The organism is Nocardia sp. PLKS1-43 (assembly GCF_059510335.1).
Map to the genome: position 1 here is coordinate 56788 of NZ_JCAJZQ010000020.1, position 46153 is coordinate 102940.

Genomic DNA, 46153 nt, shown 5'->3' on the forward strand with positions numbered 1-46153 from the left:
CGCGGTGACCTTGATCATCGCGAACCAGAATTCGAAGCGGGCGAACGAGCTCACCGCGGCCAGATTCACCGCGGTGAGGGCGCTCATGAAGATCAGCGCGTACAGCCACGTCGGTGGTCCCGGCAGGAGCTGCCCGGCGAGGGCGGCGCCGGCGATCGACTCGAAAGCCACTGTGACACACCAGTGATAGGCGTAGACCCAGCCGACCGACAGTCCCGCCCAGCTACCCAGCTCGCGAGATGCGTAGCTGGAGAACGATCCTGTTTCGGGGCTGGCGGTGGCCAGTTCGGCGAGCATCCGCATCACCAGGATCACCACGATGCCCGTCACCAGGTAGACCAGCACGATGCCCGGCCCCGCCGAGGAGATCGCCTTTCCGCTGCCGACGAACAGTCCGGCGCCGATGACGCCGCCGATGCCGATCATCGTCAGCTGCCGAGTGCCGATGGTGGGCTTCAGATTTCCCGATTCCGGGAGTGAGGTGGACACGATGGTCTTCTTCCGACGAGCCGCGAGGGTGTGACCCAGATAACCGATAGACAGCAATGGAACACCCCCGGCAGCCGACATGCAACTGGAGTTGCAATATTTATCTAATTGCAAATCAGATTGCAGTCTGGCACCATCGAACGGCGCGCGCTCCGGGCGCGCCGATGCGGCCGAAAATCGAATGCGAAGGGTTTCCACAGATGCCGACCGTGCTGGTGAGCAGATCCGAATCCGTTGTGACACTGACGCTCAATCGTCCCGAGCGGCTCAATGCCGTCAGCGAGGAGCTGTACGAGGAGCTGATAGCGGCGTTGATCGAGGCCGGGCGGGCATCGGCGATCCGCTGTGTCGTACTGACCGGCGCCGGCCGCGCGTTCTGTGCCGGCGCGGATCTGAAGGCGCATCGTTCCGGGCTCCGCAGCCCGGAGGAACTGACCCGTTACGCGCGGTTGGGCCAGCGGGTGTGCCAGGAGATCCAGATGATGCACACACCGGTGGTCGCGGCGGTCAACGGTTATGCCCTGGGCGCCGGTGCCGAGTTGGCGGTCAGCGCGGATTTCCTGGTGATGGCCCAGGACGCGCGGATGGGCTTTCCCGAGGTGAGCCTGGGGACGTATGTGGGTGGGGGAGTGACCCATCGGCTGCCGCGACTGGTCGGCTTACGGCGTGCCACGGACCTGCTGATCCTCGGCGAGCGCTTCACCGGGCAGCAGGCCCGGGAATGGGGTCTGGCGTACGCCGCGGTCCCCGGTGCGCAATTGCTCTCTGCGGCAAACGAACTCGCCGCCGCCCTCGCGGCCAAGGCGCCATTGTCGCTGTCCCGGATGAAGGCGGCGCTGCGCCGCGAGGACTCGCTCGAGGTCGCGCTGGCCGAGGAGCCGCGAGAATTGCTGGCGCTCATGGCTACCCGCGACTGGGCCGAGGGAGTCGCGGCATTCGGCGACCGTCGCCCGCCCGTCTTCCAGGGGCGATAGGCATGACCACCGATGTGCGCCCGGCCGACTCCGCAGCGGGAAACGCACTCGTCGGCGCTGAGTCCGCCGAGCGGCGAAACGCCTTGGCGCGGTTGCTCGATCCTCGCTCGATCGTCGTCGTCGGCGCGTCGGCCAATCCGGCCAAACGCGGATTCCAGGCGATCCGCGCGTTGCTGCGGTCCGGGTACGTCGATCCGATCTATCCGGTCAACCCTGCGGCGGACCGGATTCTGGGGCTGGATGTGTTCGGCTCGATCGAACAGGTGCCGTACGGCGCCGACGCGGCGCTGATCGCCCTGCCCGCCGACGCCGTTCCCGGCGCGCTGCGCGCCTGCGCGGCGGCCGGAATCGCGGGAGCGATCGTGCTGGCCAACGGTTTCGGTGAGATCGGGGCCGGCGGCGCGCGGCGCGCGGCCGAACTCGCGGACGTCATCGCGGAGACCGGGATCAGAGTGATCGGACCCAACACCTCCGGGGTGTCCAATGTGACGTCGGGCGCGAATCTCATAGGGCTGCAGGACATTCCCGCGGGACCGGTGAGCGTGATCACCCAGAGCGGGAATATGTTGCTGTCCCTGATCAACGACGACCGCGCCCGCCGCGGTCCCGGCTTCCACGTCTGTGTCGGGCTCGGCAACCAGGCCGACGTGCGCTACGACGAATGCCTGGAGGAACTGGCCGACCAGCCGGAAACGAGGGTCGTCGCGATGCACTCCGAGGGATTCGCCGACGGACGTGCGCTGTTGAGCGCCGCGGCGCGTGTCGTGCCGCGGACTCCGGTCGTGCTGCTGCGCGGCGGACGTTCGGAGGCCGGCCGCCGCACCGCGCTCTCGCACACCGGCTCGATCGCTGGCGTGGACGCCGTGGCCGATGCCGTGCTGCGGCAGGCCGGGATCGAAATCGTCGATCGCTCGGACGAACTCGGCGTCGTCGCGGGCGCTCTGGCCACCTGCGCACCGGTCGGCCCGGGGCGTCGGGTGGCCGTCCTCAGCGACGGCGGCGGCCACGCCGCCCTGGCCTGCGACGCCCTGGCCGCATCCGGCGTCGAACTCGCCGTATTGGCGGACCGCACCACTGGTGAACTGCGGGCACTGCTCGGCGAGGCGGCCGCGGTGGGTGATCCGGTCGACGTCGCGGGGGCCACCGATGCCGATCCGCTGGTCTTCGCCGAGGCGGCCCGGATCCTGATGCGCGATCCCGGCGTCGGCCTGCTGCTCGTCATCGGCCTCTACGGCGGCTATCAGCTCCGATTCGATTCCCGCCTGGCCGAAGCCGAGGATCGCGCGGCGGACCGGCTGCTGGCCCTGTCGGCCGAGTACGGGGTGCCGCTCGTGGTGCAGAGTAGTTATGCCGGTGTCGAATTGGCCAACCACGAGCGTTTGCGCGCCGGTGGAGTACCGGTGATCGCTTCGATCGACCTGGCCGTGCGCGCGGTGGCGGCGCTGGACCGGCGCGGGCGCCGCCTGGCCGATCCCGCTCGGCGCTCGGCGCTGCGCCTGCCGCCGCCCGGGCCGGTCATCTCGGGGGCGGGCCCGCTGGACGAGCCGACCGCGCGCCGGGTGCTGACCGAGGCCGGGATCCCGCTCGGCGCATGGACTTCGGGCAGCACCGAGGCCGAGGTCGTCGCCGCGGTGCGCGACTACGGTCGGCCCTGTGCGGTGAAAGTCGTTTCCCCGCAGGTTATTCACAAGTCCGATGTCGGCGGTGTGCGGCTCGGCGTCGTGGCCGGGACGGCGGCCGAGCAGGTCCGGGGAATGATCGCCGCTGTCACCGCTGCCGTTCCGGGCGCCCGGATCGATGGTTTCATCGTGACGCCGATGGCCGAGGCCGGAGTCGAACTGCTCGTCGGGGCGATGCGCGATCCCATCTTCGGGCCGGTGGTCGCTTTCGGTAGCGGTGGCCTCATGGTCGAGGCGCTGCGAGATGTCACCTTCCGGGCCGCGCCGTTCACCGAGCGCGAAGCCCGCGAGATGATCGAGGAGACCGTGGCCTCCCGGCTGCTCGACGGCTACAGAAACTTCCCGGTCATCGATCGGCGGCGGCTCGCGCGTCTGCTGGTCCGCGTCGGGGATCTCGTCGCCGCGCATCCGGAGATCGCCGAGCTCGATCTCAACCCGGTGATCGCGTCCGCGGCCGCGGTCGTGCCGGTCGATGTCCGCGTCGTCCTGTCGGATGATTCCGTCGCACGCAATGGGTCGGCTGCCGGGTCGGTCTCCCGAGCCGGCGATGAGTGAACCCGTTCTCGTGGCGCGCGGCGGGGAGGCGATGCTCAGGCGCTCGACGGCCCGCGGGCATGCGGGCCGTCGGCGAGGGCGTCCGGCCAGCGGGACACGGCGGTCGACAGCGGCGATTTCACGGCATTCTGTGTGACGTCGCAATACGGTGTCATCGAGACCCGCACATCGGGTAAGGAGCCCCCATGGAACGTTTCGCCGATCGCCGCGTGCTGATCACCGGCGCCGGGTCGGGAATCGGCCGGGCCACGGTGTACCGCATCCTGTCCGAGGGCGGCACCGTAGTCGGTGCCGACGTCAACGAGGCCGGGCTCGCCGAGACCGCGGCGCGGGCCGCCGAACAGGGCGCGGCCGACCGGTTCGGCACGGTGCGGATCGACATCTCCGACGAGATATCGGTCCAAGACGGAGTCGCTACCGCCCTGCGCACCCTCGGCGGGCTGGACGCGCTGATCAACGCGGCCGGAATTCTGCGCTCTGCGCACACCCACGAGCTCTCGCTGGCCGACTGGAATCGCATCATCGCCACCAATCTCACCGGCACCTTCCTGATGATCCGCGAATCGCTGGGCCCGTTGCTCGAGACCGGGCGCGGCGTCATCGTGAACTTCGCCTCGACCTCGACTTTCTTCGCGCACCCCTATATGGCCGCCTACGCCGCGTCCAAGGGCGGCATCATGTCGATGACGCATGCGCTGGCCGCGGAGTACGCCAAGCAGGGACTGCGGGTGGTCGCGGTGGCCCCCGGATCGATCTCCAGCGATATGACCGACGGGCGCGGTCCGGGCCTGCCCGAGGACGTGGATCTGCAGCTGTTCACGAAGCTGATGCCGATGCTGGGCAAGGGATTCGCCTCGCCCGATACGGTCGCGGGCGTGGTGGCCATGCTGGCCTCGGACGACGGCGCGTTCATCACCGGAACCGAGGTGCGGATCGACGGTGGCACCCATGCCTGACCTCGCTCCGCCGGGGTGTCCGCGGCAATCCGCGACGAGAAACTGAAACTCGTTCTACTCTGTTCGCGGATCGATACTTTGGAGGTTTCTGTGACGGATCTGGCCGCTGTCGAGGATATTCGCTCGCTCAAATATCGCTATCTGCGCGCACTGGACCTCAAGAACTGGGACGAGTTCGCCGAAACCCTGGCCGAGGATGCCACCGGGGCCTACGGCTCGCCGTCCGGCGGCGGGCCGCTGCAGTTCGACAGCAGGGACGCCATCGTCGGATACATGCGTTCCGCGCTGGACAACGACATCATCACCGTGCACGTGTGCAATCACCCGGTGATCGAGGTGGACGGCGAAACCGCCAGTGGCACATGGTGTCTGGAGGACACCGTGATCGTCCCGCAGTACGGTGTGATGATCCGCGGCGCGGCCTACTACCACGACCGCTACCGTCGCGTCGACGGGCGCTGGCAGATCGCCCACACCGGTTACGATCGCATCTACGAGGCATCGATGCCGTTGCAGGACTTGGGTTTCCAGCTCACCGCCAATCGCTGGGCGGACCGCTCTCGCGCGCAGGGGTGACCCGCGCGGCGTGCCGGGCGCTCACGGCCGGGCCAGGGCGTGATCTCGCCGGACCGCGGACGGCGTTGTGTCCCACCAGCGTTGACAGCACCGGGTGAAGGTGGATTGTTCGGACAGGCCGAGTAGTGAGGCGATCTGACTCATCGGCAGGTCGGTGGTGGTGAGGTAGCGCCTGGCCTCGATGCGGCGCACCTCGTCGAGGATGGTGGCGAAGCCGGTTCGTTCGGCGGCCAGGCGGCGTTGCAGGGTGCGCGGATGCAGGGTCAGCAACCGGGCCACGGCGGCGATGTCGGGGGTGCTGGTGGGCAGCAGTTGTTCGACCGCGGCACGAACCCGCGGGACGATCGATCCGCCCGCATCGGCCGCCTGTTCCGCGAGGAAGGCGATGGCCAGGCGGTTCAGGTGTTCGTCCCCGCCGGGTACCGCCCGCGCGGCCAGACTGCCCGGCACCCGCAGCAGCGCGGCCGGACGGTCGAATCGCACCGGCGCGCCGAAGAATTCCTCGTATGCCGCGCGCGGGGCGGGCGGGTGGTAGGGCAGTTCGACCGAGCGGAGTCCGTACGGGCCGTCGATCAGCCGCAGCAGGGTCCGGTGCAGGAAGGCCAGGCCGAGATCGGTGCCCTGCACCAGGGTCGGCCGCCCCGGCTGCACGCCGTAGTGCAGCGCCGTGACGGAGCGGTCGCCGTAGGGATCGGGCTCGAGGGTCAGGCTCAGCGACCGGGCGTGCACGAACAGATAGCGCGAGGTGCATTCCAGCGCGTCGGCGAGAGTGGGGGAGTTGCGGATGGCCAGCGCGAGCGGGCCGAGCATGCTCAGGTCCTGCCGAGCGCCGATGCGCAGACCCAAGTCGGGGCGGTGCAGGCGGTCGGCGGCGATTTCCAGCGTCAGGGCCATGGCCTCGTCGGAGACCAGCAGATCGTCCGCGTCCAGGGCGGCGATCGGCAGCCCGGCCGCGGCGGCGAACTCCTCGGCGTTACCGCCCAGCTCGGCTACCGTGGCACGGAAACCCCGTAGTCCGGCCGACCTGATCACCGACATGTCGTCCAGAATCAAATACTTGTCGTGCAGAGTCAAGAAGGAGCGCGTGTGCCGCAGCACACTGGAGAGATGGAACATCTCGATGTCGTCATCGTCGGCGCCGGCCTGTCCGGCATCGGCGCCGCCTACCGGCTGCAGACCGAGCTGCCGGACAAGAGCTACGCCGTGCTCGAGGCCCGCGAAGCGCTCGGCGGAACCTGGGATCTGTTCCGTTACCCGGGTGTGCGCTCGGACTCGGACATGTTCACGCTCGGCTACCCGTTCAAGCCGTGGCGCGATGCCAAGTCCATCGCCGACGGGCCCTCGATCCTGCGCTACGTGCGGGAGACGGCGGAGGAATTCGGTATCGACAAGCGAATTCGCTACGGCGCCAAGGTGCTCGACGCGCACTGGTCGACCGAGGATTCACGCTGGACGCTGACGATTGGCCAGGGCGGCGAAACGCGCACGCTCACTTGCGGATTCCTCTACAGCTGCGCCGGATACTACGACTACGAGCAGGGGCACGCGCCGGAATTTCCTGGCGCGGAGACATTTTCGGGCACGATGGTCTACCCGCAGTTCTGGCCGGAGGAGCTGGACTACTCGGGCAAGCGGGTGGTCGTGATCGGCAGTGGCGCCACGGCCGTCACCCTGGTTCCGGCGATGGCCGAGCAGGCCGAGCGGGTCACCATGCTGCAGCGCTCGCCGACCTGGATCTCCGCGGTGCCCGGCCGCGACAAATACGCCGACAAGATCCGCGAACTGCTGCCGCCGCGGCTGGCGCATCGCCTGATCCGCACCAAGAACATCCTGTTCAACGTGGGTTTCTATCAGTACTGCCGACGTCGCCCGGAGGCGGCGCGCAAACTGCTCACCGGCCTGACCACCCGCATCCTGAAGGATGAGGCGCTGGTTGCCGAACACTTCACCCCGAGTTACAACCCGTGGGATCAGCGCCTGTGCGCGGTGCCGGACGCCGACTTCTTCCGCGCGATGCGCAAGGATAGGGCAGAGGTGGTGACCGACCACATCGACACCTTCGTGCCCGAGGGGATCCGGCTGAAGTCGGGCCGGGTGCTCGAGGCGGATGTCGTGGTGTCGGCCACCGGACTGAAACTCCTTGCCTTCGGCGGTATCTCGCTGACCGTGGACGGTGCGCCGATCACGCTGTCCGACGAGTTCGTCTGGCAGGGAGCGATGCTCACCGGCGTGCCGAACTTCGCGGTGTGCATCGGCTACACCAACGCGTCCTGGACGCTGCGTGCCGACCTGACCTCACGCCTGGTCTGTAAAGTGTTGGCGCACATGGATCGTCGCGGTTATCCGGCCGTGGTCCCGCGACCGCAGGGACACCTGGACGAGCATCCGCTGCTGGATCTGGCCTCGGGTTACATCCAACGTTCGATCGGTGATTTCCCCCGCCAGGGCAGCCGCCATCCGTGGAAGGTGCGCCAGAACTACCTCCTGGATTCGGCCACCACGATGCGCACCAATCTGGACAAGACGCTCGAGCCGGTGCGTCCCGCGCCGGTGTTGCAGCGGGCCTGAGCCCGCGTCCCGTCGAACGTGACCGGTTGGCGTGCGGTGTGCTTCGAGCCGGTAGCAGACCGCCGTCGACGGTCGGGATACTTGCGCGCGCTGCTGTTCTGCAGCAGCGCGGACTGTACGAGTCCGTGCTTGACGTAATGATTGGATCAATATATCTTCGATTCGTGTTGTTTCCCACTCCTGAACTCACCGCCGACGACCGTCGCGTTCTGACCGAGGTCGACCGTATGCGAGATGTGCTACGTCATCAGCTTCAGGAGGTGCCCGCCAAGTGGACCGGAGGGCTGCGGAAATTCCTGACCGCCGACGCGGTCGCCGCATCGAACTCCATCGAGGGATTCACGGTAGCGACCGTGGATGTTGAGGATTTGATCGCAGGTGAGCGAGATGTCGACGTTTCCGAGGAGAACAGAGACGAGACGCTCGCCTATGAGCGGATGGTGACGTATATCCAAACCCTGCACGATGTCCGGGATTTCGAGTACAGCAAGGGGCTGCTCAACGCATTGCACTGGATGCTTCAGGGGCACCGGCACACCCCGCGCAAGCCTGCCGGGCAATGGCGAAGTGGCCCGGTGTACGTGACCGATGCGCGCGATCCGAGTATTGCGGCATACACTGCGCCCGAGGCAATTTCGGTGCCGGATTTGATGACCGAATTGATCGATTGGCTCAACGCGGAGGACGGATCGCATCCCTTGGTCCGGGCCGCCATGGCACATCTGGATCTGGTATCAATCCATCCGTGGGCAGACGGCAACGGCCGGATGTCCCGTTCGCTGCAGACGCTGATGATTGCGCGAGAAGGCGTGCTCGCGCCCGAGTTTTCCTCGGTCGAGGCATGGCTCGGGCGCCCCGGCAATACGTGGGAGTACTACCAGGTGCTCGGTCGTCGGGGCAGCGAGTATCGCCCCGATCAGGATGTGGCGGAATGGATACAGTTCAACCTCACCGCCTACCATCAGCAGGCGCAGACGGTGCATGCCCGCTTTCGGCGTTCGGGTCAGGTCTGGGAAGACCTGGGCGAGTTCGCGAGTCGTGCGGCCATCGATGAGCGGCTCGTGTCGGCACTGCACGATGTCGCGATGTCGGGCAGGGTTCGGCGTACGCGTTACGAACAGAGTGAGGGGTTGAGCCTGCAACAAGCGCAACGTGACCTCCGTGACCTTGTGCAGCGGCAGGTTCTCGAGCCGGTGGGGCGTACTCGGGCCCGCTTCTATATCGCCGGGCCGAAATTCCCGGAAGCCGTTCTGGAGCGGGCACGTACACCTATGACATTGACCGATCCCTATGGAAAGTGATTGTCGGCAGCGACTCGAATACGTTCGGCGGCGGGTGAAGTCGGATGACCTGCGCTAGCGAGAGTGGTTGTCCGAGTGTCGATCCTGCGATTCCAGGCGGGGGACCTCCGAGGGGAGGGGGTGGTCCGGATCGAGGGCGGGCAGGCCGTCGATGCTGCGGGAGTTGTCCCCGGCGATTCGGCGCGCGAACTTCTCCTGCGGCTGGCGGGCGTGATAGTCGTCCAGAACCGGGCGTTCGCCGACGAGTTCGTAGTAGGGCACCGAATATCCGCACGCATCGGCGATGCGCTCGACCCGGATCACCACCACCGCGCGCACGCCGGGGTGGTCGGTGCCGAAATGCGTTCGCAGGTCGAGGAATTCGGGATCGTCCGGGCGCACGACCCGGCCCGACCCGAACAGCCGCAGAATCCGGGAGTTGCGAGTGAACGAACAGAACATCACCGTGATCCGGCCGTTCTCCCGAATGTGGGCGATGGTTTCCGAACCGCTGCCGAACAGATCGAGATAGGCGACGGTGTGATCGTCCAGAATCGCGAACGTATCCTGATATCCCTTGGGCGACAGATTGACTCGTCCGCCCTCCGAGGGCGCGCTGGCCACGAAGAACATCGCCTGCGCCCGAATGAACTGCCGCAGTTGGTCGTCGAGCCGCTCGAACTCCTTGGCCATCGGCACGCCTTCCGCTCGAACATGTCGTGAGCCTGCGGCCAGTGTAACGACCGGCTTCAGATGCGGCCGAGATCGATCCGGACGGGGAAAGGCGCGGACGCCTCGATCACCCCGGTGAACATCTCCCCCGATCGGTACGCCCGGGTCGCCGGATCCAGCACGTACGTGTAGACCAGCGGCACCCCGGTCGCGGCCTGCTCGATCCGCCAGTAGAACCCGATGCCCGCCCGGGCGTACTGCTCGACCTTCACGATCCGGTCGGTGGTCTCCGACCCCGGCGACACGATCTCCGCGACGAGCAGGACGTGTTCGGGGCGAGTGGGGGTGATGTCGATCGTATCCGCGCGGTACACCACGACATCCGGCCGGCGATTGTGCAGCGGTACATCCTGAAGCCTGACGTCGAAGTCCGTATCGGCGTTCCAGTCCGGGCCAGCGGCGCTGTCCAGCGCATTCGCCAGGATCCGGGCCAGTCGGTTGTGGCGTTTGGATGCCGTTGGACTTACGACGGCCATTCCGTCCACGATCTCGATTCCCGCACTCTGCTCCTCGGACCAGGACTCGTACTGCTCCACCGTGATCCGCTCGCGCATCCACGCGGGGGTTATCGACTGCACAGCCATTTGCGCTCCTCCCGGCCATCCGTCGGGGGGCCCGATCCCGCTGAACGCAGTGTAATTCCGGATCGCCGACGAACGTCACACGTGGCAGGCCCACAGGTCTGCGGTGTAGTCGATTCGATTCGCTCCGATGGGACGGATCTTGCGGTGCGATGGGGCGCGTGGGCGAGCTGACGCGGCGGACCGGGATGGCTGTCCGGCCGCGCCGCGCGGCTGCGGAATATCGGGATGAACAGCGTTGCGGCTCAGGCGGATTGCTGGATCCGGATGATATTGCCCGCGGGGTCGCGCAGGGCGCAGTCGCGGATGCCGTAGGGGTGGGCGGTGGGTTCCTGGAGGACCTCGGCGTCGCCGGTCTGCACCCGTTCGAAGGTCGCGTCGAGGTCGGGGGTGGCCAGGACGATGCGGCCGTAGGTGCCCTTGCCCATCATCTCGGCGATGGTGCGGCGCTCGTCGTCGGTGAGGTCGGGCTCGGCGGCCGGCGGGTACAGCACGATCGACGTCCCGGGCTGTTCGGCGGGCCCGACCGTGATCCACCGCATCGTGCCGTCCCCCACGTCCTTGCGGACCTCGAAGCCGAGTACGTCGCGATAGAACGCCAGCGAGGCCTCCGGATCGTCGTGCGGAAGAAATGTCCAGGCAATGGTGATATCCATGTCGCCAACGCTAGGTATCCGGCCTTCCTCGACGCTTCTCGATTCCTGATCGGTTCCGGTGACGCGCGCACCGAGCGGGCGACGGATCGGCGGCCGCTGTTCCGCTGTTTCGGAGCGAAGCCGGTTTCGTGATCGGATGCCGCGTGCGGTTGTGGCGGTCGGGCAATTCACGGCGGTATCGTTCATGGCGCGACGGTGCGGTCCGTGAGCCTGTTCACTCCGGAGTTCGGCTGCGGCAGGGAGAATTTGCCGCCGAATCGCCGCGGTGCAGGTCAGGGTGGGTGCGGGTGCCTCGGAATTAGGTTTGTAAACCCTTGGTGTGCAATGGGTTACCTCATTTCGGCAAGCCTTGCATTGCTGGAACGAAATACGGGAAATGGTTACCGTGAATCCGTGCTGAGAGATGAGGCAGTGCTGGACGAGCGGGCTGTGGTTGCGGCGCAGGCGCATCCGGAACCACACGGTATCGGGTTGGCCGCGCGGTTGAATTGGCTTCGGGCGGGAGTTCTGGGAGCCAATGACGGAATTGTTTCCGTGGCCGGCATCGTGGTGGGTGTGGCGGCGGCCACGGCTACCCGCTCGACGATTCTGACCGCCGGAATCGCCGGACTGGCGGCGGGGGCGGTATCGATGGCGCTGGGCGAGTACGTCTCGGTCAGTACGCAGCGCGACAGCGAGCGGGCGATTCTCGAGGTGGAACGGCGCGAGCTCATCGAACAACCGGAGGCGGAACTGGCCGAGTTGGCCGCGATCTACGAGGGGAAGGGTCTGTCGCCGGCGACGGCGTGGAAGGTGGCCGAGGAACTCACCGAGAACGACGCCTTCACCGCGCATGCCGAAGCCGAACTGGGCATCGACCCGCACGATCTGACCGATCCCCGGCACGCCGCGTTCTCCTCGGCGCTGTCGTTCACCCTCGGCGCGTTGCTGCCGCTGCTGGCGATCCTGTCCCCGGCGGCGATCCGGGTCCCGGTGACCGTGATCGCCGTGCTGGTGGCGCTCGGACTCACCGGGGCGCTCGGTGCGCGGCTGGGCCAGGCCCCCGTGCTGCGAGCCACCCTGCGGGTACTGTCGGGGGGCGCGCTGGCGATGGCGAGCACCTACCTGATCGGCCATCTGGTCGGCCTCGCCATCTGACGCGCCGCGCGGCGATCAGACCTGCGCCGGAACGGGATCGCGTCTGCGGGCTTCCCGCGCGAGAGCGCGATCGCGCTGCTCCTCGAACCGCAGGCAGTCACCGCGCAACTTCTCCAGGAATTCCCCCAGCTGGTTCCGGATTCGATCGCCCCGGGCCCCGAAATCGTTGCGCTCGAAAACATTCCACTTGCGCAACACCGGCATGACCACCTCTTCGAGGTGCTGGCGCAGATCATAGATGCCGTGCTTGGCCATCAGCACGCCGTTGCGCCGCCAGTCCGGCATGCCCATACCGGGCATCCGGAAATTGCATACGATCTCGGTGATCGCCTCGAGCGTCTGATCCGGCGAAAGATCCAGTGCCGCACCGCACATGTCGCGGTAGAAGATCATGTGCAGGTTCTCGTCCGCGGCGATGCGCGCCAGCATGCGGTCGGCGATCGGGTCCTCGCATGCCTTACCGGTGTTCCGATGCGAGACGCGGGTCGCCAGCTCCTGGAACGTGACATAGGCGACCGAATGCAGGAAACCGCGGTCGGTCAGCAGATCGATGGACCCGCCGCCCTCCCGGATCATCTTGACCGGGTTGTAGCCCTGGGTCATGTGCGTCATCCGGGCCTGTTCCAGCGCAACCGGATCCACCGCCCGGGTGACCACCAGGTAGTCCCGGATGACGATCCCGTGCCGGTTCTCCTCCGCGGTCCAGCGGCCCACCCAGGTGCCCCACGCGCCGTCCATCGAGAAGTTCTCGGCGATCTCGCGGTGATAGGAGGGCAGATTGTCCTCGGTGAGCAGATTGGTGATCATCGCCGCCTTGGCGACCTCGCTCAGCTTCGACTGCGAGGGCTCCCAGTCCTGGCCGTCCATGGCCGCGAAGTTGCGGCCTTCGTCCCAGGGCACGTAGTCGTGCGGATGCCAGTTCTTGGCCATGGACAGATGCCGGTCGACGTTCTGTTCGGCGACGGGTTCCAACTCCATGAGCAGTTCGAGCTGTGTGAGGTTCCTGGCCACGATGAAGCCTTCCTCCGAGTCGGATCGGCGAGTGGGACGGTGCGCGAAGAAACCGGTACAGTGCAATAGCGATCGGATAGCTGCGTGTCACACGGCAGCCCCGATCGGTTCCGCCCCCGATAATGTAGTCCGGCCCGGCCGGGTGCTCGAGGGCAGGAGGGCGCGTCGCAGTATATCGGACCGAACTCCTGCTGAGGTAGTGTTCCACCCCCGGCGACCTGCCGAACCGGCTGTCGTTCCTGTTGTTGTCGGTTTCCCGAGTGTTACTCACAAGGTGTATTCGCCAAAGGATTGCCATCGAAAGTGAGCCGAGCATGACGAGTGTGAGCGGTAAGGGTTTTCCCAATGTGGTCGTCACCGGTCTGGCGGCCACGACGTCGATCGCCGGAGATGTGGACTCGACCTGGAAGGGGCTGCTCGGCGGCGAAAGCGGGATCGATGTCCTGGACGACGAGTTCATCGACCAGTTCGACCTGCCCGTGCGCATCGGCGGTCACCTGAAGGCCAAGCCGGAGGATTCGCTCGGCCGCGAGGAGGTCCGGCGGCTGTCCTACGTCGAGCAGATGGCGCTGGTACTGGGCCGGGAGGTGTGGCGCAACGCGGGCAACCCCGAGGTCGATCCGCAGCGGCTCGGGGTGTCGATGGGCACCGGAATCGGCGGCGCGGAGGTCTACATCGATGTGACGAACCGGATGCAGCACGGCGGCTACCGCAAGGTCTCGCCACTGGCGGTGCAACAGATCATGCCGAACGGCGCGGGCGCGGTCGTCGGACTCGAGGTGGGCGCGAAAGCCGGTGTGTCGACGGTGGTTTCGGCCTGTTCGTCCGGTTCGGAGGCGATCGCCAACGCCTGGAAATCGATCGTGATGGGCGATGCGGACATGGTCGTCACCGGCGGGGTGGAGGGTTCCATCCAGGCCGTCCCGATCGCCGCGTTCACCATGATGCGCGCCATGAGCACCCGCAACGACGAGCCCAAACGCGCCTCGCGCCCGTTCGACAAGGATCGCGACGGATTCGTCTTCGGCGAGGCCGGGGCGATGATGGTGCTCGAGACCGAGGAACACGCCCGCGCCCGCGGCGCGACGATCCACGCGCGCCTGATGGGCGCCGGAGTCACCTCCGACGGTTTCCACCTGGTCGCCCCGGATCTCGAGGGCAAGGGCGCCGCGCGGGCGATCACCCGAGCCATCGAGACGGCCGGATTGTCGAAAGACGATGTGACACATGTGAATGCGCATGCCACCGCGACATCGGTCGGCGACACCGCCGAGGCGCTGGCGATCAACTCCGCGATCGGCAACCACCCCTCGGTCTACGCGCCCAAATCCGCGCTGGGACATTCGATCGGCGCGGTCGGAGCGCTGGAGTCCGTGCTCACGGTGCTCAGCGTCCGCGACGGCGTCGTGCCGCCGACGCTCAATCTCGACAACAAGGATCCGGAGATCGACCTGGACGTCGTGACCGGACAGGCCCGAACCGCCCGGATCGATTACGCGGTGAAGAACTCCTTCGGCTTCGGCGGGCACAACGTCTCGCTGGCGTTCGGGCGTTACTGAGCCGAAACCGTGGAAGCTCCTGCTACTGTTCGGGCTTCGCGGTGTCGATCTGTTCGATTGTCATCGCACGTCCGCTGGGCGTGCGTGAAAAAGGATAGGGAATGATCGGCGAAACCTTTGACGACTATCTCGATGAGCAGGGCAATATTTCGATCCGCAGCGATGCGACCATGATCGATTTCGTCGACAAACACAGTGCGGCGAGAGCCGGCGAGCTCGCCTACCGCTACATCGACTATTCGCGCGAGCGCGACGGGGAGTACCTCGAGCTCACCTGGGGCCAGTTCGGCGTGCGACTGCGCGCGGTCGCGGCTCGACTGCAACAGGTGACGAAACCGGGCGATCGGGTGGCGGTCCTCGCGCCCCAGGGATTGGACTACGTGGTGGCCATGTTCGCGGCGGTGTACGCGGGCAATATCGGTGTGCCACTGTTCGATCCGGAGGAACTGGGACATGCCGACCGAGTGCGTTCGGTACTGCGCGACTGCCGTCCCGCGGCCATTCTCACCGCGAGTTCGGCCGCGGCGCGGGTGCGCGAGATCTTCCGCGAACTACCGGCCGCGCGACGTCCCCGGATCATCGCGGTCGACGCGATCCCGGACAGCGTCGGGGAGGGCTGGATCCGCCCGAACCTCGACATCGACGACGTGGCCTACCTGCAGTACACCTCGGGCTCCACGCGCGTGCCCGCCGGTGTCGAGATCACCCATCGCGCAGTGGGAACCAACCTGCTGCAGATGATCGACGCTCTCGGCATCGACGAGACCGCGCGCGGGGTCAGCTGGCTGCCGATGTTCCACGACATGGGGCTGTTGTGCGTGATCCTGCCGGTGGTCGGCGGCGGATTCATCACCATCATGTCGCCCAGTGCCTTCGTGCGCCGCCCGTACCGGTGGATCAAGGAACTGGCCGCGGCCTCGGACGGCGCGTCGACCTACGCCGCCGCACCGAATTTCGCCTACGAGCACGCGGCCGTGCGCGGACTGCCCAAACCGGGCGAGGATCTGGATCTGTCCAATGTGATCGGCCTGATCAACGGCAGTGAACCGGTGTCGGTGACTTCGATGGCGAAGTTCAACGACGCGTTCACCCCGTACGGGCTGTCCAAGACCGCGATGAAGCCGTGTTACGGCATGGCGGAGGCGACGCTGTTCGTCTCGGCGACAAGGCGCGAGGACGAGGCGATGGTCGTCTACGTCGACCGGGCCGAACTCAACGCCGGACGGATGGTCGAGGTCGGTCCGGCCGCGGACAACGCGGTCGCGCAGGTGTCCTGCGGATATGTCGCGCGGTCGCAGTGGGCGGTGATCGTGGATCCCGCGACCGGGGCCGAGCGGCCGGACGGCGAGATCGGCGAGATCTGGTTGCACGGGGAGAACATGGGCATCGGCTACTGGGGCCGGGAGCAGGAGAGCGCGGCGACCTTCCGCAACCGGCTCACCGCGCGGCAGCCGAACAGCCATGCGGAAGGTACTGCGGCGGAAGCGGATTGGATGCGCACCGGCGATTTCGGCGCCTACTACAACGGTGAGCTGTACATCACCGGCCGGGTCAAGGATCTGGTGGTTGTGGACGGGCGCAACCACTACCCGCAGGATATCGAGCAGACCGCCCAGGAGGCGTCGAGTGCGCTGCGGCCGGGTTTCGTGGCGGCGTTCTCGGTGCCGGCCCACGAGCTGCCCGCGGCGATCCGCGAGGCCGGAGCGCCCGCGGGCCCGGAGAATCTGGTCGTGGTCGCCGAACGCGCCACGGGCGCGGCGAAATTGGCGCCGGAGCCGATCGCCGAGGTGGTCCGGGCCGCGATCGCGGCCAAACACGGTGTGGCGGTGTGGGATCTGTTGCTGGTCCCGGCCGGATCCATCTCGCGCACTTCCAGCGGGAAGATCGCGCGGCGGGCGTGCAAGGCGGCCTATCTCGAGGGAACGCTGCGCGGCGGCCGTCGGCAGCGGGAGTTCCCGGACGCCGAATCGCGGTAGCGACCGGCCGCGCCGGACCGCTATCGATGTCCCCGGTGCGCCGCGGTCTCAGGCACGCCAGAGCTGATCGCCCGAGCGGGAGATCACGATGTTGGGCACCACCGCGCGGGCCGACAGCCGCGACACCGCGAGCACCAGCTCGGCGATGTCTGCGGTGGGGAGCATGGCCGAGGGCTCTAGTTCACCGTGCTTCCAGGCGGTCATATCGGTGTCGACGTAGCCCGGCGAGATCGCCGTCGCGCTGACGCCGCGCGCGGACTCCTCCAGCGAGACCGTCTCGCACAGGGAGATCAGCGCCGCCTTGGTGGCGCCGTAGAGGGCCAGGCCCGGCTCCCCGGCGACCCCGGTGATCGAGGCCAGTGCGACGATCTTGGCCCCGCGCCGCGGGTCGGCCTCGGCGCTCTTGCGCAACAGCGGCAGGGTCGCCTGGATCAGCGCCAGCGGGGCGCGGAAGTTGACGTCCAGCATGCGGTCGCGGGCCTTGGGCTTCAGCTCCGCGACCTCGCCTACGCTGCCGGTTCCGGCGTTGAGCACCAGCAGGTCCAGGCCGCCGAACCGCTCGGCGTGCGCCTCTGCCAGTTCGGTGATCCGCGCCTCGTCGGCCAGGTTCGCCGCGAACGGGTGGATCTGCGCGCCGGTCTCCCCGTGGATCTCCTGGGCGGTGCGCTCGAGGGTTTCGGCGGTGCGCGCGGCGATGGTCACCGCGTATCCCTCCCCGGCCAGGCGGCGGGCGACCTCGGCGCCGATACCGCGTGAGCCGCCGGTGACCAGTGCGCTGCGAACAACCGTCATGACCCAGCCTTCTCGATGGTGCGTAGTGTAACGATGAACCGGGGAGAAGTTAACACGGATTCGCGTGCCCGCGATCGATCGGGGCGGCCGGTCGCCGCGAGCGGGCCGGGGACCACCGGCGGCCGGGCGGGCGATCGTCGTACACGCCTGCGCCCGTAGTTCCCGGGATCGCCTCGACGGGCGATGACAGCGCCCGGTCCGGTCCATCTCCGGCGGCGATCTGTGGCAGACTCGGCACCGCACGATGCGGCCGCTCGACGACCGTGCGTGGAAGGGTATGCGGGAGTTGGGATTGCGATGGAGCTGAGCACCATCGAGCGCCAGGTGGCGCAGGACAGGCGTGCCGCCACCCAGGAGCGCTCGGCCGAGGCCGATCTGCGCCTGGCCGCCTCGCTGTGTGAATTCGCCCGCGCCCTGATCGCCACCAAACAGGACGGTTCGGAGCGGGATCGTTCCCCGGCCGCGCTGGAGCCGGCTCAGGAGGCGGTGCTGATCCGGCTGCGCTGGCTGATTCGCGGGCGGGTGACCGCCCAGTTCGCCGGGCAGGTGCAGGAGGCGCTGCGGCTGTTCGAGGAGGCCGCGCGCACCATCGGCCACCGCGAGCTGGCGACCTCGACCATCCGGCAGGCCTGCGACGCGTACCACCAGGTCGCGCGGGACTATCCGGCCGCAGCCGCGGTTTGCGCCGACGGGCTGTCCAAATGCGGTGTGTGGCTGTGCCGGCTGGACCCGTCCGCGGCGGTCGACGCCAGCGCCGAGGCGGTGCGCATTCGCGCGGGCCTGTTCGCGGCCGATCCCGACCAATCCGGCCGCTACTACCTGGCCAGCCTGAACATGTTGCTGCGCACGCTGATGATCGGCCGACCGCGCAAGCAGGCGCTGGCGATGTACCGGGAACGGTATTCGGCCTGGACCACCCAGCCGATGACCAGCCGGTTGCGTGCGACGCCGATCGCTGAACTCGACTTCACCGCTAAAACCGTTGCGGCACTGGGGAAGCTGGAGTGCCAGACGCTCGAGCGCGCGGGTTACCTGACTCAGCAGCAGATTCTGTACCAGACCTCCGGTGACCTGTCGACGATCGAGGAGATCAACTGGAAGCTCGGGCTGGTGGGGCTCAAACCCCTTGCGGCCGGGGCGCTTCCGGATCTGCCGTCCAAGCCGGTGGAGATCGCGACCTCGTTCGGCGCGATCGCGGTGCGGTGTACGAGTCCCGATGCGGTGGCCCAGGTGCGCGCGGCGGTCATCGCCGCCTACGCGGCCGACGGGGCGGAGCCCACCACGAGCACCTCCTTCCAGGGGGTGCACGAAACCCATTGGCATATGCCCGATCCCGAGATGAACCTCACCGAGCGCCTCGGTGACGACGTGGTGCTGGTCGAACGCTGCGGCGGCAGCTGGATCTCGGTGGCCAGCCTGTACTGGGAACTCACCCCTGGCGGGAAAAACCCTCTGGCCCTGCGCCTTTCCCAGCGCTGGCCGGTCATCACGGTGAACACCACCGAGCACATGTCCTACGAACTGTGCTGGTACGCCGACGGCGTCGCCGCCCAGTACGCCGCCCTGGGGCGTCCTGCCGGGCAGCCCGCACTGGACAAGCCGTTGGCGCCCTTGAACTTCGCGGTCCTGGCCGACTACGGCGCGGACTATGCCTCGGAGACCCAGGTCCGCGCGGCGTTCGGCAACACCGCGACGTTCTCCAAGCTCACCAATCTGCCCACCAGCGGTATCCGGCAGGCCGGGCAGGCGCACGCGCTGGCCGATTACGGCGATCGGGTGCTGTTCTTCCGCGCCGGCGGATCGGACTGAGCGGCGATGTCGGAACCCGCGCTATCGCAAGCGGTTTCGCCGCGGTGGGAGTACGGCGGCCGCTACTACGTGGTGTGGCGGGTCACCGACAGCGCTGAGCGGGCCACCCTGGGCTGGGAACTCGAGGACGTGGGCCCCTCGCCGGGGCGAGGTATCGTACTCGAGGCGTTCGAACAGGACGCCTCCGGAGAGTTCGCGTTCACCGCGTTCACCGACCAGCCGCTGCCGTTCGCCCTGGTCCACCGGTTCGTCGTGGAGGCGGCCCGGCAGATCCCGGCGAAGTAGCCGATCACGTCTTCCGCCGGCCGGGCGGGATGAATTCGCGCCGCGCGAGTGTTGGACACAGGTCCGTCCGCTTCACGGCCGGTAACGAATGACCTGTAGTGGAAGGCCGCGGCCCGCCGGACCGGAGCGGAGGCCAACGCCACAACAATCGATTTGCGATTCGGTGCCTGGGCGTATGTATAGTTGGCTTTGGCAACTAGTTGTATGCGCTAACCAAGTCTGCAGATCTATGGGAGAAGGTGAATCCCGTGACCACCGTCGGCCTCGAGCCCGAGGTAACCGCCGCCGTCGTCTCCGGCAACGCCGTCCTCGACGACGCCGATCGCCTCGGCACTCAGTTGGTCCGGTTCATGCGGGCACTGAACCGGGCGAAGACACAGATGTCCAAGCACGGTCCGGACGGATTGGACAGACTCGCCTACGCGGTGCTGTTCTGCCTGGTCCACGACGGCCCGCAGCGTACCGGCAAGATCGCCGAGCAGCTGCACGCCGAGATCTCCACCATCAGCAGGCAGACCCGATCCCTCGTCACGCACGGCATGATCGAACGCCGGGCGGACCCTGTCGACGGCCGCGCCTGCGTGCTCGCCGCCACCGAGGAGGGAGTGCGAGTCTTCGAAGAGACCCGCCGGCAACGGAATCTCTGGCTCGCCGGAATCCTGGCCGACTGGCCCGCGACGGAGCGGTCCGATCTCATCACACTTCTCGACCGGCTCAACGCCGATATCGAGACAACCCCATCGCTGTGTACAGCCGAACCGAAATAGGGTTTGAACAATTATGACGACTTCGACAACCGAGGCGCCGGTGGCTCGGTCCGGACCAGTGCAGGAAGAGAGTACGTTCCTCTCTCACCGCCAGGTTCTGACGGTGCTGTCGGGCCTGCTGCTGGGCATGTTCCTGGCGGCGCTGGATCAGAACATCGTGAGCGTTGCGATCGTTCGGATCGCCAACAGCCTGCACGGATTCGATCAGCAGGCCTGGGCGACCACCGCCTATCTGATCACCGCGACCATCAGTACCCCGCTGTACGGCAAGCTTGCCGACATCTACGGCCGCAAGCCGTTCTTCCTCACCGCGATCGGCATCTTCGTCATCGGTTCGGCGGCCTGTACGTTCGCCACCTCGATGTACGAACTGGCCGGGTTCCGTGCCTTCCAGGGCCTGGGCGCCGGTGGTCTGATGTCGCTGGCGATGACCATCATCGGTGACATCGTCCCGGCCCGCGAGCGCGTGCGCTACCAGGGCTACTTCATGATGGTGTTCGGCATCTCCACGGTGCTCGGACCGGTACTCGGCGGCTGGTTCTCCGGCTTCGACCACCTGTGGGGCCTCGAGGGCTGGCGCTGGGTGTTCCTGGTGAACGTGCCGATCGGCGTGATCGCGCTGGGCGTGGTGGCCCGGGTGCTGAACGTGCCGCACCGAAGGCAGAACCACAAGGTCGACTGGTGGGGAGCGATAGCACTCGCGATATGCGTGGTCCCGCTGCTGATCGTGGCCGAACAGGGCCGCGGCTGGGGCTGGGGCGACAGCAAGTCGATCATCTGCTACGGCATCGGCGCGGTCGGGCTGATCCTGTTCATCTTCGTCGAATACGTGATGAAGGATGCGGCGCTGATCCCGCTGCGGCTGTTCAAGAACTCGACCTTCAGCGTCGTCATCGCGGGCGGATTCATCGTGGGTGTCGCGATGTTCGGCGCGATCTCCATGGTTCCGCTGTACTGGCAGGTCGTTCGGAACTATTCGCCGACCGCCGCGGGTCTGCTGATGCTGCCGCTGGTCGCGGGCATCATGATCGGATCGCTGATCTCCGGTCAGGTCACCCGGTTCACCGGCCGCTACAAGATCCTGCCCGTGGTGGGCACGTTCATCATCGCGGTGGGCGCGCTGCTCTACGCGCAGGTCCACTACGACAGCGCGATCTGGCAGCCGCTGCTGTACAGCGGCGTCATCGGCCTGGGCCTGGGCTGCTGTATGCAGACGTTGATCATCGCCGCGCAGAACGCGGGCCCGCGTTCGGACATGGGTGTATCCACCGCGTCGGCGACCTTCTTCCGGCAGATGGGCGGCACGCTGGGTGTCGCGGTCTTCCTGACGATCATGTTCAACCTGCTGCCGAACAAGATCATCGATGCTTTCGGCGGCCACCTGCCGGCCGGGTTCGACACTTCCAAGCTCGGCAGCATCCAGAGCAACACCAGCGGCATCGCCAATCTCCCGGCGATGGTCAAGGATCCGATCCTGATCGGATTCACGAACTCCCTGCACGGCGTGTTCTACGCCGCGGCCGGGGTCGGGCTGGTGGCCTGCCTGGTGCTGCTGTTCATGAAGGAGATCCCGCTGGCGGACCCCAAGGCCTCCGCGCCGCCGGCCGAGAAGCCGGTCGACGCAACCACGGATTCGTGGGAGGAAAGTCAGGGCCGGGCGCAGTATCAATACGCGCTCTCCGAGCCGGAGCCGGTGCTGGCCGGTGCGGTCGCGGGCAGGCATGCCGCGATCTCGCGCAACGGCAACGGCGCGGCTGCGCATACGAATGGAACGGCGGTGTCACAGATGGCCATAAGGAGTTCGTCGGCCGGATTCGCCTCGGCGGATGGCGAGGTTCGCACGATCGGCGGTCGGATCAGACGCGAGGACGGGCGGCCGGTCGCCGGCGCCGCGCTCACGCTGATCGATACGCGCGGTCACCAGGTGTCCCGGGCGGCCGGTGACGCCGAGGGCGGTTACACGATCGGCGCGCCCACGTCGGGCAGCTATGTGCTGATCGTCTCGGCCGGCGGACATCAGCCCTCGGCGGTCAATGTGACCGTCGGCAATGGATCGCAGGCGCTGGACGTGACGCTGCAGGGTTCGGGCGAACTGTCGGGCGTGGTGCGCTCGGCGGGGCGCGGTGAGCCGCTGCCCTCGGCGACGGTTACGCTGACCGATATGCGCGGCGAGGTCGTCGGCGCGGCGGTCACCGGACAGGACGGCGCATACGTCTGCCACGGCGTGGTATCCGGGATCTACACCCTGGTCGCCGTCGCCGATCACATGCGGCCCAACGCGCTGACCCTGACCGTGCCCGAGAGTGGTCTGCTGCGGCACGACATCGAACTCTCGCCGATGACGGTGCTGTCCGGCGCGGCCTGGGCCAACGGGCGCGCGGTGCCGGATGCGCAGGTGACGGTGCTGGACGTCAGCGGGACGCCGGTCGCCACCGCGCGCACCGACGCGGAGGGCCACTACCTGGTGACCGATCTGCCCGAGGGCGAGTACACCGTGGTGGCCAGCGGCTACCCGCCGGTGACCAGCCAGGTGACCGTCGCCGGCGGCGAGATCAACCACGATGTGCGGCTCGGCTACGAGGAGGCGACAAACCAGTCATGAGTGGATTGACGGCACGTATTCACACCACCGAGGGGTGGCCGGTCCCGGACGCGGTGCTGACGGTAACCGATTTGAGCGGCCGTCAGCTCGCCCGGGCGAGTGCCGGTGCGACCGGGGAGGTGGCTACCGAGCCGCTGCCCGCGGGCGTGTGCACCGCCATCATCACCGCGCCGGGTTATCAGCCGGTGGCGCAGGTGGCGCGGGTCGGTGGGGACGGTTCGGGCCGGCTGGGGCAGATCGTCCTGGCTCCGGAGGCGGGGACCAATCCGGCTCCGCCGGCGGGTCCGTGGACCATCGATCCGGTGCATTCGACGGTGATCGCGACCGCGCGGCACCTGGGTATCGCGAGTATCAAGGCCCGGTTCGCGGAGGTGAGCGGTCGGCTGAACATCGCCGAAACCCTGGAGAATTCGACGGGTTTCGCCGAGATCAAGACCGCGAGCATCGATACCGGTATCGGGATGCGCGACGACCACCTGCGGTCGGCGGACTTCCTGGACGCCGAGAAGTATCCGGTGATCTCGTTCAACGGCAGCGGTTTCCGCCGCGTCGGCGGTGACAAGCTGGTGATGCCGGGCGAGCTGACCCTGCACGGTCAGGTCCGCCCGGTCGAGCTGGACATCACCTACGGTGGCTACGGCCCCGACCCGTGGGGCGGTGTGCGCGCGGCGTTCCACGCCGAAATGCAGTTGCACCGCAACGATTTCGCGATCGACTACAACGCCATGGTGCGCGCGGGTATCGCCGCGGTCGGCACCGCGGTGAAGATCGATCTGGACATCGAACTCGTCCAGGGTGAGTCACTGCCCCAGATGTAGCACGGTATTTCGCATGCCGCCCCGATCCGAACGGATCGGGGCGGCATGCTTGTGGGATTCGATTGCTACACAGCGCAATTCGGATTGGATGGGAGAATCGTCAGAACGAACTCTCCGAAAGGTCGCGTGGATGGCGCTTCGGTGCACCCAGCCGACGGTGGTCGCCGGCGTCATCGCAGGTACCCGAGGAGGTTTTTCGCACCTGCGGATTTGATCCGCATGACCCTGTCCGCATCCTCGTCGACGAGTGTGAGGGCTTCGTAGGCATCGCTCGCCGCAAGGGCGTCCCGCCCCGAAAGCACTTCGGCGCACAACAGCCAGATGCCCTCCTGGGCTGCGAGAATACATTCCCTCGTCAAATCCCGGCCGTCCCGCGCCGCCTCGTACGTCTGTCCTTCCCCCGCGGCAAGCGACAGCACAAGGCCGGAAAAAACCCTCCGCACCGGCAGCGGGACCGTATCCGCCAGGGCCGCGAGAGCGACCCGCATCGTCGGAACCGCGGGCTCGCAGAGGATCGATGGCATGAATACATGGCCGTCCAAGCGGTCGGTGTCGAGGCGCTGCTCGCCGTCACCGCCGTGCGCGAGCCATCGGAGATCATCCGCAACATGCCCGGCATGGTGACCGCACCCGCAACGCAGCTGGGACCACTCGTGCCGTTCGATCTCGAGTTCCAAGAACCCCACACCCCGAGCATCCCTGTATCTTCCGTTGAGATCCACTCGAATTTGCGAGGGGTATCGCGAGTATCAAGGCGCGCTTCGCGGAGGTGAGCGGTCGCCTGAACATCGCCGAAACCAAGGGAAGAGTGAGTTGCCCTGCGCTGCCCCGGTTTCTGCGCCCTGGCGGCCCAATGCCGTGTCACCTCTTGCGCATTTCCCAATATCGGTGAATCATTCCCGGCCCACGGTCAATAGGCTGGGGCGAGGTGTCCACTCGATACCGACGAGGAAGCCACATGTCAGCAACGAGTTCGGGACGAAACGAATGCCCGATGGCGGGTCGACCCGGCGCGGTGATGCCGGAGTAGGCGTGGAATTCAATGTCACACTGTCGGATCCCGCGCTGGTGACCGCGTGCTTCGACGATCTGATGACCGTGCTGGGGTATACCCTGCGGGAGCTGGGACATTCGGTGGTCGACACCGGCGGCCCGGATACCGGCCGGATCAATATCGTCTTCGGGTATTACCTTGCGCCCCAGGAGTTTTCCGAGCCGTGCATCGTGTACCAGCTGGAGCCCGTCACCGACAACATGGTGGCCTCGGGCATGGTGCCGGTGGACCTGCTGCGGCGGCATCTGGTGTGGGACTGCAACCGCCGCAATATCGAGCAGTTGCGACGCTACGACGTGACGGCGCACTACGTTCCGCCGGGCTTCCATCCCGTACAACGGCGGGTGCTGCGGTCGGTGGAAACCTCGACGGATGTGCTGTTCTACGGGAAGCGGACACCGCGCCGCGCCCGGATACTCGAGCTGCTTCGGGAGGCGGGATTGCGGGTCCGCTGGGTGCAGGACCGGTACGGTCCCCGGCTCGATCCGCCAGATCGCACGGTCGAAAGTGGTGCTGTGCTTGCACTCTCACGAATGGATGCGGGTACTGGAGTCGGTGCGGGTCACCTATCTGATGGCCAACCGCAAGGCGGTGGTCGCGGAGGTGAATCCGGTGGACGACTCGGACGGGCTGAACGACGGTATCCTCGGCGTTCACTACGACGGTTTGGTGGAGGCATGTCTGTCCCTGGTCCACGACGATCGCGCCCGAGCCGAACTCGAGGATGCGGCGTTCCGCACGATCGCCGCACGGCCCTACAGCGATATTCTCGCCCGGGTGATTCCGCGCGCGGACCCGCCGGCGGCCGTTCCCGCCCGCGGGGGCGTCCTCGGTCCGGGGATCGCAGGATGATTCCGGTCGAGCCGGACGCACCGGGCGCCGCGGCCGGGGGTTCGGGTCGTCGCACAGATGTGACGTCGCCTCGGGTACCTGTTCACCTGCTGGATGTGTCGTTGAGAGATGCTGTTGTCCGAGTATGCGAGCCGCGAGCGCGGTCGGCCGGTCACGGCCGGCCGCCAGCTGCCGGACAGGGCCGTCGGGCGCGGTCGCGCGGATGTGTGAGAACCGAGTCGGAGCAGAACGGCGGGCGCGCGTGGTAATGGAGTATCCAGTGGGTGGAGTTGCCCTGCGGTCCGGTGCGGACGTCATCGAGCCGCCCGAAGTCGTTGTGACGCAACCCGATTCGATGGGCGATCGGGGTAGTGAGTACGCGGTGCTGGCGCGGCGGGTGCGCAGCGCCGGATTGCTCGAGCGGCGGGTGGGCTATTACGCCGGGCTCGCTGCGATCGCGTTCGCGGCGCTGGTGGCCGGGTGGGCGGCTTTCGTCGTGGTGGGCGACTCGTGGTCGCAGCTGGGCATCGCCGCGGTACTGGCCGTCGTATTCACCCAGTTCGCGTTCCTGGGGCACGACGCCGGGCACCGGCAGATCTTCCGCACCCGTCGGGCGAATCACCTGTTCGGTCTGATCGCCGGGAATCTGTGCATCGGAGTGAGCATCGGCTGGTGGACCAGCAATCACAACCGGCACCACGCGCACCCCAACACCGAGGGGGCCGACCCGGACATCATGGGCGTGCTGGCCCACTCCGGTGGCCGCGCGGGGGCCGGGCGCGGTGTGCGGCGCTGGATCTTCCGGCATCAGGCGCGGCTGTTCTTTCCGATGTTGTTGCTGGAGGGCGCGAGTCTGCACGGGGCGAGCGTCCGGGCGGTGATCGGGTGGCCTATCCGGCATCGAGCCTGGGAAGCGGCGCTGCTGGCCGCGCATGCGGTCGGCTACCTCGCCCTCGTCGCGACGGTGCTGCCCCCGGGTAAGGCGCTGGCGTTCATCGCGGTGAACCAGGGGCTGTTCGGATTGTTCATGGGCTGCACTTTCGCCCCGAACCACAAAGGGATGGCGGTGCTGGACGAGGATCAGGCCACCGACTTCCTGCGCCGTCAGGTGCTGACCTCGCGCAACGTTCGAGGCGGGCGGGTCATCGATATCGCCATGGGCGGGTTGAACTATCAGATCGAGCACCACCTGTTCCCGTCCATGCCGCGACCCAACCTGCGCCGGGTCCGGCCGCTGGTGATGCGGTTCTGTGCCGAGCGGGGAGTGCCGTATTGCGAGACCGGCCTGCTGGAGTCGTACTCGCAGGCGTTGCGGCATCTGCATGAGGTCGGCAAACACGCTCGGTGACCGACTCGGGCCGGAGATTTCGTCACCGTCGGCGGTGAAGCGCACGATTGCGTCGCGGTTCTCGTAGTGGACGGGCGAGGCCTGTATATGCCCTTGTGCGTATATACGTGATGGAGTATGTTAGCGGTCGTGGCAGCCGATCCGTTCTCCGTGGTCGCCGAGCCGCAGCGTCGGCGGATACTCGACCAGCTGCGGACCGGGCAGGCCACCGTCGGCGAGCTCGTCGATCGGCTGGAGTTGTCCCAGCCGACGGTGTCCAAACATCTCAAGGTGCTGCGCGACGCGGGTTTCGTCACCTGCGAGGTGGCGGCGCAGCGGCGGGTCTATCGGCTGGCTCCCGGCCCGTTTCAGGAGCTGGACGGCTGGCTCTCACCGTATCTGCGGCTGTGGCAGCACCACCTCGACGCCCTCGGGCGACACCTCGACAGAAAGGACCGGCCCTGATGAGCACGCAACCCTATCGGCCAAGCCCCCTGCATCCGGTCGAACTCGTGGACGACGGCGGGCGGTGGTCGCTGGTGTTCACCCGCGACTTCACGCATGCTCCCGAATCGGTCTGGTCGGCCCTCACCGATCCGGGGGAGCTGGCCGAATGGGCGCCCTACACCGCTGATCGCCCACTCGACACGCTCGGCCCGGTCACGCTGATCATGATCGATGGCCAGGCGAAACTCGAACTGCCGGGCGAGGTTTCGCATGTCGACCGACCGTACCGGCTCGAATACACCTGGAGCGGTGAGCTGTTGCGGTGGGAGTTGAGCGAAACCGACAGCGGCACAACGCTTCGACTGACGCATCAGCTGTCCGATCGTGCCCAGGCCGCCATGATGGCCGCGGGCTGGCACCTGTGCCTGGATGTCGCCGCGCTGTTGCTCGCAGGCACGCCCATCGGCCCGATCGTCGGCGCGGCCGCGATGAACAACGGCTGGTCCGAACTGAATCGCGCATATTCGGCCGAACTGGGAGTGGAGCCGATCGAGCCGCCGACCGCCGGTGGGCGCGAGGGCTGAGCGCAATTCGCGGCGCAGGCCGGAAAGCCGCCGCGTGGACGCGGTGTCACCAGCGGCCCGACCGGATCCAGGTCGTGCGCGGCGGCTTGGTGTGACCGCCCGGCGGGTACGCGGGGATACTGGGCTGTGCACAGTGCACATCGTTCGATCAGGAGGGCGCATGGCGAGAACAGCGGATTCCGGTGCGGCGGAAGGCGATACCGCGGCCAAGGTGTCGGGCAGCGCTGTGGGCCCGATGCTGATCGCGGCCGCCGAGCAGCATCTTCCGCCCGATCAGCGACTGGTCGACGACGACCTCGCCGCGGCCATGCTGCCGAGTGCGCTGCGCGCGGTGGTGCGTCCGCGACCGCTGCGGCAATGGCTGATGTCGGTGACCGATCGGGAAGCCCCCGGGCTGTGGAACAGCATCGCCTGTCGCAAACGCTATATCGATGATCGCCTCACCGAGGCGATCGATGCGGGCATCGAGGCGGTGGTATTGCTGGGCGCAGGGTTCGACACCCGCGGCTATCGCGTTGCCGACCGCGTCGAGGACTTCGAGGTCGACATGCCTCGCAATCTCGAAACCAAACGGAAGCGAATGCCGGTGCCGGACAACGTGGTTCAGGTGCCCATCGATTTCGAGACCGAGGATCTCGGCGCGGCGCTCACCGCGCACGGGCACCGGCTCGACCGTCGGACCATGTACATCTGGGAGGGCGTCACCCAGTATTTGACCGAGCCCGCGGTCCGCGCCACCCTCGACTTCCTGTCCGGCGCGGCGTCCGGCAGCCGGCTCGCATTCACTTACGTGCGCAAGGACTTTCTGGACGGCACTCAGCTTTACGACTCGCCGCGCATGCGCCGGCGTTTCGTGGAACGCGAGCGAATCTGGCGTTACGGGCTGGAGCCCGGTGACGTCGCGCCGCTGCTGGCGGAGTACGGGTGGGACGAGGCCGAACAGGTCGGCGGTGCGGAATACGCGGCGCGGTATCTGGAGCCGGCCGGACGGACCGGTGTCGTCTCGGAGGTGGAACGCAACGTCAGCGCGGTCGTGCGGTGATGCCGCGCCCGCGGGCTCGACGAGCCGGTGAGGTCAGCGGACCCACTCCCATGACGGGTCTTTGATGACGAAGTGCCGCCCGAGGGCGTGCACGGCCTCGGGTGAGGTCGAGTCGACATCCTCGCCCTCCTCGACCAATGTCCCCGAGACCCGGACCGCTTGGTACAGATGCTCGTCGGGCCATTCGCGGAGCCCATCGATATAGACGTGCGCGCCCGGGCCGCACAGGACCACGGCGCCGGACATGGCATTCTCGGCGAGGCCGAAAAGGTCGACCTCGCTGTTCACGGATTCGTCGAGATTCATATGCTCCAACTCAGGGATGTTTCGGCTGTCATATCGTCATCTCCGGACGAACCCGATGCCGATGACCGCGCTGTCGAAATCTACATAGCCGCTGTAGAATTTGTCCGGAGAACTCTGCAGGACCTGCATAGGATCTCTCGCCTGCCTTTCCGGATCCGAATATTCCATATGATTCGCATGCCACCAGGACTTCGACTGGTCATCGTACCAGCCGTAGTCGAAGTTGACATAGCCCGGCTTCACATTCCTGCCGTTGTCGGCCGTCATGTTCACCTGACCGGTGAGGGAATCCGGGGCGAATCTTTCCGGAAGTTGACCGGAGTAGAAGTGCTTGGAGAAGATGACCGCCTTCCATTCGGAAGGATTGCCCGGCGGTAGGCTCTGCTCCACCCCGCGCAGCTGTGAGAGTTCCGGATCGGCTCGCACCATATTGATGAATTCCTGTCTGGTGGCAGGATTTCGCTGCAGGATCGCGTTGAACCTGTCCGCATAGCCGGACACCCTCTTGAATGTGCGCCGGCCGCCTTCGATCTTGGCCTGATTGCGGGCGACCATCATCTTGCTCCGGTATTCGTCCGAAATCTTGGACCAGGCGTCATTGGCCTCCTTGGTCCGGGTGTCGACGAGATTTTGCATATTGGCCACCTTCGCCTTGGCCGCGACCACCTTCGGGTGGTTCTCATCGCCGCCTGCCGCCTGCGTTTCTTTGGCCAGTTGTCGCCTCGCGTCGGCCAGCGAGTTCTTGGCGCTGGACAATCGCCCGTTGGCCACCTCGCCGGGCGTCAGCGCCTTCTCCGCTTCCGCGATCGCCGCATGTGCGACCGGGTCGTCGAATGCGAGGTTCATCGGAGGCCAACCGTGGGTCACACCCAGGCGGACCATCGTGACGCCGATGCACCCTCGATTGATGGTTCGCAATTCGGCCGGCGACAACTTCCTGCCGATCTTCGCCTCGTACTTCTTGATGAACTCGTCCTTCTTGTAGACACGCTGAGGATGCCTGGGGTCCAGTTCGGGAGCGAGTATTCGAGCGTCCGCACCCGGGGCCGGCGGCTCGGCCCACCCTCGTGCGGCCTCGGCGGCGCGGCGGCGGTCGGCTTCCTCTTGGGCGCGGCGTCTGGCTTCTTCTTGGGCGCGGCGGCGGTTGGCTTCGTCTTCGGCGCGGCGTCTGGCTTCTTCTTGGGCGCGGCGGCGGTTGGCTTCGTCTTCGGCGCGGCGTCTGGCTTCTTCTTGGGCGCGGCGGCGGTTCGCTTCGTCTTCGGCGCGGCGGCGGTTGGCTTCGTCTTCGGCGCGGCGGCGGTTGGCTTCGTCTTCGGCGCGGCGTCTGGCTTCGTCCTGGGCGCGGCGGCGGTTCGCTTCGTCCTGGGCGCGGCGGGCTGCATCGTCCTGGCGACGGTTTCGGTCCGGAGCGCGATCGTTGTTCTCCCGGTTGCCGGTGGATGCCGATTCCGGCGTGGCCTCCGAGTCGGGTCTCCCGCGCAGGCGCTGCCGGCCTCGCCCTGGGGATTCGCCACCGGTCGATTCGTCCTGCGGGCGACGTCCGGTGTCGTTGTCGGCGGTTCTCCCGTGGTTGTTCTCTTCAGGTGGGTTCTCGAGGTCGCCTACCCAGCGGCGGCGTCGTGTCGGGCGGCGCTCGCGGCGTGGTTTGTTATCTTCTGGCTTGTCGGTGGGTTTGTCTTCCGGTTTGTTCTCGGGTTTGTTCTCGGGTTTGTCGGTGGGTTTGTCTTCCGGTTTGTTCTCGGGTTTGTCCTCGGGCTTGTCGGTGGGTTTGTCTTCCGGCTTATCGGCGGGCCGCTCGTTCGGCTTGTCTTCTGCTCTGTTGGTGTTATCGCTGTTCTCGGCGGTGTCGCCCTCCGGGGTTCGGCCGGGACGGGTGCCGGTGTCCTCCGGTTTATCGCTGGTGATTCCCCGGTTGTTGTTCTCTTCCGGTGGTTTTTCCAGGTCGCCCACCCAGCGGCGGCGTCGTGTCGGGCGGCGCTCCCGGCGTGGCTTGTTGTCATCGGGTTTGTCGGCCGGTTTATTGCCCGGTTTGTCGGCGGGCTTATCGTTCGGTTTGTCGGCCGGTTTGTCGCCTGGTTTGTCGGCAGGCTTCTCATCGGCGGTGTTTCTCCCGGCGTTCTCCGGCTCGGTGTTATTCGTCCGGTCGGAATTATCAGCGCTCGGATCGGGTTTGCCGGTGGTGGGTCCGCCGGTGTCGTCCAGTTTCGGCGGGGTCGGCGCGTCGCCTTCGCCGTGGCCTCCGCCAGGCGAGCGCGGTGTGCTCGGTGAATTGTTGTCGGCTTTGTGCCCGGGGCCGTCGCCGGTGTGCTTCGGGGCAGCGGAGTGGTCCGGAGTCGCCGGTGCGGACTTCTGGTCCGGTGCGCCCAGGTCGGGCTCGGACGCTTTCGGTCGAGGTGCCTGCTGCTCCGGCCCGTTCGTAGCGGTTCGCGGAGGCTCGGACGATACCTGTTCGGGCTTCGAAGCCATCTGATGGGCGGGCGCACTCACCATCTGCTTCGGTCCGGAGGACTGCACCGGCGGAGCATCCGGTCGCGGTGTGGACGCGGTCTGCTGCGGGGCGTCCGACTTCGGTGTGGCTGCGTGCTGTTGCGACTCGGGTGTCTGCTGCTGGGCTTCGGGCGTGTGCTGCTGTGGTGTCTCCTGCTGGGCTTCGGGCGTGTGTTGTTGCGGTGTCTCCTGCTGGGCTTCGGGCGTGTGTTGTTGCGGTGTCTCCTGCTGGAGTTCGGGTGTGTGTTGTTGCGGTGTCTCCGGTTGTGGTGCGGTGGCCGGTGTGGAGGCCTCCGCTTGTGGTTGTCCGGCTTGCTGCTTCGGGTCGGCCGAGACCTTGGGCGTGCCGTTTCCGTTGTCGCCGCCGGTCGGCTTCGGGGCGGATGCGTTGGTGCCGGTCCCGTTTCCGTTGTCGCCGCCGGTCCCGTTGGCGTTGGCGTTGCCGTTGGCGTTGGCGTTCGCGTTGGCGTTGCCGTTGGCGTTCGCGGTGGCTTCGGCGGTCCGGTCGGGGGGAATCTCGTTGACCGGCTTGCCGCTCCGGATACGCGGGAAGACGCCCATGGCGCCGCCGACCATTCCGGGCAGCAGGGTCTGCCAGCTCATGCTGAACTGGTGGGTCCAGGGCAGGATGGCGGCTTCCCCGGCGATGGCCCCGGCCAGCCCGCCGGCCATCCCGGCAGCGCCATGACTGACGATCCGGCGCGCCGCGCCGCCGAGCAACGGTTCGGCCCCTTCGGCCAGCTTTTTGGCCGCGTTGCGCTCGAAACGGCTCAGGACCTTGCCGCCGACGAATTCGCCTGCGAGACCGCCCGCGCCACCGGCCAGGGCACCCAATCCGATATCGCCCCAGTCGTAATCGCCCCAATCGCGATTCCCCTGCATCATCTGCAGGGTGTCGGCCAGGAACGGAATGCCGCCGCCTTGGATCGCGCCCAGCGTGATGCCCCGGTACAGCAGCGTTTTCACCAGCCGGCCGGCCGCCGCACGGGCTCCGTCGGTGCCGATCTTCTCGATCAGGTCCCGGACCGCGGCGCGAATCGTGATCCGGGTAGCCGCGGTCGATGCCGCCCCGTCCGCCTCACCGACGCCGGGGACGAACGCGTCGACCGCCAGCGTCAGCACCAGCGCTGCCACCGAGCCGAGCACCACGTATTTGGTGGCCTCAGTGGACAGGGCGTTATGCAGGCATTGATTGCCGAGGCTGATGCAGGCGTTGCCGACGTCGGTCAGGTTGCCCTGGAGATCGATGTTGTTCTTCTTCAGGGCGTCGGCGACCTCGCCCGTGATCACCTCCGATGCCTTCTTTCCTGCGTCGGCGGTGATGTTGGCGCACTGTTCGATCGCATTGCCCATATCGATCCAGGCGTGCCCCACCCGGCGTTGTGCGTCCTCGTCGCCTTGCGGGAAGGGGCCGGCGACCGCGTCCACCACCCACTTGGGGATCTCGGGGGGAATCGTCACAGTCATGAGCGCTCGATATGGCAGATGCCGACGGTGGCGCGGGCTGTGCCGCGCCGGCCGTCCACATCGGTCAGTCGTCCTCCTCGGACGGGTCGTGGGCGGGCTCGGTCGGGGGCTTCTCCGGCGCGGTGCGCGCGGCCGAATCGACGACTTCGCGGATCTCGCGCAGACTGGGCGCGCCCGGATAGAGGTCGGGCAGATCCGGGAGGGTGGCAGCGGCCTCGGTGATCGGCGCGACGATCTCGGCTCGGCGGCGCTGTGCCGTGACGGCCGCCGCACGGGCTGCCTCGGTCATGGCCGCAGCCAGCTTCTCCGGTGTAGCGCCGGACAACGCGTCGTCGGCGAGCCGCACCTTCTGGACGATGCCGTACGCGTCGACGGTCACCTCGACCCGTTTGTCGGCCGACCACTGCGACGTCCTGGACTGGGAGAGTCGTTCCACCACTCCGGGCAGATCCGCGATCTGTTGGTCGATCCCGTCGAGCAGGGAGCCGACGACGCGCTTGAGTTCGTTATTGGCCGTTTGCATTTCGGCCAGACTCGGTTGTTCCACAGGTGCTCAACCTCGATCCGGGTCTTTGGGCGCGGGGGCGGGCGTGGCGGTCACGCGAGAGGACCACGGAGTCGACGCGGACTTCTCGCGACGTCCGACACCGCGGCGTATCTCCGCGGCCGAGAGTGAGTGGTCGACCGGCGGCGGTTGATCGGTCTGCTCCGGTCCGGCGACCTCGTCCGGCTTGCCGGAGCCCTTCTTGGCATTGGGTTTCTTCTTCTTGTCGTCCTTCTTCTCGCCCAGCCGCGGCAGTGCGCCCGGCGACATCGCACGCTGCGCCGAATCCGCGTCCGCCGAGGTGGACGAACCACCGGAAGGCTTGGTGCTCGACTGATCCGGCTCCTGCGCAGCCGAACCGAACACGGTCCCGGCCATACTCGCGGCGGCATCCGCCACGGCGGTCGCGTCGTCCGCGGGTGTCGCCGGATCGGTCGACGGCGTGGCGGCCCGCGGCCCTGCGGCCCGTGCGGGATCGTCCTGCGTAGCACTGGGCTCCTGCGACGACGGCTGGGTCGTATCAGGCTGGGCGCCTTGCTGATTCGGCGTGTAGGAGCCGGGTTCGCCGGTGCCGCCGCCGATGGAAGACGGTGTGCCGGAGAAGGATTGCGGCGATACCCCGTTCCCGTTCGGGGATGCGGGATTCGATCCGTTGCCGTTCGTGCCCGGATTCGTGGTGGGCGTGCCGTTGCCGCTCGGCGAATAGGTGGGCGAGGGAGTGGTCCCGTACGGGTAGTAGGCGTTCGGGTCGGGCGCGGCGGGGCCGTGGTTTCCGAGATCGGCGCGCGAAGTCTGATCCTGGTTGGTTACGTTGTCGGCCGTCTTCTTGACCGCCGATCCCATATCCTTCAATGTCGCGGCGAGGGTCTGGATGTTATTCGTCGTGGTATCTGCATCGGGTTGGTACGTTTTCACGAACGCCTGTCCGGGTTCGTCGTTTCCCCAGCAGCCGGCGTTGGTGCTCAGGACCGATTGCAGGTTCGACAGCGCCGTGCCGAGCTGATCGCCCGCGCCCGCGTATACCGGTGCCTGACTTGCGAATTCGCTCGGGTCGAGCGAGAACGTATTTCCCATGCACCTCGTCCTTCGGTCATCGAACGGAATTCGGATCACCGTCGACCGCCCAGACGCGATGCCGGGCCTTTCCCAACTTCCCTCCGGCATCGCGGGTTGCCCCCGATTTTCCGGCATTCCCAGCAGGGGGAACCCGATCCGGATCGCCGGCCGAATCCGGCGGCGATGGCGCGCGACACACCGATCCCGGTGCGGTGCACGGGAAATTGGGGGCATGGGCAGCGCGACCGCAGGTCCGCGGGGCCGTTGGAGCGGCATCGCGGGCAACGTGCCGTCGGACAGCGGTGAAAGTGGTTGCCGAGCGTCGAATCGTGCGTTAACGTGCATCCAACAGCATGTATTGCTGAGTTTCCGGGGACTGTCGATCAGCCCTGATGCCCCGCCCGACCAACGGGTTTCGCACACCAGGGCGAACCCTCGGCATTCTCGGAGACGGCCATGAGCACGAATCAGTCACGACCCACGACCATCGTCGCGCGTCCTGCGGTGCGACCGCGGACTTTCCCGGCGCGCACGCAGCGCCCGCCCTGCGCGGACGGTCCCGACGATTGGGATCTCGATGTCGGCACCCCCGAATCCTGGCGTGCGGCCGTCTTGGCCTGTCAGGATTGCCCGCTGCGGGTGAGCTGCGAGCAACTCGCACAGGAACTGACCGCTCGCGGTGCCGGTCCGCGGGCGATGATCTGGGCCGGAGTGGCGTACGACAGCGCGGGCAAGATCGTGGAGAATCTGGATCGTCATCGTGCCGCACCCCTGGACCACCGCCGTCCGCTGCGCATCGTCCGCACCGGAGCGCGTCCAGTGTGCGCCGAACCGACGCCCTCCATACCACGCCGAATCGTGTTGGGGCGCAGGCTCCGCCCCACCGGAACGTAGTCCGCGGAGTTATTGTGCACACTCGCACACAGCGGAAAACGTCACGGCGGTAGGGGATTATGACGATTCTTGCTCTGGAGATCAGTACCACGCGTTTCGTGGTGACGCCCGTCGGCGAGGGCGTCGGGGAGGATCAGATGCGCCGGTTGCCGGTGCCTGCCACACAGGTGTGGGAGGGCTGCCGCGATCTGCTGCTCGACGTTGCCGGCGGTGACGAGGTGACCGCGGTTGCCATCGGTTCGGCGGGTCCGATCGATATGGCGGCCGGTGTGGTCGCGCCGGGCGGAATAGCCGAGTGGCGGGCCGGTTTCGGCATCGTCGAGCAGGTGCAAAAGATGTTTCCCGCCGCCGTGGTCCGGCTCGCCCTGGACGGTGTGTGCCTGGCCCTGGCGGAGCGGAATTTCGGTGCGACGGCACAGGTGTTGGACGCCCTGTCGATTCAGGTATCGGATCGAATCGTCGGCGGTGTGATGGCCGGCGGATTCGTCGTCGTCGGCCGTACCGGCAATGCCGGGCACCTCGGTCACGTGCTGGTGCAGGGCTTCGAGGATCGGTGCGAGTGCGGGAATCTCGGCTGCCTCGAGGCGATTGCCGGCGGTGCGTCGATGGTGCGCTGGGCGCATGCCGAGGGGTGGGCGGGCGAGACGCTGGACGAGTTGCTCGCGGACGGCGCGTCCGGCGTGCCGATCGCGGTCGCCGCCCTGGAACGCGCCGGAGTCGCGCTGGGCCGGGCCATCGTTTCGATCGCCGCGCTGCTCGACATCGATCTGGTGGTCCTCGGTGGTCCGGTGATCCAGAACGGGTCGGTCCTGTGGCAATCCATGTATTCGGCGGTGACCACCCATGCGCGGCTCGGATTCCTGATGGGGCTGCAGGTGGTGCCGTCCGAGTTGCGCGATATGGGCGTCCTCGCGGGTGCGGGGGTGCTGGCGCTGACCACCTCGACGCCGTGATCGTCCGGTAGATCGGGTCGCGAGCCGGCGCCACCGCGGGCGCCGGCCGCATTGCCATGTCCGTTCCCTGTTTCTCGCCCTGTTGAACGTACCGCTAAATAACGGTACATTGAGTACGTCACTGGATGTCTCCACTGGGTTTTCCCGAGAAACGGCTGGTACGGGCGAGTGCGATGCGAAGCGACGCTGTGATCCACTGGGTGACGGTCGAGACCCTGGCCGCCGACGGTATGTCGGTGGCATCGGTGGGGTCGCAACCGCGGGAATTCGCGAGCTGGCAGCGACTACTACAGCGTCAGCTGGCCAAGATGCCCGCGCTCTACGACAACCTCAGCACCGCGCGGCTGACCGAGATCGTGCAGACCGCACGAGCGCACGCCGAGGATGTCGACCTGCGGGTGCCGACCGGAGCTGGACCGCACGATCTGCGGGTGCGGCCGGTGTTCGGCCCGGCGGGCGATGTACACGCGCTGCGAGTATGGCTGGGGCCCATCGGATCTCGGGTACCGCCCGCCTATCCGGCGGTGGGTGCGATCTGGGATCTGGAATCGCAGCTGGTTCAGCTGCCCAGCGGGATCACCCGGCTGTGGGGGGTGTGCGCCGAGGAGTATGTCCCCGCGACGTCGATCGCCGAGCTGTTCCACCGTGTGTCGGGATTCGATCGGCACGCGGAGGTCCTGGATCTGCTGTACGGGCCCGAACCGGGCGACAAACTCCAGTTCGACGTCGCGGTCACCGACGGTCCAGGCCGAACAGGCCAGTGGCGTATCACGATTCGCGCCCGCAACGACGCCCGCACACGCGGCGCGTGGCTGCTGTTCGAGGACATCACCGCCGAGAGTTCCCCGCCGGTCTGGCCCACCCTGGAGCGGGTCGGACTGCGCGAGGCGCATCGCCGGGCCGGCACGCATCTGGCGGTGGTCCAGCTGGAGCACACCAGCATCTCGCACTGGCTCACCGATCCCGCGCCGTGGATTCGCTGGGATTATCTGTTCCGGCCCACCGATGTCTTTCATCCCGACGACCACGCGGACCTCATCGCGATCGGCGAGAAGGTGCGCGCCGGGGAAACCGCCGAACTGACGGTGCGCGCACTGAATTATGCAGGCGGCTACACACCGACCTCGATGCTGCTGTATTCGTACCCCGGATTCTCCGGCCGGCAGCTGGCCATCGCGCAATTGGTGCGGGCCGCTGGGCAGCTGCCGATGTTGGATGTGTATCGCAATGCCGCACAGTCGAATACGTCGATCGGATACGACGACCAGCTGCGTCATCGCCTCGCCGGGCGGATGAAGCGCAGTCCGGCGAGCTGATTACTCATGTTCCCATGGCCGGGAACAGCATTCGATTGGCGGTACTGCGCGCTCTCTACCATTTCGGGAGTGCGGACAGCGGCGAAACGATCGGCGGACTCGGGCGAAGTGCTCCTTCGCCGTATGGTCCTGCGTCGTCGCCGCGAGAACATCCTCGTCGCGATTCTGGCCGTTCTGGCGGTCCTCGGCGGCGGTCACGCGATACTGAGTTTCTTCTCCTCGCCGCCGCCTGGACCGTCGGACGAGTCCATCGCGAAGATGATCGGACGTTCCCAGCTGGCCGAATCGTTCGCCCGCGATTTCGTGGTCGCCTATCTGGGCGCGGACGCCAGTGCGCAGGATCGCATCGCTCAGTACGTCAGCTCCGGCCAGCAGGTCACGCTGCCGTCCACGCCGCGGCAGGTGAGCGATCCGGAAGTGGTCTTCGCCGCGCGGGAGACCGCCGTCGGCGAGCTCGAAGTGTGGACGGTGACGGTCTCGGTCCGGCCCGGTGCGGCGGCCACCGCCAGCGCCGCGGACAAGACCGCTCGGGAGTACTACCGCGTCGCGGTGTCCATGATCAGCGGAACCGTGCGGGCGCTATCGCTGCCGGCCGCGGTGGACGCCCCGCAACGCGGCTCCGACCTGGCCCTGGGCTATCAGGTGACCTGCACCGCCGATTCGCCGCTGGGGCAGGTGGCCGCCGGCTTCCTCACCGCCTACCTGACCGGCACCGCCGACGTAACTCGTTATGCCGCACCGAATTCCGGCATCGTCTCGCCCATGCCGCCGCCGTTCAGCAGTGCCAAGACGACCTCGGTCTCCGCCGATCTGTCCGGATGCGGCGCGACCGGCACGAATGCCCGGGTACTGGCGATGGTGGATCCCAAGGGCGCCGGCGGCGCCTCCCCGACGCTCGCCTACCCCCTGACGATGATTCGCGCCGGCGGGCAGTGGCAGGTCCAGGCCGTGGATCTCACCCCGGAACTGCGCACCCCGCTCACGATCGTGCGGGGCGGGGGCACGGACGGCACCGCAGCACCATCGAAGCCGACTACCACGACACCGTCGCCCGCGGTGTCGATTCCGCCGGCGACACAGAACTGATCCGGAAAGGGCAGTCCCATGGGTAGTCAACTCAGCATCATCCTCGAGTACGTGCTGCAGCTGGTGCGCTGGCTGGGCATCATCATCGTCGCCATTGTCGGGGTGTCGCTGATCATCTCCGAGGGCGCCAAATCGAAACTCTCCCCCAGCAGGGTGCTGGTCGTGGCCGGATCGGCGGTGCTCGCGGCGGTGCTGCTGTGGATTCTGCCCACCGTCATCAACTACGCGCGCGTGGACACCAACAGCGTCGTTCCCGATCACCCTATCGGGAGCTATCAGTGACCGACCTGATCAAGGTGTACACGCCGATCAAACGCGTGCCCACAATGATCGGCAAGGCACAGAACGGGCAGAAGCTGCCGTTCGGGCCCTACACCCTGCCGCAGGTGATCGGTGCGGTGGTGCTCATGGTGATCACCTCGATTCTGGCCGTGACCCTGCCCGCCAATCCGGCGATGACCTTTATCGCCGGGCTGATCGTGACGATCGCGGCGGTGTTCGGTATCGGGCTGGTGCCGTACACCGGGGTCCGGACGACCTCGCGCATCCTGTGGTTCGGCCGGTTGCTGCTGGTGCGCAAGCCGGTTTCGGCCTCGGGGATTCCGCTCACCATGGATTCCTCGCGCAGCACGACGTTCGTCGACGAAACCATCGTCGTCGTACTGCCCGACCGCCGGGAATCGCCCGGCGCCGCCCGGCCGGCGGCCACCTTCGCCGCGAGCGGCGGGGCGGCCGGCGTGTTGGACCGCTGGGGCAGCGGTATCCGTGCACTGACCGAGGGCGGCGCGGACGCCGCGCTGCCGGAAGGGGTCGCATAATGGCGTTCGAGCGGGATCTGCAGCCCACTGCGGCAATTCGCGGAAATTTGCAGTTCACGAATTCCGGCCTGGTGACCGCGACGTATTTCATCAATCCGCTCGGCTATGGGTTGCGCAAGACCAGCGACAAATACGATGTGAAGGCCGCCCATCATGCGCTGATCAATAATCTGCCGAATGGTTCGCTGCTGCTGGGGATTCAGGCCCGGCTCAATACGCTCGATGTGCTCGGGAAAATGGTCGAGGGCGTGGATCTGGACGATTGTGAGGACTACGCCCTCGAGGTGGTGGCCTCCTATGAGCGCATCCGGGCGATCGCGCCGAGCACCCGGATATTCCTGCTGACGATCCCGGTCGGTTCGGCCAATGCCAGCCTGTCCGCGCTGTCCCGCATGTGGCGCGGCAGCACCACGACGATCGACGCCACCGCGATAGCGCGCGCGGATCTCGACGAATACGATCAACAGGCCAAGGAGATCCTTTCCCGCATCGGCGGCGAATTCGATCCCACGCCGGTACCGGCCGCATTGTTCCAATGGTTGTGGGAGCATTATCTGTCCCGGGGCGCCGGCGGCGATCCGGTTGCGCCCACCCGCGCCGGATACATCGACGACGCCACCGCCGCGGTATTTCGCTCGGCCGCGCTGGACGAGGGCGCGAACACCGATCGCGGCCGGACGATACGGCCGTCGTTCGTACCGGTCGTCAAGGTGGTGCAGACCGATTACCAGTTCCGGCCGTCGTATCAGTCCATGATCACACCGCGGTCGTTTCCCTATTCGGGGATGGTGTTCCCGGGCCTGAGCGAATTCCTAAATATCGTCGAGGGTATCGAGAACGTCACGGTGGACTGGGGTATGCGAGTGTCCACCAAACCGGTCGAACAGGTGCTCAAGAACAACGAACTGAGCCTGCGGCGGCTGGGCGAGCAGATGGACCAGCGCGATCAGGAGGTGTCGTTCGCGCAGAACACGCTCGCGTCGAAGGTGCAGATGCTCAGCGAGTACAACCATCACTTCGAGGTCAACGGCGGCGAATCGGAGGTCTCGTTCACCACGGTGCTCGCGGTGGGCGGGCCCTCCCAGGACGTCACGATGGATGCGGTCAATTCTCTCAAACGCCGGTTCAAGCGATTCCAGATCGATATGGTCGCACCGGTGGGCGCACAGGTCGACCTCTGGTCGATGCTGGTTCCGGGCAGTCCGGCGCGCCGGTCGTACGACGATTTCGCGCATATCGTCCCCTCGGATATGTGGTCCGGATTCGTGCCGTTCAATACGAATCAGATCGGTGACGACAGCGGGCCGGTGATCGGGGTCAATCTGCTATCCGGACATTTCGAGCCGATTCATTTCGGCATTATGGAGGCCGCGTTCCACGATCTTTCAGCCTCCTTCGCGGTGACCGGTGAACTGGGTTCGGGAAAATCGTATTTCCTGAAATTGATGGCGGTGCTGGTCCACGATATGGGCGGGCAGTTCCTCGCGATCGACCGCAGTCAGGTGGGGGAATGGGAGCATTTCGCCTCGGCGATCGACGACGCGGTGATCATCGATCTGGCGAATCCGACGGTGTCGCTGGACCCGTTGCGGCTGTTCGACGCCCGGGTAGCCGGTGAGCGGGCGCTGGATTCGATTCTGCCGCTGCTGGATCTGTCGCCCACCTCGGGTTCGGGTGCGGCACTGAGCAATCTGCTGACGCCCCGCGGCATCGAGGAGAACGGGATCGGGAGTCTGCTGGACCTGTTCCACGTCGTGCGGCGGCGCAGTGCCGAACCCCGGGCCCCGGAGGAGTACGCCGATCTCACCGCACGGCTGGGGACCATCGTCGAGCGGGTCCCGGTGCTGTTCGATCCGCAGTTGCGGCCGCTGCGCCTGGATGCGGCGGCCACGGTCGTGCGCAGCCACAACGTCGCACTGCCGACCGCCGAGGAGCTGGTCACACCGCATCTGTACAACCGGCTGCCACTGACCAAGCGGCTCGGCACCGCCCTGTACGAACTGGTCGGCGTCGCCGCGCGCGAAGCATTCCTGACCGACAACGGCCGGTTCGGGCTGCTGGTCGGCGACGAGGCGCACCATTTCACCCAGACCCAGGTCGGGGCCGCGGTGACCTCGGACTTCAGCCGCGACGGTCGTAAGCATCTGGCCGCGGTCGGGCTGGCTTCGCACGATCCGGCGACCGACTTCCAGGGCGCGGCGCACAATCTCATTCCCAACCGCTTCGTATTCCGCCAGCGCGATGAGGAACTGGCGCGCAACAGTCTGGAATGGCTCGGCGTGGATCTGGAACAGTCGCCGTTCCTGCTGCAGATCCTGCGCGAGGACACGTCCCCGCCGGTCGGTTCGGGCCGGCAGGTGCCCGAGGAACGCCGGGGTGAGATGTTCATGCGGGACGCGCTGAACCGGATCGGTCGCGGCAAGGTCCTGGGCCCCGCGCGCCCGGATCGGGCCGAGGCGATCACCAGCACGCCGTCCTCGGCCGGGGGTGTACGCCCCGCGCTGACCGAGAGACAGGTCGCTCGATGAGTTCCCCGGATGATCCTGGCTCCTGTGCGACATGGCAGCGGGAGTTGTGGTTCTGGGACCCCGGCCGGTGGTCGCCGCGGGCGGTGCGGGGCCGGATCAGGGCGTGGGTCGGGGCGACCCGGCTGCGGCGGTGGACGACCGGTATCGCGATCGCGTTCGTGCTGCTGTTCGTCTTCCCGGGCGTGCTCGGTGAGCTCGCGACCGCGCAGACGACCACGGTGCCGACCTCCTCGTCGGGCGCGGCCACCACGGCCTCCTCGGTCAACAGCGCGCTGAGCTGGATGTCGATCCGGGATTCGCAGGGCGTGCCGGTGTCGAATTATCTGTTCGCCACCGACCACGGCAGCCTGTTCCATCCCGGAAATACCGCGCTGTCACTGGTTATCGGACTGGAATTCGCGGGGTGGATGGTCATCGTGACGACCGCGATCTGGCTGGTCGGCTACGCGTTGGGTTTCCAGTGGCTGAATCTGGTGGCGAGGGCGCTGCACGGAGTCGCGAACGCGCTCACCGGGCAGATCGCGACGCCGCTCATGCTGGTCACCGCGGCCACGATCGGCGCGTTCTTCGTGGCGTATTTCGTGGCGCGCGGTTTCTACAGCAAGGCGACCGCGCAGGTCGTCACGATGATTCTGGTCGCGCTGCTCGCGCCGCTGTTCCTGGCGGACCCGCTGGGCGATGTGCTGTCCTCGGACGGACTGCTCGCACAGGGGCGGAATGTGGGGATATCGGTGGCCGCCGGCCTGAACGGGAACAGCAGTCCGGACCCGACGCAGCTGGTGGCGACGATGCAGGCGGATCTGGCGGACAATTTTGCCCGGCGGCCGTTGCAGGTGTGGAATTTCGGGCATGTGGTGGACGACAACTCCTCCTGTCAGACGGCCTGGTCGGCGGGTGTGGCGGCAGCCAATGAGAACGAGGTCAAGGATGGCATGAAGACCTGCGGCGATTCGGCCGCCTACGCCTCCGCCTCCAATCCCAGCGTCGGGCAGATCGGGGCGGGGTTGTTGCTGCTGATCTCCGGCACGATTCTGCTGCTGTTCGCGGCGTTTCTGGCCATCAGAATCATGTGGTCCGCGTTCGACGCGATATATCACGGTTTTCTGACGATATTCGGATTCGCGGCCGGGGGGTATATATACGGGCCGACGCAGGTTTTCACGATTCACAATGTGGTGGACGGATTCATCGCCGGGGCGCGCATGGCGGTGCAGGTCATCACGCTCGGGGTGTACGTGCTGTTCCTCGGCGACCTGTTCGAGCAGGCCAGTGGACAGGTCATGGCGGTTTTCGTGATCGGCGCGGTGGTGGAGATCGTGTTCATCTTCCAGTTCGGCCGGATCACCAGAGCGGTCACCAGGGGAAATTCCTGGGTGACGGGCCGTCTGGCGGCGGCCGCCGAGGGCGCGGGCAGGGGCGGCGGCGGAGGCGGCGGCGGGGTGGTCGGTATGGGCGGGATCGCCGGCCAGACCTTGGCGAACAATCATCTGCTGCTGGATCTGAATGCTCTGAACTGGGCCAACTCCTCGCCGTTCGTGGCGCATCTGCTCGGCGGGGTGAACACTCCGATGAACCCCAATGCGCGCGCGCAGATGCGAGCTCAGCGCAAAGCCACGAAGCTGGCGGGGCTGCCGGAATGGTACGACGCATCCGCGCAGCCGTTCGCGGACAAACGCGAGTATCAGAATACGGCTCGTTTGGCGGGTCGGGCTGGAGGCGGCCTGCGCAGTCTTCGCGGCGCGGCCTCCGGGCTGGCGGCACTGCGAATCGAACGCGGACTCGCCACGAACGCCTCGTACGGTCCGATGGAGCTGGCCGGTTTCCGGCGACGGGATATCAATGCCGTCATGGGTTCCTGGGGCCGGGTGGAACAGCTCGTGGACCGCTTCAATTTCGCGGACAAGCCGCTGTCCGTATTTACCACCGCCATGCAGCTGGCCGAAACGTCGGCGGGCGAGCTCACCGTCGGAAAGTACGGGCCGTACGGGAAACAGGCCAAAGAGCTCATGACCGCGGCGCATCTCAGCTCGGCCGAGCAGGCGCTGGCCCTGGTTCGCGGACGGGACAGAATCGTCAACCTACACGGTGCGAGTCTGGAATACGCCAACAAGTATTTCGGCGGAGCGTTGGGATACAACGGGCCGTTCATGGGTTCCGAAGCGAGAATCAAAGCGCTGCAAGAGTTCTCGATGGGTAACTATCGCCTGCCCGCAGAGGTCGGGGCGAACGCCGCGGATCCCAATTTGAATCCGATCAATCACGAGCTCATCGAGGCGAAGAAAGAGCTGCTCGCCGGGGGGATAGATCGCAACGAGGCGAAACGTATCATGGACCACATTCAGGACCGGCACGTGGACGAGTTGACCGAAAAGTTCAACGCGCTGATGGCCAGCCCCGACAGTACGGAGAACTGGCGACAGCTCAGGGATTACATCGATAGATCTCAGTCGACCGACCAGTGGCTGTCCGGTACGGGACGGACCGGCAGCAACTCGATTACACCGCCTGGCCCCGGTATCGGTTCGGTCGGTCCGGCGGCTGCAGCCGCACTGGCGCCGATCCGCGATCTGCTGAACCGATGATCACCGCGTTCATCGAGCTTCGGATGATTCCCCGGGGCATCGCGCACGGGGGTGATCGCGGTGATCGCCGGTCGGCGTCGATGCGTCCCGGGAGGTGAGCGAGCCGGATGAAACGAGGGAGACTGGGGCTGATCGCGTCGATGCCCTCGGTCCTGGCAAACTCCGGCCGCGGTGAGCGCAGCCGGGTCGCCGCGGTCGGCCAGATGCTGGTCATGCTGCTCGTGCCGCAGTGGGTCTGGATCGTGGGCGCGATCCTGCTGGTGCTCGGCGCGATACTCGCCGTAGTGATCGTCGCGGCGGACAGTTCGACCACGTCCGAAGCGGCGGATCTGCAGTATCAATGTGACAGCGCGATCGGCCCGGACCCCTCGGTGACCGAGACCTTCGCCCCCGCGTCGGAGACGATGTCGCCCCCGGACATCCCGACCGCGAATCCGTTCGCGCAGCTCACCATCGCGCCAGAGGATGCCGACGTCGACAGTTGGGAGCGTGCCTGCCTCACCCAGATGCGAACGGCGCCTTATCAATTGCCGCCACTGAGCGTGACGAGCACTGGGCCGGCGGTGGTCTGTGCGCGTGAGCTGGCGCTGGGGCAGGTCGGAAGACGCTCGTCCGGGAACGATGCGGCCTGGTCGGCGGCGGTCATCTCGATGGCTTCGCTGGCGCCGGCATCCGGTCGCTGCGATGCCGCCAACCCTCCCGCGCTGGGGCCCGGCACCGAGCCTGCCGCGAACGAGGTTGGTGCACAGATGGATTCGTGTCCACGCACGACGAGCACCGCAGCACCGGCCGCCGCGGTGTCGTTGCCGCAAAGCCTTGTCGTGCAGGGGGTCTGCGGTCAGCGGGTCGCGCCCGCCGCAGTGTCGGCTGGTGATCTGGTCTTCTGGAACTACCGGGATTTCGTTCCGACCCGCGTCGGCATCGCCGTGGGACCCACGGAGATCGTCACCAGTGATCCGACAACGGGCCAGATTCTCCGCGAGTCGATGCCGACCGGATCGGGCGTCCGGGTGAAACGAGTATTGAGGG

Annotated in this window: 39 protein-coding genes and 2 pseudogenes (1 of these 41 cut by a window edge); 28 read left to right on the forward strand and 13 right to left on the reverse strand. The window is 66.9% G+C overall.

Going from position 1 to position 46153, the window contains the following annotated elements; genetic code table 11:
• Positions 1–489 carry the 5' portion of an amino acid permease gene (locus tag AC5WS7_RS38670; RefSeq protein WP_495959616.1) on the reverse strand. Its footprint begins 948 nt before the window's first position, so the window shows 489 of its 1437 coding nt (coding positions 1–489); the start codon lies at positions 487–489; its stop codon lies off the left edge, out of view.
• Between the two features lie 200 nt (positions 490–689).
• On the opposite strand from AC5WS7_RS38670, the gene AC5WS7_RS38675 reads away from it, so the two are divergent.
• The 4 genes from AC5WS7_RS38675 (at position 690) to AC5WS7_RS38690 (ending at position 5229) form a co-directional block, all read left to right on the forward strand.
• Positions 690–1463, forward strand: coding sequence for an enoyl-CoA hydratase/isomerase family protein (locus tag AC5WS7_RS38675; RefSeq protein WP_495959617.1), 774 nt, complete (start codon positions 690–692; stop codon positions 1461–1463).
• A gap of 2 nt (positions 1464–1465) precedes the next feature.
• Positions 1466–3697, forward strand: coding sequence for an acetate--CoA ligase family protein (locus AC5WS7_RS38680; protein WP_495959618.1), 2232 nt, complete (start codon positions 1466–1468; stop codon positions 3695–3697).
• A gap of 185 nt (positions 3698–3882) precedes the next feature.
• Entirely contained in the window at positions 3883–4653 is a 771-nt protein-coding gene (locus tag AC5WS7_RS38685) for an SDR family NAD(P)-dependent oxidoreductase (protein ID WP_495959619.1), read from the forward strand.
• A gap of 90 nt (positions 4654–4743) precedes the next feature.
• Positions 4744–5229, forward strand: a complete 486-nt coding sequence (locus tag AC5WS7_RS38690) for a nuclear transport factor 2 family protein (RefSeq protein ID WP_495959620.1) — start codon at positions 4744–4746, stop codon at positions 5227–5229.
• Between the two features lie 21 nt (positions 5230–5250).
• Here the strand turns inward: AC5WS7_RS38690 and AC5WS7_RS38695 are convergent, their stop codons facing one another.
• Positions 5251–6345, reverse strand: a complete 1095-nt coding sequence (locus AC5WS7_RS38695; protein ID WP_495959621.1) for an AraC family transcriptional regulator — start codon at positions 6343–6345, stop codon at positions 5251–5253.
• Here AC5WS7_RS38695 and AC5WS7_RS38700 point away from each other — a divergent pair.
• Both AC5WS7_RS38700 and AC5WS7_RS38705 read left to right on the forward strand, forming a co-directional pair.
• Positions 6337–7797 carry a flavin-containing monooxygenase gene (locus AC5WS7_RS38700; protein ID WP_495959622.1) on the forward strand — a complete coding sequence of 487 codons (1461 nt, stop codon included), beginning with the start codon at positions 6337–6339 and terminating at the stop codon, positions 7795–7797. The two genes, AC5WS7_RS38695 and AC5WS7_RS38700, sit on opposite strands and share 9 nt — an antisense overlap.
• 164 nt (positions 7798–7961) lie before the next feature.
• Entirely contained in the window at positions 7962–9098 is a 1137-nt protein-coding gene (locus tag AC5WS7_RS38705) for a Fic family protein (protein ID WP_495959623.1), read from the forward strand.
• A 54-nt stretch (positions 9099–9152) separates the two neighbouring features.
• On the opposite strand, the gene AC5WS7_RS38710 is transcribed toward AC5WS7_RS38705, so the two are convergent.
• The 3 genes from AC5WS7_RS38710 to AC5WS7_RS38720 all read right to left on the reverse strand — a co-directional run bounded on the left by AC5WS7_RS38710 (position 9153) and on the right by AC5WS7_RS38720 (position 11046).
• Entirely contained in the window at positions 9153–9770 is a 618-nt protein-coding gene (locus AC5WS7_RS38710) for a pyridoxamine 5'-phosphate oxidase family protein (RefSeq protein WP_495959624.1), read from the reverse strand.
• Positions 9771–9826: 56 nt separating this feature from the next.
• The gene (locus AC5WS7_RS38715; RefSeq protein WP_495959625.1) at positions 9827–10393 is read right to left on the reverse strand and encodes a Uma2 family endonuclease; all 567 of its coding nucleotides are present in this window, start codon (positions 10391–10393) and stop codon (positions 9827–9829) included.
• Positions 10394–10635: 242 nt separating this feature from the next.
• Complete coding sequence (locus tag AC5WS7_RS38720) at positions 10636–11046, reverse strand: VOC family protein (RefSeq protein ID WP_495959626.1); 411 nt, start codon at positions 11044–11046, stop codon at positions 10636–10638.
• A gap of 393 nt (positions 11047–11439) precedes the next feature.
• Here AC5WS7_RS38720 and AC5WS7_RS38725 point away from each other — a divergent pair, with 393 nt between their 5' ends.
• Positions 11440–12183 (forward strand): VIT1/CCC1 transporter family protein, encoded by a 744-nt coding sequence (locus tag AC5WS7_RS38725; protein ID WP_495959627.1) that lies wholly within the window; start codon positions 11440–11442, stop codon positions 12181–12183.
• A gap of 15 nt (positions 12184–12198) precedes the next feature.
• Here the strand turns inward: AC5WS7_RS38725 and AC5WS7_RS38730 are convergent, their stop codons facing one another.
• Complete coding sequence (locus AC5WS7_RS38730) at positions 12199–13194, reverse strand: acyl-ACP desaturase (RefSeq protein ID WP_495959628.1); 996 nt, start codon at positions 13192–13194, stop codon at positions 12199–12201.
• A gap of 314 nt (positions 13195–13508) precedes the next feature.
• On the opposite strand from AC5WS7_RS38730, the gene AC5WS7_RS38735 reads away from it, so the two are divergent.
• Together AC5WS7_RS38735 and fadD32 are read left to right on the forward strand one after the other, a co-directional pair.
• Entirely contained in the window at positions 13509–14753 is a 1245-nt protein-coding gene (locus AC5WS7_RS38735; RefSeq protein ID WP_495959629.1) for a KasA/KasB family beta-ketoacyl-ACP synthase, read from the forward strand.
• Positions 14754–14857: 104 nt separating this feature from the next.
• Positions 14858–16729, forward strand: a complete 1872-nt coding sequence (fadD32, locus tag AC5WS7_RS38740) for a long-chain-fatty-acid--AMP ligase FadD32 (RefSeq protein ID WP_495959659.1) — start codon at positions 14858–14860, stop codon at positions 16727–16729.
• Between the two features lie 48 nt (positions 16730–16777).
• Here fadD32 and AC5WS7_RS38745 read toward each other — a convergent pair whose 3' ends face one another.
• Positions 16778–17521: an SDR family oxidoreductase gene (locus AC5WS7_RS38745; protein WP_495959630.1), complete on the reverse strand. Its 744-nt coding sequence runs from the start codon at positions 17519–17521 to the stop codon at positions 16778–16780.
• A 297-nt stretch (positions 17522–17818) separates the two neighbouring features.
• Between AC5WS7_RS38745 and AC5WS7_RS38750 the strand changes: the two genes are divergently transcribed.
• From AC5WS7_RS38750 to AC5WS7_RS38770, 5 genes are all read left to right on the forward strand, one after another.
• Complete coding sequence (locus tag AC5WS7_RS38750) at positions 17819–19330, forward strand: hypothetical protein (RefSeq protein ID WP_495959631.1); 1512 nt, start codon at positions 17819–17821, stop codon at positions 19328–19330.
• A gap of 6 nt (positions 19331–19336) precedes the next feature.
• Complete coding sequence (locus tag AC5WS7_RS38755; RefSeq protein WP_495959632.1) at positions 19337–19615, forward strand: hypothetical protein; 279 nt, start codon at positions 19337–19339, stop codon at positions 19613–19615.
• 248 nt (positions 19616–19863) lie between these two features.
• Positions 19864–20382 carry a MarR family winged helix-turn-helix transcriptional regulator gene (locus AC5WS7_RS38760; protein ID WP_495959633.1) on the forward strand — a complete coding sequence of 173 codons (519 nt, stop codon included), beginning with the start codon at positions 19864–19866 and terminating at the stop codon, positions 20380–20382.
• A gap of 13 nt (positions 20383–20395) precedes the next feature.
• Positions 20396–22984 (forward strand): MFS transporter, encoded by a 2589-nt coding sequence (locus AC5WS7_RS38765; RefSeq protein WP_495959634.1) that lies wholly within the window; start codon positions 20396–20398, stop codon positions 22982–22984.
• Positions 22981–23802: a YceI family protein gene (locus AC5WS7_RS38770; protein ID WP_495959635.1), complete on the forward strand. Its 822-nt coding sequence runs from the start codon at positions 22981–22983 to the stop codon at positions 23800–23802. Before AC5WS7_RS38765 ends, AC5WS7_RS38770 begins: the two co-directional genes overlap by 4 nt.
• Before the next feature lie 170 nt (positions 23803–23972).
• Here AC5WS7_RS38770 and AC5WS7_RS38775 read toward each other — a convergent pair whose 3' ends face one another.
• Positions 23973–24479: a hypothetical protein gene (locus tag AC5WS7_RS38775; RefSeq protein ID WP_495959636.1), complete on the reverse strand. Its 507-nt coding sequence runs from the start codon at positions 24477–24479 to the stop codon at positions 23973–23975.
• Between the two features lie 896 nt (positions 24480–25375).
• On the opposite strand from AC5WS7_RS38775, the gene AC5WS7_RS38780 reads away from it, so the two are divergent.
• The 5 genes from AC5WS7_RS38780 (at position 25376) to AC5WS7_RS38800 (ending at position 29087) form a co-directional block, all read left to right on the forward strand.
• Positions 25376–25708 carry a hypothetical protein gene (locus tag AC5WS7_RS38780; RefSeq protein WP_495959637.1) on the forward strand — a complete coding sequence of 111 codons (333 nt, stop codon included), beginning with the start codon at positions 25376–25378 and terminating at the stop codon, positions 25706–25708.
• Between the two features lie 259 nt (positions 25709–25967).
• Positions 25968–27035, forward strand: a complete 1068-nt coding sequence (locus tag AC5WS7_RS38785; RefSeq protein WP_495959638.1) for a fatty acid desaturase family protein — start codon at positions 25968–25970, stop codon at positions 27033–27035.
• A gap of 129 nt (positions 27036–27164) precedes the next feature.
• Positions 27165–27479 (forward strand): ArsR/SmtB family transcription factor, encoded by a 315-nt coding sequence (locus AC5WS7_RS38790; protein WP_495959639.1) that lies wholly within the window; start codon positions 27165–27167, stop codon positions 27477–27479.
• Complete coding sequence (locus AC5WS7_RS38795; protein ID WP_495959640.1) at positions 27479–28045, forward strand: SRPBCC family protein; 567 nt, start codon at positions 27479–27481, stop codon at positions 28043–28045. Before AC5WS7_RS38790 ends, AC5WS7_RS38795 begins: the two co-directional genes overlap by 1 nt.
• Positions 28046–28205: 160 nt before the next feature.
• Positions 28206–29087 (forward strand): SAM-dependent methyltransferase, encoded by an 882-nt coding sequence (locus AC5WS7_RS38800; RefSeq protein WP_495959641.1) that lies wholly within the window; start codon positions 28206–28208, stop codon positions 29085–29087.
• A 33-nt stretch (positions 29088–29120) separates the two neighbouring features.
• Here the strand turns inward: AC5WS7_RS38800 and AC5WS7_RS38805 are convergent, their stop codons facing one another.
• The 5 genes and pseudogenes from AC5WS7_RS38805 to AC5WS7_RS38825 form a co-directional block, all read right to left on the reverse strand.
• The gene (locus AC5WS7_RS38805; RefSeq protein WP_495959642.1) at positions 29121–29402 is read right to left on the reverse strand and encodes a hypothetical protein; all 282 of its coding nucleotides are present in this window, start codon (positions 29400–29402) and stop codon (positions 29121–29123) included.
• A gap of 27 nt (positions 29403–29429) precedes the next feature.
• Positions 29430–32600 carry a hypothetical protein gene (locus AC5WS7_RS38810; RefSeq protein WP_495959661.1) on the reverse strand — a complete coding sequence of 1057 codons (3171 nt, stop codon included), beginning with the start codon at positions 32598–32600 and terminating at the stop codon, positions 29430–29432.
• 336 nt (positions 32601–32936) lie between these two features.
• Positions 32937–33347 (reverse strand): annotated as a pseudogene (locus AC5WS7_RS38815) (WXG100-like domain-containing protein); the annotation flags it as partial.
• 64 nt (positions 33348–33411) lie between these two features.
• A complete protein-coding gene (locus AC5WS7_RS38820; RefSeq protein ID WP_495959643.1) occupies positions 33412–33870 on the reverse strand; it encodes a YbaB/EbfC family nucleoid-associated protein in 459 nt (152 codons plus the stop codon).
• A gap of 30 nt (positions 33871–33900) precedes the next feature.
• A complete protein-coding gene (locus AC5WS7_RS38825; protein ID WP_495959644.1) occupies positions 33901–34965 on the reverse strand; it encodes a WXG100 family type VII secretion target in 1065 nt (354 codons plus the stop codon).
• Positions 34966–35403: 438 nt separating this feature from the next.
• Here AC5WS7_RS38825 and AC5WS7_RS38830 point away from each other — a divergent pair, with 438 nt between their 5' ends.
• The 9 genes and pseudogenes from AC5WS7_RS38830 to AC5WS7_RS38870 form a co-directional block, all read left to right on the forward strand.
• Positions 35404–35841, forward strand: a complete 438-nt coding sequence (locus tag AC5WS7_RS38830) for a hypothetical protein (protein WP_495959645.1) — start codon at positions 35404–35406, stop codon at positions 35839–35841.
• Between the two features lie 59 nt (positions 35842–35900).
• Positions 35901–36794, forward strand: a complete 894-nt coding sequence (locus tag AC5WS7_RS38835) for an ROK family protein (RefSeq protein WP_495959646.1) — start codon at positions 35901–35903, stop codon at positions 36792–36794.
• Between the two features lie 173 nt (positions 36795–36967).
• A complete protein-coding gene (locus tag AC5WS7_RS38840; RefSeq protein ID WP_495959647.1) occupies positions 36968–38110 on the forward strand; it encodes a GAF domain-containing protein in 1143 nt (380 codons plus the stop codon).
• A 123-nt stretch (positions 38111–38233) separates the two neighbouring features.
• Positions 38234–39196 carry a conjugal transfer protein gene (locus AC5WS7_RS38845; RefSeq protein ID WP_495959648.1) on the forward strand — a complete coding sequence of 321 codons (963 nt, stop codon included), beginning with the start codon at positions 38234–38236 and terminating at the stop codon, positions 39194–39196.
• An 18-nt stretch (positions 39197–39214) separates the two neighbouring features.
• Entirely contained in the window at positions 39215–39478 is a 264-nt protein-coding gene (locus AC5WS7_RS38850; protein WP_495959649.1) for a hypothetical protein, read from the forward strand.
• Positions 39475–40014, forward strand: coding sequence for a hypothetical protein (locus AC5WS7_RS38855; RefSeq protein ID WP_495959650.1), 540 nt, complete (start codon positions 39475–39477; stop codon positions 40012–40014). Before AC5WS7_RS38850 ends, AC5WS7_RS38855 begins: the two co-directional genes overlap by 4 nt.
• Positions 40014–42542, forward strand: a complete 2529-nt coding sequence (locus AC5WS7_RS38860; protein WP_495959651.1) for an ATP-binding protein — start codon at positions 40014–40016, stop codon at positions 42540–42542. Before AC5WS7_RS38855 ends, AC5WS7_RS38860 begins: the two co-directional genes overlap by 1 nt.
• Positions 42539–45124: a hypothetical protein gene (locus AC5WS7_RS38865; protein ID WP_495959652.1), complete on the forward strand. Its 2586-nt coding sequence runs from the start codon at positions 42539–42541 to the stop codon at positions 45122–45124. Before AC5WS7_RS38860 ends, AC5WS7_RS38865 begins: the two co-directional genes overlap by 4 nt.
• Before the next feature lie 107 nt (positions 45125–45231).
• Positions 45232–46153: pseudogene (locus tag AC5WS7_RS38870) on the forward strand (hypothetical protein); the annotation flags it as partial.

Excerpts from the sequence above, each read along its gene's own strand:
- AC5WS7_RS38830 (WP_495959645.1), top strand. The coding sequence starts at position 35,404 with ATGAGCACGAATCAGTCACGACCCACGACCATCGTCGCGCGTCCTGCG.
- AC5WS7_RS38840 (WP_495959647.1), top strand. The coding sequence starts at position 36,968 with ATGCGAAGCGACGCTGTGATCCACTGGGTGACGGTCGAGACCCTGGCC.
- AC5WS7_RS38720 (WP_495959626.1), bottom strand. The coding sequence starts at position 11,046 with ATGGATATCACCATTGCCTGGACATTTCTTCCGCACGACGATCCGGAG.
- AC5WS7_RS38700 (WP_495959622.1), top strand. The coding sequence starts at position 6,337 with ATGGAACATCTCGATGTCGTCATCGTCGGCGCCGGCCTGTCCGGCATC.
- AC5WS7_RS38680 (WP_495959618.1), top strand. The coding sequence starts at position 1,466 with ATGACCACCGATGTGCGCCCGGCCGACTCCGCAGCGGGAAACGCACTC.
- AC5WS7_RS38770 (WP_495959635.1), top strand. The coding sequence starts at position 22,981 with ATGAGTGGATTGACGGCACGTATTCACACCACCGAGGGGTGGCCGGTC.
- AC5WS7_RS38835 (WP_495959646.1), top strand. The coding sequence starts at position 35,901 with ATGACGATTCTTGCTCTGGAGATCAGTACCACGCGTTTCGTGGTGACG.
- AC5WS7_RS38860 (WP_495959651.1), top strand. The coding sequence starts at position 40,014 with ATGGCGTTCGAGCGGGATCTGCAGCCCACTGCGGCAATTCGCGGAAAT.
- AC5WS7_RS38745 (WP_495959630.1), bottom strand. The coding sequence starts at position 17,521 with ATGACGGTTGTTCGCAGCGCACTGGTCACCGGCGGCTCACGCGGTATC.
- AC5WS7_RS38825 (WP_495959644.1), bottom strand. The coding sequence starts at position 34,965 with ATGGGAAATACGTTCTCGCTCGACCCGAGCGAATTCGCAAGTCAGGCA.
- AC5WS7_RS38755 (WP_495959632.1), top strand. The coding sequence starts at position 19,337 with ATGTCGGAACCCGCGCTATCGCAAGCGGTTTCGCCGCGGTGGGAGTAC.
- AC5WS7_RS38795 (WP_495959640.1), top strand. The coding sequence starts at position 27,479 with ATGAGCACGCAACCCTATCGGCCAAGCCCCCTGCATCCGGTCGAACTC.
- AC5WS7_RS38750 (WP_495959631.1), top strand. The coding sequence starts at position 17,819 with ATGGAGCTGAGCACCATCGAGCGCCAGGTGGCGCAGGACAGGCGTGCC.
- AC5WS7_RS38800 (WP_495959641.1), top strand. The coding sequence starts at position 28,206 with ATGGCGAGAACAGCGGATTCCGGTGCGGCGGAAGGCGATACCGCGGCC.
- AC5WS7_RS38765 (WP_495959634.1), top strand. The coding sequence starts at position 20,396 with ATGACGACTTCGACAACCGAGGCGCCGGTGGCTCGGTCCGGACCAGTG.
- AC5WS7_RS38695 (WP_495959621.1), bottom strand. The coding sequence starts at position 6,345 with ATGTTCCATCTCTCCAGTGTGCTGCGGCACACGCGCTCCTTCTTGACT.
- AC5WS7_RS38710 (WP_495959624.1), bottom strand. The coding sequence starts at position 9,770 with ATGGCCAAGGAGTTCGAGCGGCTCGACGACCAACTGCGGCAGTTCATT.
- AC5WS7_RS38685 (WP_495959619.1), top strand. The coding sequence starts at position 3,883 with ATGGAACGTTTCGCCGATCGCCGCGTGCTGATCACCGGCGCCGGGTCG.
- AC5WS7_RS38845 (WP_495959648.1), top strand. The coding sequence starts at position 38,234 with ATGGTCCTGCGTCGTCGCCGCGAGAACATCCTCGTCGCGATTCTGGCC.
- AC5WS7_RS38850 (WP_495959649.1), top strand. The coding sequence starts at position 39,215 with ATGGGTAGTCAACTCAGCATCATCCTCGAGTACGTGCTGCAGCTGGTG.
- AC5WS7_RS38735 (WP_495959629.1), top strand. The coding sequence starts at position 13,509 with ATGACGAGTGTGAGCGGTAAGGGTTTTCCCAATGTGGTCGTCACCGGT.
- AC5WS7_RS38675 (WP_495959617.1), top strand. The coding sequence starts at position 690 with ATGCCGACCGTGCTGGTGAGCAGATCCGAATCCGTTGTGACACTGACG.
- AC5WS7_RS38865 (WP_495959652.1), top strand. The coding sequence starts at position 42,539 with ATGAGTTCCCCGGATGATCCTGGCTCCTGTGCGACATGGCAGCGGGAG.
- AC5WS7_RS38820 (WP_495959643.1), bottom strand. The coding sequence starts at position 33,870 with ATGCAAACGGCCAATAACGAACTCAAGCGCGTCGTCGGCTCCCTGCTC.
- AC5WS7_RS38715 (WP_495959625.1), bottom strand. The coding sequence starts at position 10,393 with ATGGCTGTGCAGTCGATAACCCCCGCGTGGATGCGCGAGCGGATCACG.